Origin of the sequence: Paenibacillus sp. FSL K6-3182, from assembly GCF_037976325.1 — a bacterium.
In the GTDB taxonomy this organism is placed as follows: Bacteria; Bacillota; Bacilli; order Paenibacillales; family Paenibacillaceae; genus Pristimantibacillus.
In genome coordinates, this window is the sequence record NZ_CP150265.1 from 2,876,275 (window position 1) to 2,933,945 (window position 57,671).

Consider the following 57,671-nt stretch of genomic DNA (forward strand, 5'->3'; position numbering starts at 1 on the left):
CTTGTTTGTTTATTTTCCTCGGCTACTTGCCTGGCTGCTCCTGACTAAGCTTCATTTTACGGTAATCCTTCGGAACGACGCCCTTGGTTTCACGGAAAATACGGGAGAAGGTTTTGTATGAGCCATAACCAACCTCCAGCGCAATTTCAGCGACGCTCATATCGGTAGAAACAAGCAGGCTGCAGGCATGCCGCAAGCGCAAATCATGCAGGAAATGTACGAATGTTTGTCCAGTCGTTTGTTTAATTACTTCACTTATGCGAGACATGCTCAGTGAAAAGCGGCTTGCAAGATCAGATAGCGCAAGCTCGTCTTGATAATGTTGATGAATATAATGAATGATTGGCCAAACCGAGGCACTCGATTTGGAAGCAAGCCTTGAGGCTGGAGCAGACGGCGCAATATTGCGGCGATAACGATCAAAAAAAGCTAATATTTCCTTCAACCGCACTTGCAGCATCGTTCGGCGCCAAGGCTCCTGCCCCGCGTACTCACGAAACATATCTTCTATTAAATGCTTCATTCGTTCATTATCAGCACCGCTAAGTTGAACGGATGGAGGCAGAGTATTCTGATCGATGAGGTCCATAAGGCCTTCCTCTTGTCCAGGCTCCATCAGCAAGTCCATGCTAAACATACAATTATAAAGAACAAGTGTACTCCCGGGCTCTGTAAATAGTTCATGCACCTGATAAGGAAGCACAAACGTAAAGGTGCCGGGCAGCATTTGATGTTTTGCATCGTTGATCGATTCAGAGCCCCTTCCGTCTATAACATAAGAGAACTCCAAAAAATCATGGCGATGCGGCCTAAAGCCATGGTAAAGACGGTTTAGGCTAATATGGAGGGGAGAAGAGGTATTCATATTTGGATACGTTTTCAAATAGTCAGGTATGTAGGTCATGAATGAATGCATTCCTCCGAAAATCTGAGACTTTTATCGAAAAACAAGCACGATTTCTCATCCCGTTTATTCTAACATAAATGAAGAGATCAAGCGTTACCAAAAACGAGTGCTTATTGCTGAGCAAGGGTTCATTCAAAATTATAGGAGGAATTTCATTGACTACAGAAAATAAGATTAGAATAGGTATTATCGGTGCAGGAAATATTGGCAACGTCCATGCAGGAGAATTTTCTAAGCTTGGCGAAGAGTGTATCATTACGGCGATTACTGATCTGGATTTGAAGCGAGCAGAGAAAGCAGCCAAGCAATATGGTATTGAGCATGTTGCGGCTTCCAATGAAGAGTTGATTCAGCGAGCTGACATCGATGCGGTCATCATCGGTGTGCCTAACCAATTCCATGCTCCGCTTGCCGTACAAGCTCTTGAAGCGGGCAAGCATGTATTGATAGAGAAGCCGATGGGCATTAACAGCGATGCTGCTCGTCAAATATTGAGAGCAAGCGAAGCAGCAGACCGTGTCGTCATGGTCGCTCATCAAATGCGCTGGGAATCTGTAGCGATGCAAATTAAAGAGCAAATCGACCGTGGTGAGCTTGGCAAAATTTATACAGCCAAAACGGGCTGGTTTCGCCGCAAGGGCATTCCGGGCTGGGGCACATGGTTTACACAAATGGATCAATCGGGCGGCGGCCCGCTTATCGATATCGGCGTTCACATGCTTGACCTTGCGCTGTATTTGATGGGCAATCCAAAGCCGGTTTCCGTATATGGATCAACCTATGCAGAGTTTGGCCCAAACCGTAAAGGGATTGGCACATGGGGTACACCGGATTGGGACGGAACTTATGATGTTGAGGATTTGGCTACGGCGCTAATCAAAATGGAAGACGGCAGTACACTCTCGCTTGAAGTGAGCTGGGCTGTTCATATGGATACGGACAATTCACCGTTTATCCATGTAATGGGCTCAGAAGGCGGAGCAAGCTATCGCGGTGCTGAAGGCAAGCTGCTTACAGAAAAATTTGATCGCCCGATTGAAAGTGTTTTGAGCAAAGCAGACAATGATGAAGGTGAGCGCGCTCGTCTTAGCCGTCACTTCCTTGCATGTATTCGTGAAGGTAAACAGCCGATTACTTCCGTATTGACTGGTTTGACGAACAATCTTGTGCTTGATGCAATTTATGAATCATCGCGCACAGGCAATGAAGTGAAGCTCGACTGGAATCTAAATTAATCATAATTGTTTGTAGAATGAGGAGGAATTTGTATGTTGAGGGGTTTAACTGGAGCGGGTCTTGGTCGAATCGAAAGTGATGAGCATCTAATTAAGCTCGCTGGCGCGTACGGATTTCAAGCTGTAGATTTGGATGCGGCGTCGCTAATTAATCGTTATGGCGTAGAGCAAGCGCGTGAGCTTCTTGCAAGCAATGGCGTAGTAATTGGCTCCATTGGTCTTCCAGTAGAATGGAGAACAACGGAAGAAGCTTTTCTTGAAGGATTGGAGAAGCTGGCTTCCTCAGCGGCTGCGGCTGCGGCTCTAGGCTGTACAAGCTGCTGCACCTATATTTTGCCTTCAACAGATTTGAAAGCAGCTCGCTTCATGGCACTTGCAACTCGCAGATTGCGTACTTGCGCTCAAATTCTAGGCGCTTATGGCATTCGCCTTGGCCTTGAATTTGTTGGCCCGCATCATTTGCGGACGCGTTGGGAGAATCCGTTTATTTGGACGCTCGAGGAAACATTGGAGTGGATCGACGCAATCGGTGAGAGCAATGTAGGATTGTTGTTTGATGCCTATCACTGGTATACGAACAGCCTGACTGTTGCTGATATTGAAGCGCTTCGTCCAGAGCAAATCGTCCATGTTCATATCAATGACGCGCCGGATGTTCCGGTTGAGGAAGCACTCGACAACGGCCGCGTATATCCAGGTGAAGGTGTAATTGATTTAGTCGGATTCCTGCAAGCACTTAATCGTATTGGCTATAAAGGTGCCGTTTCACAGGAAATCTTATCATCAGAAGCGGAATCGCAATCGCCGGAAGAGCTGGCGCAGCGCTCCAAAGCAGGCTTTGATAAAGTATTTGGCGCAGCTGGTCTGTAAGAAATACTCCTTCAAATATAATATGGCTGTTAATTACATCGCTGCAAGCACACATCATCGTGCTTGCAGCGATTTTTTATTATTTAGCGAGAATTCGAAAAAACGCTAATTTTGACATGATTTTTCATGAAATGTATTGGGTACTGTTGAGCAGGGCTATTCCGTTATGATGAATAATAACTGTTTTTTTAAACACTGTGAACAGAGCGATAATAGGAGACCAAAAACATGGGATATAAAGCAGAGCAGCTTCATCCGTTAAACCTTTGGTATAAGCAGGAGGCTTCACGATGGGAGGAAGCACTGCCCATTGGGAATGGCCGACTAGGCGGTATGGTATTTGGCGGCGTGGAACAAGAACGCATTCAATTAAATGAAGATACATTGTGGTCAGGCTTTCCGCGGGATACGAACAATTACGAAGCGCTGCGCTATTTAAAGCGAGCTCGGGACTTCATAGCAGATAAAAGATTTGTTGAGGCGGAACAGTTAATCGAGGCGAAGATGCTCGGAACAAACACAGAGTCCTATCAACCGATGGGCGACTTGTTTATAGAGCAGCATTTTGAACACGCGCATGATCAGGCTGCAGATTACATTCGCAAGCTTGATATCGATGCAGGCATCGCTGCTGCACGGTTTCAAGTGGGTAAAACGGTTTACTCGCGCGAGATGTTCGTTAGCGCGGTGGATCAAGTGTTATGCGTTAGATACGAGTCAGAAGGAGAAGACCTGCTAGAGCTTACTGCAGCGATGGCTTCCTCCGTACAGTTTGGAATCGAGGCAGCAGGCAGCGACGCTATCGTGCTTCACGGTCGTTGTCCGAGTCATGTAGCAGACAATTATATGGGCGATCATCCGCTGGCTGTACAGTATGAGAATGATCGCGGCATTACGTTTCAAGGAAAACTGAGAGTCAAGATAGAAGGCGGCAAACTATCGATAAACTGCGATAAGCAAATAAATATTCAAGGGGCAAGCTCGGCTACATTTCTATTAAGCGCAGTAACAAGCTTTGTGAACTTTGATGTTCAGCCAGACAAAACAGCTGCTGATCTGGCCGAGCAAAACGATCGCCTACTGGAGAAAGCATTAACATTTAGCTATGAACAGCTGCGAGAGCGCCATGTAGAGGATCATCGAAGCTTATTTCAACGCGTACAGCTAGATTTGGGGCGGACGGCACAAGCTCAATTGCCGACAGATGAGCGGCTGGAAAACTATAAGCAAGGCAAACAAGATCCAGCATTGGAAGCGCTGTATTTCCAATACGGCCGATATTTGCTTATGGCAAGTTCGCGGCCAGGCACGCAGCCGGCTAATCTGCAAGGCATATGGAATGACCGGGTTCAGCCGCCTTGGAACAGCGACTATACGACGAATATTAATACGCAAATGAATTATTGGCCGGCGGAAATAGGGAATTTGAGCGAATGCCATGAGCCGTTGTTTCGCTTGATTGAGGAACTCAGCATCACGGGAGCCCGTACTGCGGCTATTCATTACAACAGTGCAGGCTGGGTAGCGCATCATAATGTGGATTTATGGCGGACATCAACGCCGACAGCCGGTCATCCAAGCTGGGCTTTCTGGCCGCTTGGCGGCGTTTGGCTGACGCAGCATTTATGGGAGCATTATTTATATCATCCGAGTGAAGCCTTTTTGAGAGAAAAAGCTTATCCCTTAATGAAGGGCGCAGCTTTATTTTGTTTGGATTGGCTACAGGAGAATAACAAAGGGCAGCTGATGACTTCGCCATCCACGTCGCCAGAGAATAAATTTCTGACCGCACAAGGCGAGGTTAGCAGTGTTGCTGAGTCATCTGCTATGGACATTACTTTAATTGGCGAGCTGTTTGATCATTGCGCAGCAGCTGCGAGCTTGCTCGGAATCGATGCATCTTTCAAGCAGCAGCTAGAAGCAGCGAGGAGCAAGCTTCCTCCGCTGCAAATTGCGCCTAATGGACAAATGCAGGAATGGCATGATTATTTCGAGGAGCACGAGCCTGGGCATCGTCACGTATCCCATCTATATGGCTTATTTCCAGGTACGTCCATCAATCAAGAAACAACTTCGGAGCTTGTGGAAGCGGGCCGCCTTTCACTTGAGAGCCGCATAAACCACGGAGGCGGCCATACAGGCTGGAGCTGTGCGTGGTTAATTAACTTATTTGCGAGGCTGAAGGATTCGAAGTCTTCTTATCACTTTATCCATACTTTGCTTGCACGCTCTACGCATCCGAATTTGTTCGATGATCATCCACCATTTCAAATCGATGGGAACTTTGGCGGTACGGCGGGCATTGCAGAGCTTCTGCTGCAAAGCCATTTGGGTTATATCGAGCTTCTGCCAGCGCTTCCGGGTGCATGGCCGGCAGGCTGCGTGAAAGGTCTTAAAGCGCGCGGAGGGTTTGTTGTCGATATGGAATGGACAGATGGCAAGCTGGCGGCTGGCCGCATGCAATCCACACACGGATCGATTTGCAGTTTGCGATCGAAGGAATCCATTACCGTTGTTGCTTCTGACGGTACAGCTATCAATGCGTCAAAGCCATTTCCAACAAACAAAAATGAATGGTATAGCATATTAACATCCACGATAGAGGGGGAGTAAGCATTATGACGACCAGTATACGTTTTCCATTTGAAAATATAGAGCTTCCGCTTGAAGAACGGGTAACCGATCTTGTTTCACGTTTTACGCTGGAAGAGAAAATTGAATCGATGGTTCAATACCAGCCTGAAATTGAGCGATTAGGCGTAAAGCCGTACAAACATGGGACGGAAGCGGCGCACGGAATGGCGTGGTTAGGCGAAGCGACCACGTTCCCTCAGCCCATCGGGCTTGGCTGCACTTGGAATCCCGTGCTGCTGAAGGAAGTAGGCTCTGCAATCGGTGACGAAGCACGCGTTTACTTTCAGCGAAACCCAGCCATCAACGGCTTGACGCTGTGGGCGCCAACGGTGGATATGGAGCGAGATCCGCGCTGGGGAAGAACAGAAGAGGCTTATGGAGAAGATCCTAAGCTGACAGGTGAGCTAACAGCCTCGCTGGTACAGGGCATTCAAGGCGATCACCCGCTTTACTTTAAAGCGGTAGCGACCTTGAAGCATTTTATCGGCAATAACAATGAAATCAATCGCGGCAGCTGCTCGGCAAGCATCGATCCGCGCAATATGAAGGAATATTATCAAGCAGCTTTCAAGCCTGCTTTCGTCAAGGGCGGCGCTCATTCGATGATGACCTCGTACAACTCGGTTAATGGCACGCCTACTATTTTGCACGAGGATGTAAACAAAGTAGTGAAAGAGGAATGGGGCATGAACGGCTTCATCGTCAGCGATGCGGGAGATTTGCTTGGTATCGTCAACGATCATCATTATTATGATTCTTATAAGAAGGCAGTAGCTCATTCCATCAAAGCAGGCATCGACAGCATAACGGATGATAAAGAAAAATCATGCGCGGCTATTCGCGAAGCTTTGTCAGAAGGGCTGCTGTCTGAGCAGGATTTGGATAAAGCACTCATTAACACCTTTCGTGTACGTTTCCGCTTGGGAGAGTTCGATCCCGCTGAAGGGAATCCATACGCGGATATGTCGGAATCGAAACTATGTGCGCCCGAGCATAGACAATTATCGCTGCGGGCTGCAAAAGAGTCGATTGTTTTGCTCAAAAATGAGAACAAAACGTTGCCGTTGAATAAAGAAAAGCTAAGCCGTGTAGCCGTTATCGGGCCGCTTGCCGACGTTGTATACCGAGACTGGTACTCTGGTTCACTGCCGTACAAAGTAACACCACTTGAAGGCATCAAGAGCAAGCTTGCCGGCAAAGAAGTAACATTCAGCAGCGGCAATGATCGCATTCAATTGAAATCAGCTGCGAATGGTAAAGTATTGCGCGCATCCACAGACCATGCAAACCGCCTGCAAGCGACTGAATTGGATGAGGAAGGCGATACATTTGAGGTGACGGATTGGGGCTGGGGCAGTTATACGCTAGCGAGCATGGATTCCGGCAAGCTGCTTACAAGCGCAGATGATGTCAATATTGCAGCAGCTGCAAGCGAAGCTTTTGGCTGGTATGTGAAGGAAGTGTTCAAGCTTGATGAGCAATCCGAAGAGAAATTTGCGATACGAACTTGGAACGGCAAGCTGGTCACTGCCCCTAATGGCGGCGCAGATACCCTTCAAGTTACGGAATCAGCGGATATTGGAGCAAGTGAGCTGTTCTCTAAAGATGTCATCACGAATGGAATTGCAGAAGCGGCAGCTGCAGCCAAAGCAGCAGAAACGGCAATTGTTTTCGTAGGCAATAATCCGCTTATTAACGGGAAAGAAGAAATCGATCGTCCAAGCCTTGACCTTGCCGCTTCGCAAAATGAATTAATTAGCGCGGTATTCGGTGCTAATCCGAACACGGTCGTCGTAGTTATTGGAAGTTACCCATTTGCACTTAACAAAGTAAACGAGCAAGTTCCAGCGATTGTTTATTTATCACATGCGGGTCAAGAGCTGGGCAATGCCATTGCTGACGTTTTGTTCGGTGATTACTCGCCGGCTGGACGCTTGAATATGACTTGGTATAAATCAGAAGAGCAGTTAACCGATCTAATGGATTATGATATTTTGAAAGGAAAACGAACATATCTTTATTTCGATGGCGAACCGTTGTATCCATTTGGCTATGGTCTTAGCTATGGTTCATTCCGATACGGCCCGCTTGAGATTACGAATAACGCTGCGAGTATGAACGGCAGTGTAACGGTGGAACTGCAGGTTACGAATGAGAGCGGCATCGCAGCGGATGAGGTTGTCCAATTATATGTTCGAGTAGAGGGCTCAAGGGTACAGCGTCCGCTTAAGAAGCTGGTTGGCTTCACGCGGATTTCATTCCAGCCTGGAGAGACGAAGCAAGTAGAACTTGTAGTTCCAGCAGAAGAGCTTGCTATTTGGGATGTAACACGGGACCGTTTCTGCCTTGAATCGGCGGCTTATACGTTTGCAGCTGGTGCCTCTTCTGCTCATCTCCTTGCCGAGGGTACAATAACAATCGAAGGCGAGACCATTCCACCACGTCAGTTATCCCCGCAGACGCGGGCGGAAAACTATGATGATTATGCGCATGTTTATTTGGATGAGAGCAAGGAAGGCGGAACGGCAGTCCGTTTATCGCAAGCAGAGGGCTGGATCAAATTTAATGATGTTGATTGGTTAAACGGCCCAAGTGTATTTGAAGCTCGCGTTTGCGGCGGCGCTCAAGGCGGAGAGTTGTCTATTCAGATGATCAGCCCGGCCGCTGTTTTTAGAGGCTCATACTCGGTTGAATCAAGCGGTGAGCAAGAATGGCAAACGATTCGTATTGATCTGCCAAGCTGCAAGCTGAGAGGCGATCTGGTAATTGGTTTGACGGAAAGTGTGAAGCTGAGCTTCTTCCGCTTTCAATAATAAGAGTAACTTCATACGGAGCTGTCTTCAGGTGCTGTATAGCGCTTGTTGCAGCTCCGTTTTTGCGTTTATGGTTGCTTTTTATGTAATGCCGCTTTATTCTTTAAATGAACAATGAGCATCGACAGAGGAGCTAGTCCATATGGCAAACGACATTGAAATCAACTTGTATAAAGATTGGATAAATACGGTGAAAGAAATCTTTCGGGGGTCAGGACATCCCTTGCCTGAATCCATTAGCGATCGGGAGGCAGCATTTGCTTACTTCTCGCAGACCGCACAATCGGAAGAGGAAGCAGAGCAGCAGGCGGATGCGAATGAAGAACGCCTTGCCTCGCTGCAGCAGACGATCATCGATCATTTTGAAACGGTTATTGTGCCGGATATTCGCAGCAGAACAAATTATGCAGGCGATCGTTTTGCTTTCAAATGGTTGTACAACAAAGGCGAGCATATCGTTGAAGAGCACTCATCCTACCGAATTCCGCTCTCTTAAGAGCGGGATTTTTGCATCGTATAGGCAGCGCTTCCATTTTGTCTAATTTTCATATGATAAAATATTGAATTAGTAATGTAGGCACGACAGATTACCAGCATTATAATGTAGATGCCTTAAAATTTTACGCGAAAAAGTAAACGCTTACCTCAGCCGATACTAACGAATGAAGTTTGCTGCGCAAAGCTTTAAGGAGGAGCCGTTTGTATGAAGAAGAGCATTCGAACAATGGGGCAAAGAATGAACAATATTCGAATCAAAAAGAAACTAATTATTTCTTTTATTCTCGTTGTTTTTGTACCGGTGCTTATCGTAGGCATTTTTCTTACCGTCGCTTTTAGGCAAAATGTACTTGATCAAGCGACCCAGCAAATTACGAATAACGTCGAGCGAATTAAGAAGCAGACCTTGGATATTATACGCATGCCAATCGAAATTTCCGACAAGCTGCTGGTCGATAGCAGGTTAACGAACGTCGTCAACACGCAATACAGCTCCACGTTTGATGTCGTTAAGGCGTTTTGGGATTACCGTGATTTTAAAGATTACATTCAACTATACAGTGAAGTCTACAATATACGCTTTTATACGACGAATATGACGATACTCGACAACTGGGAGTTTCTGAAAGTTACGGATCCTATTGCAGAGACAGACTGGTATAAGTCAGCAATGGAGCGCGACGGCATTCACTGGGAATACATTAAGGATGAAACCAAAAATAACCGCCGTTATTTGAGTCTTATTCGGAAGATCACGTTCCCAACGTATCGGACAAGCGGTGTACTAGTGATAGGCGTGAATCAGGATGAGCTTAATGCGATGATTAGCCAAGAGCCGTTTGATACGATGATTATTGATGACAATGGTTATATGATTGCAGCGAAAAATCCCGAATGGGTAGGTAAAAATATTTCTGAATTAGACTTTGCCAGTAAACTGACGAATAAAGCAGCAGGCACCTATGAATTCAAATATGATGGAAAACCTTCGAAAATTGTTATCGAGGATCTTCAGCCCGAATCAAGCTTTAATCGGTTGAAAATCGTATCGGTATTTACAATTGATAGTATTGTAAGTGGAGCTAATCGGATAAGCTTGCTTGGGCTAGGCATTATTTTGCTAAGCTTAGTTATAGCCTTCGTTATGATTTATATTTTTTCTGCGATTATATCGAAGCGGATGCTGGTCCTGAATAAAGATTTGAACAAAGTAGCGATGGGAGATTTGAACGTGATTTCGCATGTGACAGGCAATGACGAGATTGGCATCCTGTCCAAGCAATTCAACAACATGGTCGTTAGTATTCGTGGCTTAATGGATGAGGTAGCGGAATCGCATAAACAGCAGGCGCAGCTGCAGCTTAGACAGAAGGAAATTAAACTGAAAATGATGGCTAGCCAAATTAATCCTCATTTTTTGTTTAACGCGCTTGAATCGATTCGAATGAAAGCTCATATCAAAGGCGAGACAGAGATTTCTTCAATCGTTCGTATGCTTGGTAAAATGATTCGTCGAAATTTAGAGATAGGCGCGCGCAAAATTGCATTAAAGGATGAACTCGAAATGGTGCGCTGCTATTTGGAAATTCAAAAATTCAGATACGGCAACGATCGATTGACGTTTCGCCTCGATATCGATGCTAATGGTCAGGAGATCGAAATTCCGCCGCTCATAATTCAGCCTCTCATCGAGAATGCTGTTGTGCATGGTCTTGAAAATGTTGCTGAGGGCGGATTCGTATGGTTAAAGACAGAGGTCAGTGATCATATGCTTCGGGTCGAGGTATCCGACAATGGCGTAGGAATCAGCGATGAAAAGATTCATGAAATCAATGAATCGCTGCATGATATGGAAGAAGAGGAAGAATACCGAATCGGGCTGCGCAATGTCCATCAGCGGCTGGTCATGATCTATGGGGATGGATATGGCTTGACGCTGACGAGCGAGCTTGGAGCGGGTACACGCATTACTTTTGAAATTCCAATAGGGGGTCATTCGCTTGCATAAAGTGCTCATTGTAGACGATGAACCGATGATTCGAGAAGGACTGCAAACATTAGTTGATTGGAGCAAATACGGATTTGCCGTCGCAGGGACAGCATCCAATGGACGCGAGGCAGTCGAGAAGCACGGTGTGCTGAGTCCTGATTTGATTCTGATTGATATCCGCATGCCTGGCATGGATGGACTACAAGCGATTGAGGAAATAAGGAAAACAGACAATAGCTGTCATTTTTTAATTTTGAGCGGCTATGCGGAGTTCAATTATGCTAAGCAAGCGATCGCGCATAATGTGGATGGTTATATTTTAAAGCCGATCGATGAAGATGAGCTGGAGAGTTATGTCGAACGAGTCTCTGCTCAGCTCCAAAGTCAGTCGGAGCAGCGTCAAAACACAGAGCAATCGGCTGCTTTACTGCGTGAGGAGATGCTGTATCAGCTCACAAGCGGGAAGCTGGATGCAAATACGGCTAACGGCCACGAGCTGAAAACATTATTGGGTGAGCCGGCGAAATATTACCAGCTGATGTTGATCGAGCTCTACAGCAGGGAGCATTCCCTTACGCTGAATGCAACGCTCAAGAAGAAGCTGACGGACATTGTTGAAGAGAAGCAAATCGGCTGGGTTTTTTCTGCCGAGCCTTATATTGGGATATTGCTTAAAGATTATGTGCTTCAAAATGGCTCGCGCGAGCAAATGAAGCTGTGGATCGAGGAATGCTGCGGAACGAAGGTGAAATTTGCAGCTGCGGCAAGCGAACCCGTTCGTGAACCCGCGGAGCTGCAAAAATGGTCCATGCCCATTCACGACTTATTGAAGCAGCGGTTCATGCTGCAAGGACAGTTCATCCATATGGCGTCTTTAGCCGAGGAAAGACAGCAGGCGGAGGCTGAGCTTAGCAATCAATTATCAATCGAAAGCCTTGCTCAAAAGCTTTATTATATGCTGGATATCGGGAGCAAAGAGGGAATGGACAAAGCGCTGCAGGAGGCGTCAAAGCAAATTATCGCTTATGATTGTTCCGAGCCGTTCGTCAAATCGAGCTGGGCGCAGCTTCTCACGATCGTACTAAATAAAGCGGCCTTGTCTAATCCGCAGCTATCGCTCCATGAGGATCTGTCGATGATTACCGCCTTGTACCTTGCCCATCATTATGAGGAAATGATTGCGCAGCTGCAAACCCGTCTGTCGGAGCTGGCGATGAAAACTTCGAAATCAGACAGCTTGTCGGTCATGAAACAAATGACTGACTTTATTGAACGTCATTATAGCGAAAATATTAAGCTGGAAACGCTGGCTGATCTATTTAATTACAATAGCGGCTATTTAGGAAAAATGTTCAAAAACTATACGGGTGAGCATTTCAACACGTATTTGGATCAAGTGCGAATCCAGCATGCCATTGAGCTGCTGCAGGAGGGGCTCAAGGTTCATCAGGTGTCGGAACGGGTCGGATATGCGAATGTTGATTACTTTCATAGTAAATTTAAAAAGTATAAAGGGGTATCGCCCTCATCCTTTAAAAGTATTTCTGGTAGAACGGCTTTGGAATAGGAAGCTGTTGTTCCTATAATCTTATTATTACAAACATCTATTTCACAGGACTGATAGAGTCGCTGGCGAGCTAGATGTTTTTTTTATTTTTTTATATAACCAACGGTTATGAAAACGCTTGAAAGAACGTATTTTCATATGATTTTAGGTCTAATTATATGGGTGCCGGAGGAAAGGTTCTATCGTTTATGATAAGTACAGATAAGAGAGGGTAAGCTACTCACCACATAAGGTAGCTTGCGAAGACGTTTTTGCACGAAGCAGAAACAGTAGGAGGAGCAGCTATGAAACCGCTAACAGATAGTCCTAAGCAGTTAAGGGCGACAAACAAATGGAATCGATTTTGGTTCAAAGCCATTCAGCAGCGTTACTTGTACATGATGTCGCTGCCGTTCGTCATCTGGATCTTCCTATTCAGCTATGTGCCGGTATGGGGCTGGTTGACCGCATTTCAGAATTATAAGCCGAAAAACGGGATATTGAATCAAAAATGGGTAGGCCTTGAAAATTTCGTAGAGCTGTTTCAAGACGAAAGATTTTATATCGTTTTGCGAAACACGCTGGCAATGAGTACGATGGGGCTTATCGTAGGGTTTACGATTCCAGTTATTTTTGCTCTATTGCTTAATGAAATAAGAGGGCAGTTCTTTAAGCGCTCTGTACAAACCATTTCATATTTGCCGCACTTTGTATCTTGGGTAGTTGTTGCGGGGCTTGTAACGAAGATACTCTCAACAGACGGCGGTGCGATTAATCAATTATTGATGTACCTTAACATCATTGATACGCCGATTCAGTTTATGGCCAAGGGCGAATGGTTCTGGAGCGTCGTAACTTTATCGGATTTGTGGAAGGAAATGGGCTGGAATTCCATCATCTTTTTAGCTGCGATGGCGGGAATAGATCCTGAGCTTTATGAAGCATCGACTGTCGATGGGGCAGGCAGATTCCGCAAAATGTGGCATATTACATTACCGGGAATTAGAACAACCTTTATGGTGCTATTCATTTTATCGATCGGTCATTTAATCAGCATAGGCTTCGAGAAACAGTTTTTGTTAGGAAATCCTCTTGTATCCGATTTTTCAGAAGTGCTCGATCTGTATGCGCTGAAGTACGGTATTCAAATGAGCCGATATTCGTACGGTACGGCAATCGGTATCTTTAACTCCGTAGTCAGCATCCTATTAGTGTTTATCGCGAACGGAATTTACAAACGAGTCACCAAAGAATCAATCATATAGGAGGTGCGGTACATGCAAGGAGCTATGCGAAGAAGTACAGGCGATAAAGTTTTTGACACATGCATTTATGTTTTCATGATCATCGTTGCTATCGTAACGTTGTATCCGTTCCTGAATGTACTAGCGATATCATTTAATGATTCGGTAGATACGGTAAGAGGCGGTTTAACTATATACCCTCGCGAATTTACACTCAAAAATTACGAGACGATTTTCGGCTTTGAGGGATTGCTTGTAGGCTTCAAAAACTCGGTTATTCGTACCGTTTTGGGAACGCTCATTGGGGTGTTGTCGGCATCGATGATGGCTTACACCTTAAGCCGTCCAGACTTCCAAGCAAGAAGGTGGATGTCCATCGTATTCGCACTCACGATGTATTTCTCAGGCGGTCTCATTCCAGGGTTTCTGCTTATGAAAAACTTAGGTTTGATTGGTACGTTTTCGGTTTACATCATTCCTGCTATTTTGAGCGTTTGGAACGTGTTTATCGTCCGCTCTTATATTGACGGGCTTCCGTATGCACTTCAAGAATCAGCCAAAATTGATGGGGCAAATGATTGGACTATATTTTGGAAGGTTATCCTTCCGCTTTGTCAGCCTGTACTCGCTACAATTGCTTTGTATATTGCTGTTGGACACTGGAACGCTTGGTTTGATACTTACTTGTTCAATAATAGGAGTCCAGAGAATACGACACTGCAGTATGAGCTGATGAAGGTGCTGCTATCCACGCAAACGGGCAGTAATTATCGTGATCCTAATGCGCAGCAAACGCTGGCGTCGGTTTCACCGGAGTCTATCAAGATGGCGATTACGATCGTCGTTACGGTACCGATTTTGCTAGTTTATCCTTTCCTTCAGAAGTATTTTGTCAAAGGCATGACGCTTGGCGCAGTAAAAAGTTAATATTGGTAATAGCAGGTTTCCTGTTATATACACGAGCATGATGAACGAGAAAAAGGGAGGCTTTCAAGCAATGAAAAGAAAAATGCAAATGGCTTTAAGCTTGGTATTGGCACTAGTATTCGTATTTGTCACGGCATGCGGCAATTCGAATAATGAAGGCGGCAAAAATAAAGAAACGAACGCGCCAGGCAATTCCACGAATTCACCTACAAATGCAGCAGAGCCTGAGAAGGGTGATCCGATTACGATTCGTATCGCTTCTGGCGACGCGAACCCGAGCTGGGATGATATGAAGTCAGATGTAGGGCAATTTATTGTAGATAAAACAGGCATTACGATTAAACAAGAATTCCCTGTCGGCGGCAGCGACACAGATATGTTTGCCCTTATGGTAGCAAGCGACGAGTTTCCAGATATGGTTATGCCAAAAGGCAGCGCAGGCAAATTGGTTGATGCTGGCGCACTGATCGATCTTCGACCTTTGATTGAGGAGCACGCACCGAACTTGAAAAAGATTTACGGTGAATACTTTAATCGTCTTCGTTGGAGCAAAGATGACGACGCGATTTATGTGCTTCCCCAAGACGGCGTAGGACAAACCTACTTCGAAGCTGGCGGCGGTTTCCAATTGCAGCATCAAGTGCTTGAAGCGGCAGGTTATCCAGAAATCAAAACGGTACAAGACTATGAAGCTGCAATCAAAGCTTATATTGAGAAGAACCCTAAAACAGCTGATGGCCAGCCGACAATCGGCATGTCGCTTAACGGCGGTGAATGGCAAATTCTAATTTCAGTTACAAACCCGGCTTTCTATGCAACAGGTGCTCCAGATGATGGCGAGTTTTTCGTTAATCAAGACACACATGAAGCGATCATGCATTACCAGCGTCCTGAGGAAAGAGAGTATTTCCGTTGGTTGAACCATATGAACGATATCGGTTTGCTTGATAAAGAAAGCTTCGTACAAAAATACGATCAATATAAATCAAAAATTGCTTCCGGCCGTGTGCTTGGACTGATTGACCAAAACTGGGATTATGGCGAAGCAGAAAACGCTTTGAAAGCAGCTGGCAATTTTAAATCAACTTACGCTCGTTTTCCTGTAACGCTGAATGATACATTCCAAGATCACTCCTTCCAAGGCACAGGTTATCTATCTGGATATGGAATTGGGATTACAAAGGATGCCAAAGATCCAGTACGCTTAATCAAATTCCTTGATTACCTTGCATCTGATGAAGGTCAAGTATTAGTGAACTGGGGTATTGAAGGCAAGCATTACAATGTAGAAGGCGGAAAACGAGTTATTCCTGCAGATGTTCAAGCTCAAAAATCAAATGACGGCAATACATTCAAGAAAACGACAGGTATTGGCAACTACTTGATTTCTGCTCGCTACGGCGATGGCGTGAAGGATCCTTCTGGAAACTACTATACGACGACATTCCCTGAGCAAATTCAAACCGCTTATTCCGAAGAAGACAAGAAGACGCTTGCGAAATACAATGCAAAAACGTACAGAGACCTATGGCCTGCTGACGATGCATTTCCTGTTCGCAAATATGGGGCAGCTTGGACACTTCCGTTCGAGACGGGCTCGCAAGCAAACGTTATTTTCCAAAAAACACAAGATATTATGAAAAAACGTATCCCTGAAGCGATTCTTGCTAAACCAGCAGACTTCGATAAAATCTATGATGCATTTCTGAAAGATCTTGATGATGCGGGTGTAGCAAAATTGAATGCTGAATTTACAAAAATGGTGCAGGATCGTGTGGAACTTTGGTCGAAATAAGACTCAAAGTGAACTGGTAGGGAGAGGGCTCATCTAATGAGCTCTCTCCCTTGCTGTTAATTAACATAAACTGAAGGGAGATTGAAATAAAATTGATTAACGAAAAACTTCCGAAAATATGGTACGGCGGAGACTACAACCCTGAGCAGTGGGATGATGAGACGATGACGGAAGATCTTCGCATGTTCAAGCTTGCGAACATTGATGTTGCTACGGTTAACGTTTTTTCTTGGGCGCGCATTCAACCAAGTGAAGAAACCTATGATTTCACTGAGCTGGATAACATAATTGACAGACTTCATGGCGACCAAATCGCTGTTTGCCTTGCTACAAGTACGGGGGCTCATCCGGCATGGATGGCGAAGAGATATCCGGATGTCACTCGTGTCGATTATGAGGGCCGCAAACGTAAATTTGGAGGACGCCACAATTCCTGTCCGAGCAGCCAAACCTACCGGCAGCATTCGGGACGCATCGCTGGGAAGCTGGCTGAGCGTTATAAGGATCACCCTGCAATTGTCGCATGGCATATTTCAAATGAATATGGCGGCTACTGTTATTGCGATAACTGCGCCGACGCTTTCCGAATATGGCTGCAAAAGCGTTATCACACGATTGAACAATTGAATAAGGTTTGGTACACAAATTTCTGGGGCCATACCTTTTATGACTGGGAAGAAATTGAACCGCCTAATGCGCTTAGCGAGGAATGGGGCGGCAATCGATCCAACTTCCAAAGCATATCGCTTGATTATCGCAGATTTCAATCGGATGCTCTGCTTGATTGTTATTTAATCGAACACGAAGAAATTCGCAAGAACTCGCCCAACATTCAAATTACGACAAATATGATGGGTACTTACCCTGAGCTTGATTATTTCAAGTGGGCAAAACATTTGGATGTCATCTCGTGGGACAATTACCCGTCGATCGACACACCTGTAAGCCATACAGCAATGACGCACTCGCTTATGCGCGGTTTGAAAAGTGGACAGCCCTTTATGCTGATGGAGCAAACGCCGAGCCAGCAGAACTGGCAAGCCTACAACGCTTTGAAGCGCCCTGGCGTCATGCGGCTTTGGAGCTATCAGGCAGTAGCGCATGGCGCGGATACCGTCATGTTCTTCCAGCTGCGCCGCTCGATCGGAGCATGCGAGAAATATCATGGCGCTGTCATTGAGCATGTGGGCCATGAGCATACGCGCGTGTTTCGTGAGTGCGCGGAGCTTGGTCATGAACTGACGAAGCTTTCAGATAAGCTGCTTGATTCGCGAATTGATGCAAAGGCAGCCATCGTATTTGACTGGGAAAACCGCTGGGCAGTCGAGCTGTCCAGCGGACCGAGCGTTGCTTTAAAATACGTGGACGAGGTTCATAAGTATTACGATGCTTTGTTTGAATTGAATGTTCAAACCGATATGATCAGTATTGAAGAAAACTTCGAGCAATATGATCTCGTTATTGCACCGGTCATGTATATGATTAAACCGGGTTTTGCGGAGAAGGTTGAAGCGTTCGTGGAACGCGGCGGCACCTTCATTACGACTTTTTTCAGCGGTATCGTTAATGAGAATGATCTCGTAACTACGGGCGGCTATCCAGGCAAGCTGCGCAAGGTTCTCGGCATTTGGGCGGAGGAGATCGACGCGCTGCTGCCAGGACAACACAACCAAATGGTGATGAAAAAAGTTGATGGGGCTCTCAGCGGCACTTATACATGCAGTCTGCTATGTGATTTGATCCATTCTGAAGGCGCTGAGGTTGTTGCTGAGTACGGCTCGGATTTCTACAAAGGCATGCCAGCGGTTACCGTCAATAAATTTGGCAGCGGGGAAGCTTGGTATATAGCTTCCAGTCCTGATAAAGAGTTCCTGCAGGCGCTGCTCACGAACTTATGCAAGGACAAAAGGATTGAGCCAATCTTGTCCGTGCCTACAGGGGTCGAAGTAACACGCAGAAATAAAGATGGGAAATCCTTTACTTTTATTTTGAACCATAACTCCGAGCCTTCCGAGCTTCAGCTTGGCGCTCAGCAGCGAACAGAGCTTCTCACGGGTGAGATTGTCAGCGGCGCTTATAGCTTATCTGCTAAAGGCGTTATGATTATTGAACAATAAAACATCTGCCTATTGAAATCGTTTTTGAAATCGCCCTGGATAAGCTCCGCAGTTGGGTGTTTGGCATATGCTGTTGATAAAAGCCCGGTGTGAGGGGAGCTGCACTTTTGTCTACGAAGCGGCAACGTCATTTATTGAGCTTGCTCGTGCTCATAATGTATGTTTTACTCGTTCTTTTGTTATTAGCCATATTTATTTAAATAAAGGGTTGCCTGCGACTAAATCATTAGTCGGGGGCAATCCTTTTTTTAATGTAATAAAGAATATTATTTGCTCCAGATTATCTTGTATATCTCCGTCAAAGCTGATGCAGCATCCAGAGGACATTGATGGCGTTTTTGTTTTTGTTGGAATATTGCAACCTGCTATTACAAATAATGAACCAGAAGAAAGCAAAGCGGTTACGGAACTTTAGCTTCAGGCATAGAGAAAAACCGTAGCGGAAAAGGAGGATGGTTTTGTGGCGACCAAAAGCAAAAGTCATTACAAAAAAATGTCCATGTCACCAAAAGAATATCAATCGTTCGCAAAAACGATGGAGCCGCCTCGATCTGTACTTGGAAATTGTTTGAAAGCATTCGTTTTTGGCGGGGCAGTATGTGTATTTGGACAGGTTATACAGGAGCTTTATGTCCATTTGATGGGAATGAGCGAAGAAGCGGCAAGCAATCCTACAGTTGCAACGCTTATTTTGATATCGGTTATTCTAACGAGCCTAGGCGTGTACGATAAAATTGCGCAATGGGCTGGTGCTGGCTCAGCAGTGCCTGTAACCGGATTTGCCAATTCCATGTGTTCAGCTGCTTTGGAGCATCGGAGTGAAGGTCTAGTTCTTGGTGTTGGCGGCAATATGTTTAAGCTGGCTGGTTCAGTTATTGTTTTCGGTACAGTCGCAGCTTTCTTCGTCGGTATCGCTCATCTTATTCTCGGAACTGGGGGTCAGTAATATGCTGCGAGGGAAACAATCATGGTGGTTTGAGAAACGCCCGGTAATAATCGGCGAAGCGACCGTGGTCGGTCCTGATGAGGGAGATGGTCCGCTTGCAGCCGATTTTGATCTCGTCCATCCTGAGCTGGACATGCAGCAAAAAAGCTGGGAGAAGGCAGAGCGGTTGCTGCTGGAGCAAGCCTCGGAGTTTGCGATTCAAAATGCCGGCATCGAACGCGACCAGCTTCAGTTTTTTGTCGGCGGAGATCTCATGAATCAAATTATTAGCAATAGCTTTGCTGCTCGATCACTTGGAGTACCATACATTGGAGTATTTGGTGCATGCTCCACCTCAATGGAGTCATTGGCGCTTGCATCGCTTTTTGTGAACTCTGGCTCAGCCACTCATGTGCTGGCGGGCACTTGCAGTCATAATTGTACGGCTGAGAAGCAATTTCGTTACCCAACAGAATATGGCTCACAGAAGCCGCCAACCGCTCAATATACCGTTACGGGTTCTGGCGCAGCTGTTGTCGCTGCAGAAGGTGATGGCCCAGTCGTGGAATGTGCAACTATCGGCAAGGTCATTGATCTTGGCATAACAGATCCATTTAATATGGGAGCTGCAATGGCACCCGCAGCTGTAGATACGATACAAGCCCATTTTAATGATACAGGCCGATCTCCTCGTGATTATGATTTAATTGTAACGGGTGATTTGGCTGGAGTAGGGCATCCCATTGCAAAGGAATTGCTTATGAAAAACGGCGTTCCGATGAACGAAACAGTGTTTGGCGATTGCGGCCTTATGGTATATGACGTTCAGAAGCAGAAGGTACAGGCAGGGGGCAGCGGATGTGGTTGTTCAGCCGTGGTTACTTACGGACATCTGCTCAAACGAATCAAGAAAGGCGAATTAAACCGAATTTTAGTCGTGGCGACGGGCGCTTTATTATCGCCGCTCTCGTTCCAGCAAGGCGAGAGTATTCCATGTATAGCACATGCTGTTGCCATTAGCGCAGGAGGGAGCAAGCATATATGATCTTTTTGTGGGCTTTTTTAGTTGGTGGAGGAATTTGTGTCATCGGTCAGCTGATGTTTGATGTTCTCAAGCTGACTCCTGCTCATACGATGTCGACCTTAGTGGTCATTGGCGCTATCGTTGATGGTTTTGACTTATATGAACCGCTTGTCAAGTTTGCTGGAGCGGGAGCTACGGTTCCGATAACAAGCTTTGGTAATGCCCTCGTACATGGTGCATTAACCGAATTGCATACGCAAGGCTGGATTGGCGTTATATCGGGTATCTTTAAAGTAACTAGTGCCGGCATTTCGGCAGCGATTATATTTTCCTTCTTGGCAGCACTTGTCGTCAGGCCGAAAGGATAACCATTTATGCACTTAAGTTGGAGGGTCCTGTGGGATCTTCCAATTTTTTTTGTAGCGAAAAAATTTGTGCACTGTAAAGGAAGTACTGTAAAATAGTAGTATTGAATACTAACTCATGCGTTATTTCGGGAGGTTATGAAATGGATATTCGTCCTGCAGACATGCAATTATGTTCTACTATTCTCCGAAACTTAGAATCTTGTATCCTCGGCAAACAGGAAGAGATCCAAAGATTGTTAATTGCCGTCGTTGCAGGTGGACATGTTCTGCTTGAAGACGTGCCAGGCACGGGCAAAACACAATTAGTGAAAGCGTTGGCAAAGTCAATAGGCGGCCAGTTCCGCCGGATACAATGCAATCCCGACTTGCTGCCAACTGACATAACAGGCGTTTCCATTTATCATCCCAAACAAGAAACCTTTTTATTTCGTCCGGGTCCAATTATGGCTAATATATTGCTAGCTGATGAAATCAATCGCGCGACAACGAAGACACAATCTGCTTTGCTTGAGGCGATGGAAGAAGGACATGTAACGGTTGATGGCGATACATATGAGCTGCCTCGTCCATTCGTTTTGCTCGCTACCCAAAATCCAATAGAATTTGAAGGCACCTATACGCTTCCAGAGGCGCAGCTGGACCGGTTCATGATGAAGCTGTCGCTCGGTTATCCAAGTGAAACAGATGAGCAGCAAATGGTGCTCTCTAATGAAGGAATACATCCATCTGATCGCATTCAGCAAATGATTAATATATCCGATATGATCCAAATTCAAGACCAAGCTCTTAAGGTGCATATTGATGACGCCGTAGGCAAATATTTAGTTTCATTAATAAGAGGAACGAGGGAAAACGTGAATGTAATGCTCGGAGCAAGTCCTCGTGCAGCGCTAGCGCTGGCAAGAGCGGCTAAAGCGAGCGCTTATATTCAGCAGAGACAGTTTGTAACGCCTGATGATGTGAAGGAACTTGCTCCATATGTGCTTTCGCACAGGCTTCTTCTGAGAATGGAAGCTAGAATGAACGGTCTTAAAGCGGAGGATATCATCGAGCAGGTGATTCAGTCCACGAAAGTACCGGTTCGGCTAGAGCGTTAGTCGTATGACAGCGGCCAAATCTTCGAAGCTGCGGATGCAGCTTGTCGCAGTCATTTATTTGACCAGTCTGTTCTACTTTTTATTTCAAGGCGGCAAAACCGCGATGATGCTCTTCATGATTTTGAATTTATTAATTATTTATTTAGTGCTTGGCAGGTGGAGCGGAATTAACAAGGTGACGGGCAGCAGAGTGTATGCGATGCCTGGAGCAACAACAATCGATCAATCTTTATCAGCAGGCAGCACGCTTGAAGTAAGCCTTTCCATGAAAATTCCTGGCTATTATCCGCTTCCATACGTCATTGTTAGAGATCAGCTGCATCGTCATAATGGGCAAAGGCTGGCTTTCGAGACTTCCTTCGTGCCGAATTGGAAGCGTGCGGGCCATGTCGTGTATCAAACGCCTCCACTGCAGCGCGGCGAGTACCGATTTACTCATACAGAGTGCTTATCTTATGATGTATTCGGTTTGTTCGAGCATTCAGGGAAATTCGGATCAGAGACAGTGCTTAATGTGCTGCCTCAGACAGTTCCGCTTAGACAGTGGAATGGCATTCAGCGCGGAATTCGCGGTCCTTACTCTCATGCCATCGCGTCGCGCTCAGCGAAGGAAACGACACAAATTAACGGCGTTCGTGAATATTTATACGGAGACCGTTTGTCACGTGTCCATTGGAATGCGACGGCGAAGACGGGCGAGTGGAAATCGAAAGCTTTCGAGCGTGAGTCATTGCCGCGTACGCTTGTCATCCTTGATCGACATTCAAGCAGCTACAAAGGTGAACTCGCGACTCGCTTCGAATTAGCCGTATCCGTTGCTGCATCATTGCTCGAGAACGGTCTCAAAAGTGATACGGCAATGGGGCTGCTCTCCATTGGCGATTCCATGACATTCGTTACACCCAAATCAGGCATTGATCAACGAAATATGGTGATGAGGCATTTAACCTTTGTAGATGCAAATGCAGCGCGGCCTTTGTATCCGTCGCTTCAGCAAGCTGATTCTACGATTGAAGCCGGAAGTTTTGCAGTCCTAATTACTCCTGAGACTGGCGCGGATGTCATTCGAAGCATGGAGTGGCTCTCACGCAAAGGAATTACCCCTTGCTTGATCCATATCTCCTCGTCGGTTGATTTATTAAGCCATAATACTTCTTGGAAACGTGTCTTGCGCGAACGCGGCTGGCCGGTATTTGAAGTTCGTCAGCTGCAAGAGCTCCCAACAGTTTTAGAAGGGAGTGGAATTGCATGAAACAGCTGATGCGATCAATTGGTGTCTATTTAACAATGGACTGGTTTGAGAAGCTTAGATTCATATTTATTGCAATTATTCTAGCCAATGTAATTACTATATTTGAAGGTTATTGGTGGGACGAAACGTACGCCATTGCCTATTACACTTTATTTGCGGCGGCGGCAATTGATCTATTGCTTCCTATGCGCAGGAAATATCTGAAGCTTGTTCTTCAAGTAATAGCAGCTATTTTCATTACATCGCAATGGGCCAGAATGGAATGGATCGTTGCAAGTCCGCAGCGCTGGCAAGAGTGGCTCTGGTGGCTGCAAGTACATCTTGTTCAGCTCAATCCATTTATATGGATAAGTGGAGCGATGCTCATGCTCTACGTGCTTTTTGGAATATGGACGATTACAAGAGTTCGAATGTTCGGATTTGTAGGCGTAAGCATTTTGGTTTTAACCATCGCAGATTCCTTTACGCCCATCTGGCTGTGGGATGAAGTGGGGATGGTCGTCTTTATTGGGCTGCTCTGGCTCGTCGCTGGCCATTTGTCGAGGCTGAAGCGAGAGCATCCGAACAGTTGGAAAGAGCTAATCGAGTATCCGCTGCGATTAATGGTGCCGATTGCACTCGTATTATCGATTCTCATGATTGTAGGATTGAATATGCCTTCAATTGCTCCTATTCTTCAGGATCCTTATACGATCTGGAAGGAAGCTAAAGGGGAGAGGGTTCAGGTGTTTTTAGGCGATAAGGGCACAGATGTCATATCGCCGAACCGATCAGGCAATGCGAGCTCCGGATATAGTCGAAGCGACGATAAGCTTGGCGGTGGATTTGAATTTGATTATTCACCGATGATGACCGTCACGACCTCGCATCGCAGCTACTGGCGCGGGGAGTCCAAAGCTTTTTACACGGGTGACGGATGGATTGATGTAAGTCCCAGGCTTGCTGGCGAAGAAAATATTCTAGTTGTGAAGGGTGAAGCATTCCCTTCATTAGATGATCCGCCAAAAGCTGGGGTTAAGCAAGTCAATCAGATTGTTACGATGATTCGAAAGGATGTTTATCCGGTTCTTTTTGCTGCTGCACCACTTTCGAAGATCAACTGGATTGAAAATGAAGAGGCAGCTATTCCAACCAGCTTGAGATGGGAGCCTAGCTCAGGCGAGCTGCGGCTGCTGAACTGGTCCATGCAAAACCGCAAATACCCGCAAACGTATTCGGTTACGTCGTCTGTACCTGTTATAGATGAAGCGCTGCTGAGGACATCCAAAGCTGGCTGGTCAGATAAGGAAGAGGCTTCACGCCATTCATTTTACTTGCAATTGCCTGAATCATTGCCTGATCGAGTCAAACAGCTTGCAGAGCAGGTCACCGCTGGAGCAGCTAATGATTATGATAAAGCTAGATTGTTGGAGTCGTATTTAAGGCTAAATTACAACTATAATAATTTGCCCGATGAATCAAAGCTCACAGGATCTACCAGCGATTTCGTTGATCAATTTCTGTTTGAGCTGAAAGAAGGCTATTGCGATTATTTTTCCACTTCAATGGCCGTTATGGCGCGTAGTTTAGGCTTTCCGACGAGATGGGTTAAAGGATTTGCTCCTGGTGCGCTTCCAGCTAGTGACTTCGGCCCTCCAGGCGGTTATAGGGAGGAAGAAGTAAATCCAAGCGGTGCAGGCACCTATACGGTTCGAAATTCAGATGCTCATTCTTGGGTAGAAATTTATTTTGAAGGTACAGGCTGGATACCATTCGAAGCAACAGCGGGATTCTCATTCCCGTATACGCTGCCTGAAGAAGAGGTTGCTGCTTTGCCAGATCTAGATATAGGCGATAACGATGCTGCAGCAGCTGGAGATACAGAAGGTTCATCAAGCTCGCAGGTTTGGTTATGGAGCTCCATATCACTACTCATCGTTGCTGCAATTGCATGGCTCATTATTCGTCGTGACAAGCTTATCTTTTCTTGGAGAAAGCTCCGCCATGGATCATACACAACCAATGATCGAATCGTACTTGAGACGCAAAAGCTGCTGCGCATTTGCAAAAAGCGTGGAATGGAGCGCGAAGACCATGAGACGCTGCGCGAGGCCGTATTGCGCTGGTCGCAAAATCAGAAGCGGCTGCGTGAAGATTTTAAAATTGTGCTGAATGGGTTTGAGCAAGCAAAATACAGCCCCGTTATGGCGTCATCCGAAGAAGCGGATCGTTTCGTCGTTAAAGTACGCTCACTCATTGATCAATTAAGATAACATACGAACAAATACCGCTCGCCAGAGAAATTGGTAGCGGTATTTTTTTGCAACAAATTTAGTTTGTATGGTATAGTTTCGTAAGATAGCAAGCAGAAAGCAGAGGGATATCCATTATGTTTGAACGGCTGTTGCCGCATATGCGCGTCAATACAGTATATGAAATTAACTTAGATGAGCTGCATGCAAGAGGCGTTCGCGGCATCATTACGGATTTGGATAATACGCTTGTCGGTGCCAAGGAGGCGTTAGCTACGCCTGAGCTTGTGCAGTGGCTTGATTACGTACGTTCTCGGGGCTTTCAGGTTGTTATCGTATCCAATAACAACGAGACACGCGTCGGGAAGTTTGCTGCGCCGCTGAATATTCCATATATTCATGCTGCTCGCAAGCCAGCTGGCAAATCGTTCAAGAGAGCGCTTAGTGTACTCCGCCTTGCACCTGAGGAAACCGTCGTAATCGGAGATCAGATGCTGACGGATGTGCTTGGGGGTAACCGTATGGGGTTATACACCATCCTTGTCACGCCAATCGCTCCTGCTGATGAAGGTATAATGACACGAGTGAATCGTCGTATTGAACGAATAGCGTTAGTGCGTTTAAGGAAAAAAGGGTTATGGTATGAGGGGGAAACAAAGTGATGGAACAACAACTTAGTCAGGCATATGGATCATGTGCGGGCTGTGGAGTGGCGCTTCAGATTAAAAGTTCTGATTTGCCAGGTTATTTGCCGGAAGCGGCTGTCGGTCGCGAACCGGTTATTTGCCAGCGATGCTTCCGAATTCGCAATTATAATGAAGCTTCATCCGTAGCGGTTGATCAGGATGACTTCTTAAAGCTGCTTGGCAGCATCGGAAATACGGATAGCCTCGTTGTGCATATTGTCGATCTGTACGATTTTGAAGGAAGTTTGATTTCGGGCTTGCAGCGTTTTGTCGGAAACAATCCAGTGCTGCTTGTCGTGAACAAAATCGATTTGCTGCCAAAAGCGATGAATGTCAATCGACTTCGGAATTGGGTTCAGAAGCAAGCAAAGGAAGAGGGACTGCGCACAGTCGATGTGGTCCTATGCAGCGCGAAGCGGAATATGGGCTTCGAGCGGGTTATTGAAGCGCTTGAGCAGTACCGGAATGGCCGAGATGTCTATGTGGTTGGCGCGACGAATGTCGGCAAGTCGACCTTGATTAATCGTCTAATTAGAGATTACAGCGATATGGAACGTGAGCTGACTACTTCTCGTTATCCGGGAACAACGCTTGATGCCGTTCATATTCCGCTTGAGGATGGGAAAGCGATTATAGATACCCCAGGTATCGTCTATACGACACGTATGACAGAGGTTGTACCGCGGAGCTTCCTAGGCTCACTATTGCCGGACAAGCCAATTAAACCGCTCGTCTATCAATTGAACTCGGGTCAATCGCTGTTTATTGGCAGCCTTGTTCGATTCGATTTTGTAGAGGGTGATCGCCAATCCTTTACGTTCTATGTTTCAAATGCGCTCAACATGCATCGTACGAAGCTGGAGCGGGCGGATGAGTTGTATGCAGATCACCGTGGGCAATTGCTCGGAGGACCATCGCTTGAAGAACTAGAAACGATACCGGCTTGGACAAGGCATTCACTGCGCGTTAAGCGCGGCTTGAATAAGGACGTATTTATATCCGGTCTTGGCTGGATTCAAGTGAACGGTACTGGTGGAGCTGTGATTGACATTTATGCGCCGAAGGGCGTTAAGGTCATGCTTCGCGACTCGATGATCTAAACACATGTCACTTGGAAGGGGAATTCACTGTGACGAATATGGGCGCAGGAAACCAGATTGACAGCAATACGCTTTTGTTCGGCGTCATCGGTGATCCGATAAGGCATTCGAAATCACCTATTATGATGAACCGTGCCTTTCGGGAAACGGGAATTAACGGTGTATACACTGCTTTTCATGTTACGAGTGATCGTATCGGAGATTTTGCCGCTGGTGTTCGTGCAATGGGCATTCGCGGTGTCAATGTTACGATCCCCCATAAGCTGGACATTATGTCCGTGCTTGATGAGATCGATGCAAGCGCGCAGGCGATTGGCGCGGTTAACACGATTGTCAACGACGCTGGCCGTCTAATCGGATATAACACCGATGGCATTGGTTATGTGCGTTCGTTGAAGGAAGAAGCGGAGCGTGAGCTTGCCGGCAAACGAATCGTCGTTATCGGCGCGGGCGGCGCAGCCCGCGGCATCATTTATGCTCTAGCAAACGAGAATCCTGCGCGAATTACGGTGGCCAACCGTTCCGTAGACCGGGCAAAAGAGCTTGCAGATTCATTGCAAAATAAAGTAGATATTGAAGCGATTTCGAATGATGAGCTGCAAACCGCATGCGAGCAAGCCGATATCGTGATTAACACGACATCAGTAGGCATGTTCCCTCATACGGAGGAGACGCCAATTGATGCAAGCTGGCTGAAGCTGGGCGCGGTTGCAAGTGATTTAATATACAATCCTTTAAAAACGAAATTTTTGCAGCAAGCAGAGCTGCGCGGCTGCCGCGTTCATGGCGGGCTTGGCATGTTTATTTATCAGGGCGCATATGCCTTTGAATATTGGACAGGCCAGCCAGCACCCGTCACAGCGATGCGCGAAACGGTACTTGCTTCATTGCAAGGCTAAACTTATTTATTGAATCAATCAAACAGACGAATTATTGAGATGAAAGAAGGAACACTATTATGCTTACAGGCAAACAAAAACGATATTTAAGAGCGCTAGCTCATCATTTGACACCGATTTTCCAAGTCGGAAAGGGCGGCACTAACGATCACCTCGTTCGTCATATCGAGGAGGCGATTGAGTCGCGCGAGCTTATCAAAGTATCTGTTCTTAACAATTGTCTGGACGATCCTAAGGAAATCGGCGTTGAAGTTGCTAAATCAGCAGGCGCAGAGCTTGTACAAGTGATCGGCAAAACGATCGTTCTATACAAAGAATCCAAGGACAACAAACAAATCGAGCTTCCTACAGCTGCTCGCAAATAATATGGACCGAGACTTGCGCGGCGAATGCAGCTTTTTGTCATAAAGGGCATACTAGAAGAGACGATAGCTGTTAACGCTTCGACTTTGCTTGATAGGGAGGCGTTCAACAAGTGAGTAAGATAGGAATTATGGGCGGCACCTTCGATCCCATCCATATCGGTCATTTGATTGCTGCAGAATCCGCACGAGAGCAGAGCGGCTTGGACGAGGTGTGGTTTATTCCGTCATACGGACCACCGCTCAAGGCGAATGAGCCAGGCGTTAGCGGTGAGCGGCGCTACGAAATGGTATGCGATGCTATCGAGAGCAACAAGGCCTTTCGAGCGCTTGATATTGAATTGCAGCGTGGCGGTGTGAGCTATTCCTACGATACGATCGTAGAGCTGCAGGGACGCTATCCGAACCATTCTTTTTCCTATATTATCGGTTCAGATCGCATCAATGACCTGCCGAAGTGGCATGAAATCGAGCAGCTAGCTGCTCGAATATCATTTATTGGATTAGAGCGTCCAGGCAATCCGGTCGATATTTCCGCACTGCCGTTTTTTTTGCAGGAGCGGGTCTGCTTGGTTCACATGCCTGCCATTGCGATTTCTTCAACAGCGATTAGGAGCAAGGTAAAAGCTGGGCAGTCTGTTCAATACTTAGTGCCTGATTCGGTGAATAGCTACATGAGGAGGTACAACCTGTATGAATCGTGAGCAAATGATCGAAAAAGTAAGAGCGGAAATGCCTGAGCGAAGATGGCTGCATACACAGGGAGTTATGGAAACCGCGGTCATATTAGCTAATAGGTTTGGCCAAGATGCTGTACGAGCTGAGCTTGCTGCCATTTTGCATGATGTTTCTAAGTACTGGAATGTCGATCGTATGCAGAAGGTCATACGCGATCAAGCATTGCCAGCAGAGCTTTTGCTTTATGATAAAGAATTATGGCATGCTCCTGTTGGGGCGTGGGTAGCCGAACATAAATTTGGTGTGGCGGACACCGAAGTGCTTGACGCTATTCGCTACCATACATCAGGTCGCCGCGGCATGTCGCAACTTGAGAAAATTGTTTGCCTTGCCGATTATATGGAACCAGGGCGAGAGTTTCCAGGAGTAGACAAAATTCGAGAGCTTAGCGAGCATTCATTGGATCAAGCATTGCTTGCTGGCTTTAACTCTACAATTTCCTTCTTATTAGAAAAAGGAAAACGAATATTTCCGCTAACAATAGAAGCAAGAAATAGTTTATTAGAATAATATTTAACAGGAGGCTGAGCTATGGCGTTACATTCGGATCAATTGCTTCAAATCACAGTCGCAGCAGCAGAAGACAAAAAAGCGGTGCGCGTTGTTGCTTTGAACTTAAAAGAAATTTCCTTGGTGGCGGATTACTTCGTCATTTGCAGCGGTAACTCGGATACTCAAGTACAAGCTATCGCAACAGAAATTCGTAAACAAGCTGAGAAAAATGGCAATCGCGTGCGTGGAATCGAAGGTATGGATTCGGCAAGATGGGTGCTGATTGACCTCGGCGACGTTATCGTTCACGTATTCCATCGCGATGAGCGTGAATATTACAACATTGAGCGGCTATGGTCCGATGCGAAGGTTGTGGAGTTTGCATGAGTTTTGTAGCCGGAACAACTTTGACTTTAAGGGTGGCACGCGAGGTGTCGCCCTACGGCTATTTTTTGAGCGATGAAGAATCGGATGTGCTCATGCATTATACCGAGCTTGTAGGCTCTAAGCCAAAAATCGGCGATGCAGTGGAAGTATTCATTTTTTACGATTCCGAGGATCGATTGGCTGCTACGATGAAGAAGCCGCTTCTCCAACTAGGTGAGCTTGCTCGCCTGAAAGTAGCGGACGTTCATCCAAGGCTTGGCTGCTTCCTAGAAATGGGGCTTGGCAGACAATTGCTGCTTCCGCTATCGGAGCTGCCGGAGAGTATTGAATACAGACCTCTTCCTGGCGATGAAGTATTTGTTGTGATGAAGCATGACAAAATAGGAAGACTTGTAGCGAAAATTGCTTTTGAAGAGGAACTCTCGGAGCTTGTCTTCCATGCACCTGAGAGCTGGAATAATCAATGGGTCGAAGGCTGGGTAACTAAAACGCTGCAGCTCGGCTCATTCGTTATGATTGATGGCGGCGTTGTAGGGTTTGGCGTTTATGGGCTTATTCCAAGCGCAGAACGAATCCGTCCGCTTAGACTTGGTGAGCGTGTAAGCGCTCGTGTTACTTTCATTCGTGAGGATGGCAGAGCAAACCTCTCCATGGCGCAGCGTAAGGAAGTAGGACGTTTGGAGGATGCTGATCGACTGCTTGCCTTCATTAAAGAACGACCAGGCGGCGGAATGCCTTACTCTGATCAGACAGATGCCGACATTATTAAACAAAAATTCGGGATTAGCAAAGGCGCCTTCAAACGCGCTTTAGGCAAGCTGATGAGAGAAAGGCTTGTCACTCAGAAAGGCAGCTGGACATATTTGGCTGAACCGTCTGATGCGACGACGGAGCAAGCAGGAGAGCAAGCGAACGCTTCAGGCTCCTCAGCTGAAGGAGCTGACGGGCAATGACACGCTCTTATGGACAGTTCGCTACTGTCTATGATCAGCTGATGGAGGATATGCCCTATGCAGAATGGCTGGGCTTCGCAAGGGCCGGCTGGTCGCGCTATGGCATGCCTGCTACTGTCGTAGATCTTGGTTGCGGTACAGGGAGCATCTCGATTCCGTTAGCACGCTCGGGTTTCCATGTGTATGGAATCGATTTGTCATCGGACATGCTTACCGTCGCGCGCAGCAAGTGGGATGAGACGCCTCAGGCTGTTACGAGACCGCGCTCCGGTTCGATTCGGTGGCTGCAACAGGACATGCGTGAATGGGAGCTGCAAGAGCCCGTTGATGCGGTCATTTCGTTTTGTGATTGTTTGAACTACTTGACGGAGGAAGAGGATATTGAGGCGGCTTTCCGCGCTACCTATGCTGGCCTTCGCAGCGGCGGTTCCTTTTTATTCGATATGCATCCGCCAAAGCAGCTCATTCGTTATGCGGAAGAACAGCCCTTTGTGCTTGATGAGCGTGATGTAGCCTATATATGGACATGCGACTTTGAAGAGGAGCGCTGCGAGATTGAGCATAACCTAACGATATTCTCGCGTGACCGCGATTCAAAGTTTTATCGATTTGAAGAATCACATGTGCAGCGCGCTTACGATCCAGACTGGATCGAGTCAGCTCTGTACCGTGCGGGCTTTAAAACGGTTGACCGTTACGCAGATTTTGAGCTGAAGCCAGCTGACAGCGAGTCAGAGCGTTTGTTCTTCGCAGCAATCAAATAATATGATCCACTAGAGATGGGTGTCTCATAGAGTCTAACTAGACTTTATGGGAAACCCTTTTTTGATCTGTCCGGCCATTCGCAGAAAACGCCGCTTTAAAAGAGACGACAATAGGAGACTATGGTGCGTTAGTACCTATACGTGCTTACAGAGTGGAATCGTCATGAGAGTACGCTCGAAAGTGCGCTGTAAGAACACATATGCGCTTATAGAGGAAAAGCAACCATGGTTTGTGGTGGTTAAGCACACATATGTGCTTAATGAGTGGAATCGTCATGAGAGTAAGCTCGAAAGTGCGCTGTAAGAACACATATGCGCTTATAGAGTAAAAGCAACCATGGTTTGTGGTGGTTAAGCACACATATGTGCTTAATGAGTGGAATCGTCGTGAGATCACGCTCGAAAGTTCGCTGTAAGAACAAATATGCGCTTATAAGGGAAAAGTAACTCTGATTCGTGATCTGTAAGAACACATACGTGCTTACAGAGTGGGATCGTGGTGAGAGTATGCTCGAAAGTTCGCTGTAAGAACACATATGCGCTTATAGAGGAAAAGCAACCCTGGTTTGTGGTGGTTAAGCACACATATGTGCTTAATGAGTGGAATCGTGGTGAGAGTATGCTCGAAAGTTCACTGTAAGAACAAATATGCGCTTATAGAGGAAAAGCAACCCTGGTTTGTGGTGGTTAAGCACACATATGTGCTTAATGAGTGGAATCGTCGTGAGAGTACGCTCGAAAGTTCGCTGTAAGAACACATATGCGCTTATAGGGGAAAAGTAACTCTGGTTTGTGGTCTGTAAGCACACATATGTGCTTAATGAGTGGAATCGTCGTGAGAGTACGCTCGAAAGTTCGCTGTAAGAACACATATGCGCTTATAGAGGAAAAGCAACCCTGGTTTGTGGTGGTTAAGCACACATATGTGCTTAATGAGTGGAATCGCCGTGAGATCACGCTCGAAAGTTCGCTGTAAGAACAAATATGCGCTTGTAGAGGAAAAGCAACCCTGGTTTGTGGTGGTTGTGCACACATATGTGCTTAAAGAGTAGGATCGAAGTATGAGTTGGTCTGTATAGATGTCGATTGCAATGTCGAAGTAGAAACATTGCAATCGACATCTATATCTAGTGTGAGTGTCGAATTTTGACGAAAAATATTCTGATTGTAAAATTTTATCAACAGCGTTTTGGTGAACGAGAAGTGCTATCGATTTCTTGAATTATTCGCTTGTATATATCTAGATCTTGTGACTCGTATATCATGTTATTCCCGAAGCGCATCTTTTAATCGGCTGTTCATGCCTGCGGAAGCAGACGCTTTTCGTATCGATTCAAGCTTCATTTTCTTGATTGTTTCGGCCATTAGATCTTGATCTTTTTCAAGTTTTTCGATGTATTCAAGCAGCTCCGGCACTGTATATCCGGCATCTTTGAACAGTTTTTCTAGCAATGCTCTTGTTTGTTCTGCAGTTGTGTTTACGATTTTCAGGACCCCCAAAATAGCAATAAAATGTCACTATCACATCATATCCTCATCTGTTAAAATAGTCGAGTGCGCCAAAAAAATAGATTAATATTTTCTCCATAATTTTCATTGACTACTCCTATATATTGATGTAGAATCAAAAACATCAACTACATATTGATGTGGATTGGTGCCTTCAACGATTACCAGCGGTATATCTTGAACAAGCGCAGCTGACGGAATTGCTAGTCAGAAGCGCTTTTTAATTGCTTGATTACAGTAAGGGAGCGAACGTGTTATGCTAGTCGTCTATGATTCCAAAACAGGCAACGTCAAGCGTTTCATCAAAAAATTGAATATGCGGGCGGTGCCGATTGATGAGAGGGAAGAAGTTGACGAGCCGTTCGTGCTAGTAACATACACAACAGGGTTCGGCCAAGTTCCAGAGAAGGTAACTTCGTTTCTAGAAAGCAACTCTGGCATGCTCCGCGGCGTTTCTGCGAGCGGCAACCGCAACTGGGGAACCGGGTTCGCAAAAAGCGCGGATACGATCTCACAAATGTACGATGTTCCAGTGATTTTGAAGTTTGAATTGTCAGGTACGAATCAAGATACGCAACATTTTGTCGAAAGGGTGCGAACCATTGAAGCATATTGAATTGAATAACGAATTGATGCAGCGCGGTGCAGACGGATTTTACCAGCTTGATAAAGATAAAGAGGCTGTCGCTGCATTTATGGAAGAAGTGGCTGAGAAGAGCGTGAAGTTCGACTCCCTCAAACATAAGCTAGAATACTTAATCGAAAACGATTATTACGATAATGTATACGAAAAGTATACATATGAGCAGGTTGAAGCTGTATTTACACTAACGGCAAACAGCGGCTTTGAATTCCAATCCTACATGGCAGCATCGAAGTTCTATAAGGACTACGCGATGAAGACCAACAACAAATCGCAATACTTGGAGCAATATTCCGATCGTGTAGCCATCGTTGCCTTGCATTTGGGCGAAGGCGATGCAGCTAGAGCACTTCGAATTGCGGAAGCGATGATTGACCAACGTTTGCAGCCAGCTACCCCTACCTTCCTCAACGCAGGCAAGAGCCGCCGCGGAGAAATGGTTTCCTGCTTCCTGCTAGAAATGGACGACTCTCTTAACTCCATCAACTATGTACTCGGCACATGTATGCAGCTCTCCAAAATCGGTGGTGGCGTAGCCGTCAACCTATCGAAGCTTCGTGGACGCGGTGAGCCTATTAAAGGCGTAGAAGGCGCAGCAAAAGGCATTATGCCGGTGCTGAAGCTTATGGAGGATGCTTTCTCCTACGCAGACCAAATGGGACAACGCAAAGGTTCTGGTGCAGGCTACTACAATATTTTCGGCTGGGATATTATCGAATTCCTTGATTGCAAAAAAATTAACGCAGACGAAAAAGCACGTATTAAAACTCTTTCGATCGGCCTAATTATTCCGAATAAATTTTATGAGCTAGCTGCTCAAAACAAACCGCTATTCGTGTTTGGTCCACATTCCGTTCAGAAGGCATACGGCAAGCATCTCGACGATATGGATATGGACGAGATGTACGAAGAGCTGCTGGCTAATGAGCTGGTAACGAAGAAAAAAGTAATGAACGCACGCGACATGTTGACAAAAATCGCTTCGATTCAACTAGAATCTGGCTACCCATATATTATGAACAAATCGAATGCTAACAGCGTTCACGCTTTGAAGGATATCGGCTCTATCAAAATGTCCAACCTGTGCACAGAAATATTCCAGCTTCAGGAGACATCGGAAATTAAGGATTACGGCTACGAGGATGTCATTAACCGTGATATTAGCTGCAACCTTGCTTCCCTTAATATTGTTAACGTAATGGAGCACAAAAAGGTGAAGGAATCGGTACATGTTGGTATCGAAGCTTTGACGACGGTTAGTGATTTGTCTAATATCGACAATGCACCAGGCGTTCGCAAAGCAAATGAGGAGCTTCACTCCGTAGGACTTGGCGCAATGAATCTGAATGGATACCTTGCCAAAAACAAAATCGCTTACGAAAGTGAAGAAGCGAAAGATTTTGCCGGCGTATTCTTTATGATGATGAACTACTATTCCATTGAGCAAAGCATGGAAATCGCCAAAGAGCGCGGGATTACTTTCAAAGACTTCGACCGTTCGGAGTATGCGAAGGGCACATACTTCACTCGTTATGTGGAAAATGATTACCGTCCAAAAACAGACCGCGTGAAGGAATTGTTCGACGGTATGGAAATTCCATCACCTGAGGACTGGGCTGCACTTAAAGTAAAAGTTCAAGAACACGGTTTGTACCATGCATATCGTCTGGCGATTGCGCCTACACAAAGCATTTCGTATATCCAAAATGCGACTTCAAGCGTAATGCCCATTGTTGAGCATATCGAGACACGTACGTATGCAAACTCAACTACTTATTATCCAATGCCTTATTTGGCGCAGGAAAATTACTTCTACTACAAATCGGCTTACAACATTGATCAGTTCAAGCTGATTGATCTTATTGCAGAGATCGGACAGCATATTGACCAAGGTATTTCGACTGTACTGCATGTTAACAGCAATGTGACGACTCGTGAGCTGGCGCGCTTCTATGTTTATGCTGCTCAAAAAGGTCTTAAATCGCTTTATTACACAAGAACGAAGCGGCTTTCCGTTGAGGAATGCACGAGCTGCGCAGTTTAAAATATAAGAAAGTATATGATTTTCATATACTTTTCTTATATTTCTCCGCGAAACGAAAGCTATGCCTCTAAAAGACGGCATAGCTTTACGCTTGAGTACTATTTAAATGACGCTTACGTAGCAAAGAAGGAGCTCACCAAATGAAAGCAGTAAACTGGAACCGCCCAGATGACGATTTCACGTTAACATTCTGGCAGCAAAATGTAATGCAATTTTGGACGGATGAAGAAATTCCGTTATCAGATGATAAAATGGACTGGATGGAAATGACGGACGCGGAGCGCACGCTGTACAAAAACGTGCTCGGCGGTCTGACTTTGCTTGATACGATTCAAGGCGGCGTCGGCATGCCGAAGATTTTGGAGCATGTTGATGGCTTGCAGCGCAAAGCAGTATTGTCATTTATGTCGATGATGGAGCAAATCCATGCCAAATCGTACAGCAGCATCTTCACTACACTTGCTTCTGGCGAAGAGATCGACGAAATTTTCCTGTGGGTTGAGCAGAACGAACAGCTTCAGAAGAAAGCAAACTTGATTTCTTCTTGGTATTCGAACATCACTGGCCCGAAAGAGCTTTACAAAGCGATGGCTGCTTCGGTATTCCTGGAGAGCTACTTGTTCTATAGCGGATTCTTCTATCCGCTTTACTTGGCTGGACAAGGTAAAATGACGAGCAGCGGCGAAATTATCGATTTGATTTTGCGTGATGAGAGCATCCATGGCTTGTACGTTGGCGTTCTAGCACAAGAGCTGTTCCAAACGTTTAGCCCTGAGGAGCAAGCACAGCTGGAAATCGAAATTTATGCATTGCTTAACGAGCTGTACGAGAATGAGATTGTGTATACAGAGCATCTTTATGCGCCGCTTGGCCTTGCTGAGGAAGTAAATGTATACGTGCGCTACAATGCGAACAAAGCGCTTATGAATCTTGGTATGGAGCCGCATTTCCCTGAGGAAGCGGTAAACCCAATCGTGTTCAATGGTATCAGTACGCATACGAAGCAGCATGATTTCTTCTCCAAAAAAGGTAATGGCTACGTACGTACGATTCACGTTGAGCCGCTTAATGATGACGATTTTGTTTTCAACTTCTAATAAAACTTAATTTAAATGCAACATACGAGTCGCTCTTTATTCAGCCTACTAGGCAGAAAAAGAGCGATTTTTGATTTTTTATTGAGGAAACAATTGACACAATATTCTTTCGATGTTAGTATTTCCCTCTCAAAACTTGCGCGGAGGTAAAAAATAGTGATTACAGTTCATGGGATAAGTAAATCGTATCAGGTTGCTAAACGCTCTTCAGGTGTTAAGCAAGCAGTAAAGGCATTATTCAAAAGGGAATACAAAGTTGTGGAAGCGCTTAACGATATTTCTTTCACGATTGAGCCGGGTGAGATTGTAGGGTACATCGGACCTAACGGGGCAGGCAAGTCAACGACCATTAAAGTGATGAGCGGCATTCTTGTGCCAGACAGCGGTACATGTACGGTCATGGGTTATACGCCGTGGAAGGATCGGGTCGCGTATGTGAAGCATATCGGTGTTGTTTTCGGTCAGCGGTCTCAGCTGTGGTGGGACGTGCCAGTCATCGATTCCTTTGATCTGCTGCGGGATATTTATAAGGTGCCAGAGCAGGAGTATCAAAGCACATTAGCATTGCTTACAGAAACGCTTGAGCTGCAGGAAATTATTCAGATGCCAGTAAGACAGCTTAGTCTTGGACAAAGGATGCGCTGCGAAATTGCGGCTTCCCTGCTGCACAGCCCAAGTGTGCTATTTCTGGATGAGCCCACAATTGGCCTCGATGCCGTATCCAAAATCGCTGTGCGCCGCTTCATTAAGACGATAAATGAAGAGAAGGGCGTTACGATCATTTTGACCACTCATGACATGAATGATATTGAAGCGCTGGCGAACCGGATTATTCTTATTGGCAAAGGAAAGCTGCTTTATGATGGCAGCCTAAGTGCGATACGCAGCCAGTTCGGAACACAAAAAACGATTACCGTCGTATACAGCCACCGCGCTGAGCCGCTTGAGATTGCTGGTGCCGTCGTTGAAGAATGGTCGCCTGAGCGTGCTGTGCTAAGCGTCGATACAGCTCAGGTTGTCATAAGCGATGTGCTCATCCGTCTGTCTGAGCAGGTGGAGCTTCTCGATGTCACGATTGATACCTTGCCTATTGAAGATATGATCGTTCAGCTGTATAAGGAGCATCAAATATAATGAAAGCGTATATTTCGGTATTTAAGCTGCGTCTCACATACGGATTGCAATACCGTACCGCAGCGCTGGCGGGAGTTGCGACTCAATTTTTTTGGGGTTTCATTATCATTATGGTGTTTGAGGCGTTTTATAGCGGCACAACGACTCCGCCTCCGATTTCATTGAAGCAGCTTATCACATATGTATGGCTGCAGCAGGCTTTTCTTTCGTTTGTTATGTTGTGGTTCCGTGACAATGAGCTATTCGGACTTATAACGACAGGCAATATTGCTTACGAGCTTTGCAGACCTAGCGGCATATACGGATTATGGTATGCCAAGCTTATTGCACAGCGGCTCTCGAGTGCCATTCTAAAAAGTATCCCTGTTTTGATAGTAGCTTTTTTTCTGCCAGAGCCTTACCGGATGCCGCTGCCAGAAGATCCAGCAGCCTTTGTTTTGTTTATCGTTGCATTATTGCTTGGACTGCTTATGATTGTTGCCCTTTCTATGTTGATGTACATATCCGTGTTCGTTACGCTTTCACCGGCTGGCTCGCTGCTCATGTTTGGTGTAATCGGCGAATTTCTGGCAGGCATGGTTATACCCGTGCCTCTTATGCCCTCATGGCTGCAAAATATTGTATATGTGCTGCCGTTTCGATGGACAGCGGATTTCCCATTTCGGGTATACTCGGGACATATTGCTAAGGAAGAAGCGCTCATCGGCATCGGTGTTCAACTGGTTTGGTTTGTTGTACTAGTGGGCTTAGGCAGGCTGGCAATGGCAAAAGCATTACGTAGAGTTGTGGTGAATGGAGGGTAACCCATATGAGATTGTTCGGTAAATATATTTTGATCATGTTTAAGTCGCAAACGCAGTACCTTACCTCATTTTGGCTGCTCTCCTTAGGTCAATTTTTTGTGCCATTTTCTGTTTTTGCAGGATTGTATTTTATGTTTGAGCGATTTGGCCAAATTGAGGGTTGGAATTTTCAAGAAGTAGCGTTATGCTTTTCTATTATTCATATGTCATTTGCGATTAGTGAATGTTTTGCACGCGGTTTCGATTCGTTCTCTACGTTGGTCGTTAATGGAGATTTTGACCGTCTGCTGGTTCGGCCGCGCAGTACCGTGCTTCAGGTGCTCGGCTCGAAATTCGAATTTTCACGAGTGGGACGGCTGCTGCAAAGCGTAATCATCTTGACGTGGGCTTTAAGTGAGCTTACGATCGAGTGGACATTGCTTAAAACAATAACTCTTATTTTTATGATTTTGAGCGGTGTCTTTGTTTTCTCTGGTATCTTTATACTGGCTGCAACGATGTGTTTTTGGACGGTTCAAGGTCTTGAGATTGCAAATATATTTACGGACGGAGGGCGAGAGATGGCCCAGTATCCGTTAAGCATTTATAAGAAATGGGTGACTCGTTTTTTTACGTTCGTCATCCCTTTCGGAAGTGTCAATTATTTGCCTTTGCTCTACTTGTTAGACAGAACCTCTGGGAATGAACTGCTCTATATGATTTCGCCAATAGCTGGCATCCTCTTTATTTTGCCATGTCTAATTGTATGGAACATCGGTGTTCGTCATTATCGCTCGACAGGCTCTTAATATAAACAGCACTTTATGATAACAGCAAAGGAGCGTAATGTTATGAAATCAATAGCGGTACGGGAATTAGCAGCGCAATTATCATTAGAAATATTAGCAGGAGCCGATAAGCTCGATCGACAGATTGTTAAAGCAAGAGCTTATCGACCAGGACTTGAATTTGTTGGATATTACGATTTTTTCCCACAGGAGCATGTTCAAATTTTGGGCAGGAAGGAAATTACATACCTGCACTCCTTAAGTGAAGAAGAACGAAATCATCATATTGGCAATATTGTTAAATATCATCCGCCTTGCTTTGTAGTCACTGCGGGTCAGGAAGGTCTAAAATATTTGACCAAATATTGCGATCAAGAAGGCATTCCTTTGCTGCGAACGAAGCTTCCAACGGTGCAATTGCTTGGCATGCTGGATGCTTATTTGCTCAAAACGCTTGCTCCGGAAATATCGATTCATGGGATTTGCTTAAATGTGCTTGGCATTGGCGTGCTGCTGCGCGGCAAGTCAGGCATTGGCAAAAGCGAAACAGCCCATACGCTCATCAAACGGGGCTCTAGGTTAGTTGCTGATGATATCGTTGTACTAAAAAAGCTTAGCTCCCAAACGCTGCTTGGCACGCATAATGAGAAAACAAAGGAGTTTCTAGCTTTGCGCAGCATTGGTCTTATTAATGTTGTTAGATTATATGGCAGACAGGCGTTTCAAGACGAGACGAGAATTGTACTCGATATTGAATTAACGAAGTGGCGTGATAATGAACTCAATAATGATTTAGAGCTGGAAACCAAATTTACAGATTATATGGGTGTGAAAATTCCTCATATTGAAATTCAAGTGCAGCCGGGCAGAGACGTTGCAGGTTTAATTGAGGCAGCCGCGAATAATTGGTACTTAAAGCAGCAAGGCTATAGTGCGGTAGAAGAATTTATGAAACGACTGGAGCAAGGCTAGCGGCTATGTCAATAATCCCGATAAAGGATTAACATGTAAACGACTATCCAAATACTTGCAAATCATGTTACACTATGGGCAGAGAAAGCTCATCCTAGCGCACAAGTCCTGAAAGATTCGAAGGAGGAAATCGCGTGGAAAACTGCTCAATCGTAACAAAACCTGCGCTTCATTTGGCGGGTATCAGCTACTGCGGTCCATATTCATCCTTTCCGGATGAAGCGATTCGGCTGCAGACCGAGTTTTTGACACGCAAGCACGAGTTGAATGATGCAACAAAATCGACCGTATTGTACAGTCCGTACTTCGGCAATGAAGTGTTTGCTACCTACTGGGCTTGTTATGAAGTCCAGCATCTGGAGGAATTGCCTCCTGGTATGGTACAATTCACGATTCCTGAACATCGTTATGCGATGGTCGCTTGCTCCAATAAAAGAATCGGCGAAGGGTACGAGCAGCTTCATGCTTGGATAAATGAGCTGCGGCTAGAGAAGCAAGAAAATGCCGTATCGCTGGAGTTGTTTTATATTGACGAGCATCATTTGGAGGAAGAGCCGGTAGAGCTGCTTATTCCGCTCAAAGGATAACCTATATGAAGTGCTTGCACGCAAACGAATCGGAGTATGGAATGGATAACATTCAAGCCGGATCATTTTGTGACAGCAAGCACTTTTTTGTTTGTGATTGAAACAGTTTCAGAGAAGAGGATTTCAAATGTCAGCTATGAGAGATGGGAATAAGCGCTTGTATCGGCAGGATGCCAGAAAGCTAGTTATTGCTGGTATTGCGGCTGGTGCTGTGAGTGGAATCGTGTTAGGCTTTACGATGAAGCTGCTTGAGCACCTTACCGGATCAGCGGTATATGTATTGCTTCTTAATATTGATTTCATAGAATGGCTGCCTTATAAACGAACGGAGACGCTTGAATTTATCCTTCATATGGTTGTTGCACTTCCACTAGGTATTATTTATTTATCCCTGTTGTCGCTTTGGAGAGCTCCGATAGGACTAAGCCTTGGCATGAGTATAGCAGTCGCATGCTGTACGTGGATTCCACTTACACAGCTCTCAGAGCGTACTCCAGCGACTAGCGATGTACAAGCACTGATTTGGTGGTTGCTTGGTCATCTCTTATATGGCGCTGTACTATCGTTGTTTGGCGTGACATGGATTAAGAAAGGAATGTTGGAAAAATGAATTATCCGTTATATATTGTAGATGCATTTACGAATGAAAAATTCAAAGGCAATCCTGCCGCCGTTTGCATTGTAGACGAGCCTCAGTCTGAACGCTGGATGCAGCAGGTGGCAGCGGAAATGAATCTCTCAGAGACGGCATTTATTGAGCAGGGAGCAGAGCATTATGAGTTAAGATGGTTCACACCGATTGCTGAGATTGATTTATGTGGACATGCTACGCTTGCTACAGCACATATATTATGGGAGACAGGAAGACTGCCACAGCACGAAACGGCACGATTTATGACGAAAAGCGGGTTATTGACCGCTGTGCATAAAGGGGACTGGATGGAGATGAATTTCCCTTCCGAGCCGCCGGAAGCAGCTGTTGCACCTGAGGAGCTCATTCAGGGTCTAGGTCTCATTCCGAGATATGTTGGCCGCAATCGAATGGACTACTTTGTTGAGGTAGACAGTGAGGATACACTTCGTACGCTGCGGCCTGACTTTGTGATGCTTGCCCGTCTGAGCGCTCGAGGAATTATCATTACAAGCCGTTCAACAGATGCTGCGTATGACTTTGTATCTCGGGCATTTTTTCCTGGTACAGGGATCGATGAAGACCCTGTAACGGGCTCGGCCCACTGCGCGCTCGCGCCATATTGGGCGAAGAGGCTCCGCAAGCAGGAGTTAACTGGCTATCAGGCATCGGAGCGCGGAGGGATAGTGAAGGTAAGACCGGAAGGCGAGCGAGTGTATTTGCAAGGACAAGCAGTGACCATTCTCAGAGGACAATTGGAGGGTTAATAATATGTTAATGTTGAAGTTGCCAAAAGAGCAGAAGGAGCAGTTGATTGCTAGCATTCAGCAGTATTTTGAGCTGGAGCGTTCGGAGACGCTTGGATCGATTGCGGCGGAGCAGCTGCTTGATTTTATGATACAAGCGGTTGGGCCACATATTTATAATCATGCGATTAAAGATGCTCGCCAAACGGTGCTTGAGCGGATGCAAACGCTGGAAGACGAGCTTTATTCATTAGAGAAGCCAACTGCGGCAAAGCGATAACGATAGGGCTTGGCAGCTGTTAGGTACAGCGAGAAGGCAGGACAGCTATTGAAAATTGTAATCATATGACGAATATTGAGTACTTACGCTTTTCTCAGAAGCAAACAAAAAAAAGGCACTGACCATCAAGGCTTTAAGCCGTATGATCAGTGCCTTTTCATTGTTTATGCTTTTGATTTTTTGGAAGCAACTGATGATTTGAATGGGGTTACTTTATTTTTGCCTGTCGTTTTGGAATAGTACATCGCTTCGTCAGCCTGCTTAATCATTTCTTGAACAGCCTTGCTTTCTTTGGAGGTGCTGAAGCCGACACTTATTGTAACCATCGTTTCCTGCTCGACTCTGCGCCGAATGGATTCAGCTACAATTTCAGGTTTTACGCGCTCCGTGCTAATGCAGCTTAGCAGCTCTTCTCCGCCATAACGGCCCGCTGATCCGATGCCGCTCGATTCTTCCTTAATAATCTCGGAAACCTGCTTCAGTACGCCATCGGCTTTATGGTGGCCATGGGTATCATTCAATTTCTTAAAGTTGTCGATATCGCAAAAAATAATAGCCATCGGCTTGTTGCTCTGGAGCAGCTGCTCCGCCTTCGAAGAGAAATGGCGCCGATTATACAATCCAGTCAAGCCATCCATAATAGACGATTGATAGGTAAACATCAACCTCTCGATTACCCACTCGAACAAGAGGATAAACAATAGGGTATAATACACAATTGGCAGCAGCTGGCTAATCGTCAGCAACCAAGTCAATGAGCCATGAAATACATAGGCATTCGACAGCCTAGCAAGCTCGCTTGCAAAAAACACGATTAAGCTCGCATAATACTTGGAGCTCATGTGGGCGCTTCTTGTATCAAGCATAATCATGAAAATAACGATTAAACCATAGAAATCGAGTGCCGGGTATGTAAAAGCTTGGGCATGAACGACCGTGTCCATCGAATTGGGCATAATCGCAAATTGTATGCCTGCAATAACGAATGTCATCATACTCATAATGATAAAGGGAATGACTTTAAGCTGTGCCGTTCGATGAGTATATAATTTCATGAAAACAAAGTTTATAATAATAAAAGATAGGATTTGAAGTATGGTAAAGGCTAAATGTAGAAATGGTGATAATGACCAGCCTGGATAAGCGAGCACGACGAGCAGGCATTGCTTAATAATAATGATTGGGATGGCTGTAATGAGCAAGCGATAAATTCGTTTGTTGCGGTAGCTTACATAAAGCCGAACCGACATGAAGAGCATTAAGATCAGAATGACGATGACCGCCGATGAAGAGAGCAGTTGTCCATTTGGGCCTGAAAGCCATTGTGTAAGAGTCATGAGTTACCCACCGTTATCTAGTATTAGTTTCAATAGCTTTACAGAAACATATGTTCTAATATATCATGTTTTACGGTGAACGAATAGTTGGAATACATGTTTTACGTTGAAAGGATGGGACACATGAATATTTTACAAGCGTTATTTTTTCCACCGGAGCAGCCGGGCGGAGTTTCTTCCATGATCCCGTATATTCAAGATAGATTCATTAAGTTTGGTTGGCAAATGGAATTGTTCTCTCTGCCTAAGCGAGTAAGAAGCAAAGGGCAGGAAGAAGTGACATTCGAAACCTTTGATCATACGATCTACAGCGGAAATGTAATGGTCGATAAATATATTCAAACTTATAAAGATTACGTATGGTGGACAAAGATGCGGATCAAAAAGCCATACGATATTATACATGCGCATCATCCGATTGCTGGACTTGTCATGAAGCAGCTATTTCCAGATACTCCGCTTGCGATGACAATCCATTCCAGCTATGAACGGGAGCTTATTCTAAACGGCAAGATTAAAGAGGGCGGACCTGAACACCGATTTCTAATGAGTCTTTATGGCGAGCTGGAGGCGAAGGCGGATCAATTGCTGACCGTTTCCGAGTCCTTCCGTACCTATATCGCTCCTCATATCAAGCATCCAGAGAAAATAAAGGTTATTCCAAATGGCTTTGACGAGAAACGATTTAAACCGATATCCCATGAGAATGCGGTAACGCAGCTCATTACGGTGTGCAGGCTCGTCCCTGCCAAAGGACTTGATGTACTGCTGCGCGCATGCGCAGAGCTTAAGCAGAAGGGTCATCCGTTTGTTCTTCATATCATTGGCGATGGACCGATTCGCGAGGAGCTTGAAGCATTAGCAGTTGAGCTTGATTTGTATGATGATATTATCTTTTACGGCTATATGCTGCATCCGGAAGAGTTTATGCCGTTTTTTGATGTATTTGTATTGCCTTCTCGCGCTGAGGCCTTCGGCTCCGTGTTCGCAGAAGCTGCTTTATGCTCGCTTGCACTTGTCGGCACGAATGTAGGAGGCATCGCCGAGCAAATCGAAGATGGCGTTAATGGATTGTTAGTACCGCCTGAAGATGCGACAGCTCTTGCTGATGCGCTGGAGAAGGTCGTAACCGATCCCACTTATCGTTATCATCTGGCAAGGTCTGGTTCAGATAAAGCCAAAAAGGTATATTCACTTCAACGAGTGATTGCACAGCTGAAAAAAGTTTATATTCATATGAAGCCGGAATAACGGCTCATTATATCGGAATAGGCGGTTATAAAATGTCGGTACCTTTTCGATTTATCCATGCAGCAGATTTGCATTTAGACAGCCCTTTCCGAGGGCTTGCGAAGGCTCCGGATCAGGTGCGAGAGGTGCTCAGCGAGTCCACCTTTGCAGCGCTGCGTCAGCTAACGCAGACCGCCATTCGCGAGCAGGTGGATTTTATCGTGCTGGCTGGCGATTTGTTCGATGAAGCAGACCGTTCGCTCAGGGCACAGCTTATGCTCGTACGGGAGTGGCAAAAGCTGCAGGAGCATGGAATATCCGTATATGTGATCCATGGAAATCACGACCCGTTAAATGGCGAGCGAGCAGACTTAGAACTGCCGGCAAACGTGCATATATTTGGAGCGGATCAAATGGAATATCGGCCGGCTTACCGTACTAACGGTGAGCTGGCTGCATTTGTTTACGGCAGGTCATACGGAAAACGCGTCGTCTCGGAAAATATAGCTGCGGCTTATCAAATACAGCAGGAAGCGCCCTTTCATATCGCGCTGCTGCACGGAAATGTTGATGGCGATGGAACGCATGACCCGTATGCGCCATGCTCGCTGGGCGAGCTTATCGGGGGCAAGGGCTTCGATTATTGGGCGCTAGGCCATATCCATAAACGAAGGGTGCTGCATGAATACCCTCATGTCGTATACGCAGGCAACACACAAGGAAGAAATCCGCGTGAAGTAGGAGCAAAGGGCTGTTACTTGGTGGAGGTAACCGCTGCAAGAGCGGTAGAGCTGACCTTTATGCCGCTGGATGAAGTCAGGTGGCACGAGTATGACTGCTCCATCTCTGAGCTGAGTACAGAACAGGAGCTTTTGCAGCAATTGGAAGGTTTAATTGACAGAATATTAGCTGAAGCGGAAGGCCGCTCGGTTATGCTTCGACTTTGTTTGACAGGTCGCGGGCTGCTGCATCAGAAGCTCTCGGAGCCAGCGATTGTTCGAACGCTGCTTGAGCAATTGCAGGAGGGCAGGGCGATATCGTCAGTTGAACCATGGATCTTCGTGCATGGGCTAGAGGTGAACACAGGGGCTGCGATCAACTGGGAGGAGCTGGCGTTGGAAGACAGCTTTACCGGAGAGCTCGTTCGATTTAGCGCAGCATTAACGGAGGATGAGAAGTTATGGCAGGATTTTGCCAAAAATGCTGTGAGCCCGGCAGCAGGGCATGCGAAGCTTGGCAGACTTATGTTTAACCAATGGGACGAGCCTCCCGAGCGCTGGCTAGAGCAAGCGCGCGAGCTGACGCTTGGCTTGCTTCATGATCATGAACGTGGCGGATGATGATAGGGCGAGTACAGCTTGTATCTGCAAAAGCCTATAGGAGATGACAGGTAGCATGAAGCTTTTGAAGGCTGAAATTGACGGTTTCGGACAGCTATATAGGAAGCAAATACCGCTCGATGCGGCGGTCATTATCGTATATGGCCCAAATGAAGCGGGAAAAAGCACGATGTTCGGCTTTATCCGATCGATGCTTTTTGGTTTTGCCAAACGCGGACAGTTGAATGAGCGGCAAGAACCGGTGAATGGCGGCAAGCATGGCGGTCGGATGTTTTTTCAAAGTGCAGAAGATGAAGCATACGTTGTTGAGCGGTATGCGGCTGACGGATTAGGCAAGCTTAAGCTGCGCGCTCTAAGCTATGCAGCTGGCAATGACGAATTGTTAAATGATCCTTTCATTAGCGTCATTGCTGCAGCAGATAAATCTCTCGAAGAAGCAGCACTCACACAAACGGAATGGGAACGGCAGTTTTTAGGAGGCATTAGTGAAAAATTGTATCGACAGTTGTTCGCTATTACGCTGACTGAACTGCAAGAAATCGGTGCGTTGTCGGGAGAAGAGCTTGGACAATATTTGTATCATGCAGGGTGGGACAACGGAAAATCGATAGCAGCAGCTGAGAAACGTTTAGCACAGGAGATGGACCTTCTCTTTAAGCCTCGCGGAGCTAATCAACAAATTAATCAACATTTGAAAACGCTTGAGCAAATAGATGCTCAGCTTCGGAAGCGCGCAGATGCCATTGTCTCCTATAATCAGTTGACGCAGCAGACGGGCCAGCTGGATGCATCCTTGCAACAGCTGGAATTGGAGCTGCCAGCAAAAGAAGCAAGGCAAATGCTGCTTCATAAAGCTTGCACGACTAGGCCATTGTGGATTCGCAAGCAGCAGCTGATGATTGAGCGCGAGCAAGTCGCTTACGCTGCAGAGCTCTCGCTGCATGCGGAGAAGGAATGGGACGAGCTGCAAAGACAAAGAGCTGAGCTGCGCGAAGAAGCTGAGAAGCAAAGGCAGAAAGCGCTGCTGCTGGAGCTGCAGCTTGAAGCAATAAGTTATGATGAGCAGTTTCTCCGTATTGGAGATGAGACGGAAGCTCTGCTTCAGGCAGCTGAGAGTATGCGCCAGCTGAAGCAGGACAGCATAGAGCTGGAATCAGAGCTGCGCGAGCATGATGAGATGATTGCGAGGCTCGTTACCAGCATCGCGCCGGAATGGACAGAGCGTCAGCTGAGGGAGCTTCACGTTACGATAGCCGATCGTGACTTTGTGCGCAGCGCCAGGCAGCAGGAGCTGGAGCACGGGCGAGGAGAGGAGCGATTCGCGGCTGAGCTTGAGACGCTAAAGCAGCAGGAGCAGGAAGCGTCTATCGCTTTGGAGGAGGCGAGGTCTGCCGCCGCACGGGAGAAAGAGCGCAACGAGCAGGAGGGCGGCACCGGATTTGAGGTGCTGCCGCGAACGCGAGATGCGCTGAAAGGGGCGTGGAACGCCCTCGATAGCGCGCTGCGCGAGTGGGAGCTCGAGCGGGCGCGCTCTGCCGGAGCCGCTGCAGCCGCAAGCGATAGCGAGTCGGCTGGCCGCGGCGCGGCAGCTTCGGGCCGAGGCGGAGCCGGCCCTTGGTGGACTGCGGCGGCAGGAGCGGGCGGAGCCGCGCTGGCGCTTGGAGCAGCCGCGCTTGGCGGAGCAGGGCGCGGTGCAGGTATTGCTGCGCTGGCGCTAGCGGGAGCGGCGCTTGCGTTTGTTGTTGTGGCGCTGCTGCGGAGTCGCGGTACTGGGGCTGCTGCTGCAGGCGAGAGCAGCGATCAGCTGCGTGGACGCGGACTTTCGCGAGGGCGCGGCGGAGCAGCTGCTCTTACTGGCACGGAACTTAATGAACGAGAAAAACGAGTGCATCAAGCTTTAGAGATGATTGTACATCATCCGCAAGAGGCAGCGGCTACCCTGCTTGCGGCAAAGCATTACAGCTCGCCAGAGCATCTGCTCGCTGCGGAACAAGCGCGCACACAGCTGCGCGCTGCAGTCGAAGCCCGTCTCGAGGCGCTGCAGCGCAGCGAGCGCCTCATCGACCATAGCAGCGAGCTCGCCCGCCGCCTAGAGCGGCTGCGCGCGCACGCTGCAGGACGCAGCGAGGCTGCCGCCGCTGCTGCACAAGCAAGGCAAGCCATCGCCCATCAGTGGGCTGACTGGCTTGCAGCTCGCTCACTGCCGGCGGGAATGTCGCCGGCCGCTGCACTCGAAGCATTCGAGCTTGCCGAGCAAGCTTTGCAGCGGCTGCAGCATTATGACCGGCTGTCGGCGAAGCAAGCCGCCGCAGGCAAACAGCTGGCTGCTTTCGCTGCGCAAGCAGTTGAACTGTGCGGGCATTTCAAGGAAGCTGCCGCAGCGGCGGCTGCTGACCCAGCCCTCGCGCTGCGCCTGCTGCATGCCGAAATTCGCCGCCATGCTGCAGCCAAACAAGAAGCTCGCGCTATTATTACGCGCCGCGATGAGCTGCGCATGGCGCAGCAGGCTGCTGAATCCCGGCAGCTTGAGCTAGAGAGCCAAGTGTTGAAAGCAGTGGAAGCGGCTGGTCTCTCAAGTGAACCCCAATATGAGCTTGCTATTTCGCATCATAGAATATGGACGGCGCTTGAGCTTGAGTTGTCGAAGCTTGCGTTGGAAATAACGGCTGGCATGTCAGCGGAGAGAATTTCCGAGCTCGAGCATTTGTTTGGCAGCTATGATGAAGAGCAGCTGCAGCAGCTGCATTTGGAGTCGCAGACGGAGCTGAAAGAGCTGGAGCGGCAAAAGCAGGAGCAGCTTGAAAAGCGGGGGAGAGTGCGGCAGTCGCTAGACCATCTCCTGCAGGAAGAGGAGCATCAAAGGCTGCTTTCTGATAAAGCGATGACGGTTGCCCAGATCGAGAAGGATGCAGAGCGGTATGCGGTCCTTTCTATTAGTGCAGCATTAATTAGCCGAACTAAACGTGTTTATGAAGAAGAGCGTCAGCCTATCGTGCTTCGCAATGCGTCGCGCTTTATGATGGAGCTGACAGGTGGCAAATATATTCGGGTACTTACAACGCCAGGCGAACCGGGAATCAGGCTGGAAACAGCGGAGCACCGTCTCATCGACAGCGGAATGTTAAGCAGAGGAGCCGCGGAGCAGGTTTATTTGGCGATGCGCCTTGCTTTGGCGGAGGAAGCAACAAGTGGAGCGAAGCTTCCTCTTATGCTGGATGATGTGTTTGTTAATTTCGACAAAGGCAGGCTGCATGCAGTAACCAAGCTGCTCGCATCATTATCGAGTGAAAGGCAAATTATAGTTATGACTTGTCATGAGCATGTTCGAGACGCAATGCTTGAGCATTGCGAGGGTGCGTTACTCGTACAAATATGATGATTTATAGCAGCCAGCTGCTCTCTAATGAGTAATAACACGTTTGCGGATAATTAAGATGAGCCAGCCCAAGCTGACCAAGCCGAATAACGGATAAAGAGTGGACAGCAGCGGACCAAATCCGATTTGGCTGGCGACATAACATATCGCGAGGATAAGTAGAACAATCAAGCTCCGAGCCCATTTCAAACGCTCATGAAGCTGAAGGGTGAGGCCGTAAATGTCTGCAATGAGTGTCGTGAAGATTTCAGCGAAAATAATGAAAACGTAAATAAACTGTACACTAGGCCCTAGCTGCCTAGCAATCCCGCCCATCGGAATTGCGAATTGTTGAATGCCTGGCATATGAACAGAAAGCGCGATGTGACCAGCCAGCAGCATGAATCCGATACCGATTCCTCCGACCCATGAGCCAGCAATAATGACCTTGCGGTCACGAATTTCTGCTCCCAGCGGTACAAGCACAGCTTGCGACATCGAGAGGTTGAAGGCGGTATATAAAAAAGGTGAAGCCCAAGCGGCCCAGATGGAATGGTCGCTTGATAAAGTAATGAACTTGTCTGCACCTGGCGTTTGAAATGTATTGATTATGATGAGTACAGTGAACAGAAGCATAACAGGGACGACGATCGCATTGACCGTCAGAATAGCATTCATTCCTTTGCGCAGCAAAAAATAACAAGCGGCAATCGTAATAAGCAGACCTGATTGATAAGAAATATTCCAATGCTCATAAAAGATAGTGCCGGCACCTGCGAGCATAACAGCGGTTACGCCAAGGAGTACGACTAACATGAAGTGGCTGATAAGTCGTCCATATTTGTCGCCGAACAATGCTTTATTTAAGTCTTCGTACGACTTTGCTCTAATTTCACTTGCAATGAGCATCATCTTGGTGCCTAGCCAAATGAACAAAACGGTAGATATTACAATCGTGACCGTACCCCAGTAACCAAAGCGGGTAAAAAACTGAAGTATTTCTTGGCCGGTGGCAAAACCGGCCCCCACGATTGTCCCCATGTAAGTTGAAGCGATTTGTAATACTTTTCCAGTACGTTTCCACATCGTCTACCGTCCTCCGTTCGAAAACCCTCTATAATTAGAAGGTATGTCCAAACGAGGACAGGCATGACTTTTTTCAAAATATTACGATTTTCTACGGGATATTTAGAAGCAGAGAGGGCCTTCATTCTAGTAGCGGCGGTAGTGCTGTGGTATATTTCCTTCAATGGCAGCCTTGGTTTGCTCTATACATTAGTTTCGCATGCTAAATTCTGTCTAGCTGATAGCGAGAAGCTTAATGGAAATGATTTCGTTATGCTCGGGATCAAGATCCAGCTTAAGCAGCGCTTTGTTTGCTTTGTAAGTGAGCAAATATGCGGTTTGCTTCTCAGGCTTGCCGAGCGCAAGCAGTGCAGCTTCCGGATTGTCGCCAATTTGCAGGCCGCTTAGGCCAGCTTGAATGTTTTTTTCAAAAAGCTCTATAAATTGTGTTTTTTTCTTAGCATTGATTCCAATTGCAAATCCGTCATACTCAAGCACGGTAACAGGATCCGTCTCTTCCTCAAGCTTGTAGCTGTCTTGCGGATTGCCAAACTGCTTAACAACCGAAGCATGGGTATCGCCAATTGCTACGCCATGGAGAAGAGGCGCGTCTGCTTGCCACAATGCATCCTCACTTTCGGTTTTTACCGGCGCTTTGGGATTCTCTGACTTGCTGACTGCTGAGGTTTCAGCGTTTGTATTGCTGCTCGTATCCACTTTGTTCACATGAGGCTCGTCCATTTGAAGCTCATTTTCCGTTAGCTCAGAGTAAGAGTTCTGAGGACTGTTAGGCTTGCTCGTCTGCTTGGTCAGAAGAGGAGCTGTGTCATCTGTGAAAGTATCAGGCGTGGTTGTCGATGCGCTCTGGCAGCTGGCAAGCAATAAGGCAAGCGTTGAGGTTGCCGCGAGCATAGCAGCTTTTTTCGTTAATAATCGATTGGTTTTCAATGTTTACACTCCTTTCCCTATAGGAAATATCATCGGTATAATGAACCATATTTATAAATGTGCAGCTGAATTCGTTCAAGAGTTATGATATTAAATTAGACGTGTAAAATGTGGTAAAAGTTTCTCTATTTTACTGTAGATATGAAATTTCTCGCTTGAATTCGCTAGATTTTTTTTGGATTAAAAACGATCCCTTCAATAGGGTTGCACTTTTTGCCTGACCTATGGTACGTTATCAAAAAGGATTTTGGTGGAGGTAATGAAAGATGGAAAGTTTAAAACAACGTATTTTAGCAGAATCATCCGTATTGTCTAGCAATGTACTGCGGATGGATGCTTTGATCAACCACCAGGTCGACCCAGCATTGACAATGGAAATGGGACAAGAGTTTGCAAGGCGCTTCGCGGAGGAGCAAATTACGAAGGTGATAACGGTGGAGTCGTCGGGAATACCCGCTGCCTTTGCAACCGCATATACTCTAGGCGTACCGCTCGTTTTCGCTCGCCGCAAGAAGACATTAATTGCTGATCCGGATGCTTATGTGGAACGTGTTCCTTCCTTTACAAAGGGAATGGTGACTGATATTATGGTGTCCAAACAGTTTCTAACGGCTGAAGATCGGGTACTCTTTATTGATGACATTATTGCCAACGGCGATGCAGCGCGTGGATTGATAAAAATTATTCAGCGCTCGGGAGCAGCTTTAGTTGGACTTGGCGTCGTTGTCGAGAAGTCATTCCAAGCTGGAGGAAGAACATTACGGGAACAAGGAATTCGTGTGGAGCCGCTCGTTCGCATTTCATCGCTTGATAACGGTGAAATTAAATTTGAGTAATAAGTTCCAGTACAAATGTTCTTTTCGCATCCGGCATTATCGCTTATAATGGTACAGAAGTGATCGAGGGGAGGCACATACTATGGGGGAAATGTCTGCAGAGTTTATGTATACAAAGCTAAGCGATGCTAAAGTCCACTTTGAGCGTGCACTAGATTGTAAACATACGGAATTTGATGATTTATATCCTTATATGATTGAGCATCCGCAATTTTTCTGGTACAAACGTTATGTAGCATGGTCAGAGCTGCTCACTATCGTGAAGCTTTGCGACGAATTGTCTATTGAATGGCGGGAGCAATTCACTGACCGTCAAGGCGAATATATCGGCAAACGAGTGATGTCATCACGCGTGCTGGATGAGTGGTATGAAACGAATGACGCGAAAGAGCATGCAGGTTAACTTAAAGAATGATATAAGTATAAGTTAAACCTTATTATTATTTTATATTTTGAAGTAAACCTCAATGTGATGCGTAAGCATCCATTGAGGTTTTTCAATAATCATACGGGTTAGAATAGAAGCAGGAGGAATTGCAATGATAAGTGAAGAGCAATTGGATCAATATCGCGTAAGCGGTGAGACAATAAGAGTTGTAAGAGATGCAATCGAAGCAAATGACGTTAAAGGTATCGTTGTAGCATGGGACGAGTCCTCTGTCGTTATTCGCAGACCAAATCGCCGAGTAGTGAAGCTAAGCCGTACATATAGCTATACACCAGCATCCGAGGATCGGCTTAATCTTTTTCCTGAAGAGAATTAGCAATCGCATGAATGGCATCAAGCGCTTCTTTGCCGGTTCCAAGCTTGTATCCCTCTGACATGTAACGGATTCGTCCTACATTATCCAAAACAAACAGGATGGGAAACTGTTCCATCCTCTTCGGCACGATCAAGGGCTGAAAGAGGTTAAGGCCAGTGTATGACTGGTCAAGGTGGAAAGAAGCGTTTCGGGGCAAGGCAGCATCTTGTTCTAATGAGAAGGATGCGGTCAGCTTATCTTCACCCGCTGTCAATATGACTTGGCCATTCCATGCCTCAAATGCAGGAGCCAGCTCTCGAAGCTCTCTCAGCAGATGTTTTGAAGGCTCACGGTCTGGCTCGATCCAAGCGATGACTGCGCCGCGAGGCTGAACGGCTGCCTTCATGCTAATCTGTAGATAGAATAACTCCTTATCCATGGCATCAGCGGAGAGTGAGGCTAGAATTGGAATTTCCATATCCTTGCTGCAGAAGCTCAATGTCAATTTTGTTGTAGCTGATGGAGAAATGTCGAAATAAGCAAGCCGGACCTTTACCGTACCATTTGGAAGTCTTATTCCGGTTATTAACCGATATTGTCCGCATACCAATTCTATTGGCGCGTCGAATACGTCCTTTTTGCCAAAGGGGAGCATTTGTGTGTGATACATGCCCTTCGTAAAGCGCGCAATCGTGAAGTTATTGAAATAGGCGGCTTCTTCTACATCTCCTGCTATGTCTTTGATGAAATGAACAAAACCTAGTGCTGGCGCTGAGGTGCCCTCCGAACAAAAGTCAGTCCAATGGCTTAGCATAAAGTATTGCGGCCTTAAATCAGTTGGTTCAAGGCGAGCTGGTATTCCTATGCTTCTTGCTGTTGCGATTAGAAGAATATGGAAGCAAAGCCGATCGCCTTTTTGTAATTCAAAGCTGCCTAGCGGCGTGGCAGAGCCGTTATAATGATTCATGCCTTCGATAATATCAAATTCACCTGCAAGCCGTTCGTACATGGCCTCAGGTTGACCGCGATACAGCTCCTTTTCTGCCTCAGAGTAATGCTCTTGGAAACGATGCTTGTAGGGTGCAATCATCTCATAATGTATACGCGGACAAAGAAGATACTTGCTGGTAAAAGATTTATCTAAATCGGTATCCTGACTTCCAATCAGAGGCAAAGAACCAAGTAGATGATCATCTAACGAGATTTGAAACGTATCTGTCAAATCCTTTTCATGAAGTGATTCCAGCAGCAAAAGCGGCCATTCTCCATATAAAGGCGATTGATTTTGTAAGAAAGCATAAATCTCATGGCTGTTGCCTCTAGCTTTTTGAAGGACGTTCCATACCCGATCTCCATTTAGGGACAGCTGATCAGCTAGCTGAGAAGACTGCTCCAAGCTAACAAATGTTGCTTCATATGCAGCACGAATTTGGGAGCCCTCTTGAATTCGCTCACTATTTTTCTGCTTCTCTTGCTCGGTGGCGGCTGAAGTCAGCTTGCTGTCCACAGATGGCGGGGGGATCATATCAATATCCGAAATGCCGCCTCGAACTTCCTCTTTGCTCATAACCATTGTAAATTCGTTCGCGTCTCCCGTATGGATAAGTATAGAGCCCCAGCCTTCTTCGCCAACAGCATGTATATATAAGCTGCCAAGTCCAGTTGTAAGGGTAACTTGCCCGGCTTGATCTGTCGTCTTTGTCACAATAGTAGAAAACTCGGCGTAATTATACAGCTGGAAGTGTACCTTAGCACTAGATGGGGAACCAGCTTGATTAAGTACTTTGATCGTAATGGTCTTGTTTACGGCATAGTTGTCTAGTAAATTAATTTCGGTATACCAAGGATGCTGCAGCGTAATTTCCTCGGGGCCTGCATAGTTGGAGGGAACTCTCGTATTAACGAGCATAGCTCTTTGGGCAGGGGCGCTAAACCAGCCTTGGTCTAGCCTTGCTTCTGGCTCGCAAGCACCGAGAAAATGCCAACGACCGTCAGCCCAAGCTTCAACCCAAGCATGATTGGAATCACAATGGGCCCAGCGTGGTGTATAGCACTGCCTTGCAGGAATTCCGATGCTGCGGAGTGCAGCAACTGCAAGTGTGGACTGCTCTCCGCAGCGTCCGAGAGTGGTACGGATAATGGTTAAAGGAGATACGGTGCGCTGGTCGTTTCCTATGTAGGTAGCTTTTTCATGGCACCAGTAGTTAGTCTCCAAAATGGCATCTTCCATGGACAGTCCTCGAACGCGCTCGAACAATTCATTAAACAACAAGCTTCGAATATCTTCGATGTTCTCGTTATTGACCCGATATGGGAGAACAAAGTGGTAAAATAAATGATCGGACACTGTGCTGCCCCATGGCACTTTATTCCGAATAGCAAGGGAAGCCCGTACATGGCTAAGAAAAAGTTCACCATTATAATCAGCTAAGTCATTAAGAGGCATGTAGGCATATAAAAATTGCAGCGCAAACTGCTCATCCGCGCTTAAGGGCTGCTGAAAAACGCTGAATAGCTGCTCTTCACGCAAGCTGGCTAGGCTCCTTTTGTAGGCGAATTTTTCTAGAACCTGTGTTGTCCAGTCTGAATTCATAATTATGATCATCCCTCTCCTAAATACTGCAGGTATACTTGAATGAAGTTGGTATATTTAATTTGCATTATAAAGAATTGATTTGGTATAATCAATACAAGAAATGCATTACGGATAGACTGGAAGTGAATGAGCATGCAGTCCGATAACAAACCTTTGTATATGGTCATTCTTGAGGATCTCAAGGAAAAGATAAAATCGGGAGAATATTTGCCTGATCAACAACTTCCAACAGAAGTGGAATTGGCGGAGAAGTCAGGGGTTAGCCGCATTACATCGAAGCGAGCATTAATCGAGCTGGAACGTGAAGGCCTAATATACAGGAAGCGCGGAAGCGGGAGCTTTGTCAAAAAACAAGAGATTTATATCGAATCCGATACAGGCACATCAAATGCCAATCGGATTATTTCAATGATTCTTCCTTATATGGCGACACATGAATCGGACTATATAACCGGAGCATCGGACTATTTGGACGATAAAGGTTATTATTTAAGCATTCATAACAGCAATTGGAGCAGGGACAAAGAGAAGGAGCTGCTCGTTCGAATTCCTAAGAACGGTTCAAGCGGCATCATATTGTATCCCATCAGCACCATTAGCAATATCGATTTGATCAATGCTATTTATTGGAATGACTACCCGATTGTGACGATTGATCAGTACTTTGAAGGCATTCCGATTACGAGCGTTACTTCAAATAACTTTGAAGGCGGTTATGAGATCGCGAAGCAGCTGCTTGAGTTTGGCCATGAGCGAATTGCTTTTGTTTCCAGCATCAGCATCGAATTTCGCAGTTCGGTGCGGGACCGGTATCAAGGCTACTGCAATGCGCTAAAGGATTACAAAATTCCGATTGATCCTGACTTAATCGTTTCGGATTTCTATAGACAAGTAGATGAAACAAATAGCAAAACCTTCTATAAATCAATGATTACTTCGCTGATTCAGGCTGGAGTAACAGCGATTCAAGTTGAGCATGATCACCTTGCCGTCGATCTTCTTAAAAACGCGATTGAAATGGGATTGCAAGTTCCAGGACAGCTTTCAATTGCCGGCTTCGACGATCATATCATTGCGCAGCATGTAGAGGTTCCGCTTACGACCGTAGCCCAAGATTATAACGAAATAGGCCGTAAAGCGGCTGAATTAATCGT

Annotated in this window: 51 protein-coding genes (1 of these 51 running past the window's edge); 45 read left to right on the forward strand and 6 right to left on the reverse strand. The window is 46.3% G+C overall.

The genetic code is table 11. The annotated features are described in order from the left end of the window. Positions 1–22: 22 nt before the first annotated feature. The gene (locus MHH56_RS12310; RefSeq protein ID WP_339208525.1) at positions 23–904 is read right to left on the reverse strand and encodes an AraC family transcriptional regulator; all 882 of its coding nucleotides are present in this window, start codon (positions 902–904) and stop codon (positions 23–25) included. A gap of 158 nt (positions 905–1,062) precedes the next feature. Between MHH56_RS12310 and MHH56_RS12315 the strand changes: the two genes are divergently transcribed. The 27 genes from MHH56_RS12315 (at position 1,063) to MHH56_RS12445 (ending at position 31,854) form a co-directional block, all read left to right on the forward strand. Continuing rightward, a complete protein-coding gene (locus MHH56_RS12315) occupies positions 1,063–2,142 on the forward strand; it encodes a Gfo/Idh/MocA family oxidoreductase (RefSeq protein WP_339208527.1) in 1,080 nt (359 codons plus the stop codon). Positions 2,143–2,175: 33 nt separating this feature from the next. Beyond that, positions 2,176–3,012, forward strand: coding sequence for a sugar phosphate isomerase/epimerase family protein (locus MHH56_RS12320; RefSeq protein WP_076270088.1), 837 nt, complete (start codon positions 2,176–2,178; stop codon positions 3,010–3,012). Positions 3,013–3,240: 228 nt separating this feature from the next. Then, complete coding sequence (locus MHH56_RS12325) at positions 3,241–5,625, forward strand: glycoside hydrolase family 95 protein (protein ID WP_339208528.1); 2,385 nt, start codon at positions 3,241–3,243, stop codon at positions 5,623–5,625. Positions 5,626–5,630: 5 nt separating this feature from the next. After that, a complete protein-coding gene (locus MHH56_RS12330) occupies positions 5,631–8,459 on the forward strand; it encodes a glycoside hydrolase family 3 C-terminal domain-containing protein (protein ID WP_339208529.1) in 2,829 nt (942 codons plus the stop codon). A 142-nt stretch (positions 8,460–8,601) separates the two neighbouring features. After that, the gene (locus MHH56_RS12335) at positions 8,602–8,955 is read left to right on the forward strand and encodes a hypothetical protein (protein ID WP_339208531.1); all 354 of its coding nucleotides are present in this window, start codon (positions 8,602–8,604) and stop codon (positions 8,953–8,955) included. Positions 8,956–9,162: 207 nt separating this feature from the next. Next, positions 9,163–10,965 carry a sensor histidine kinase gene (locus MHH56_RS12340; protein ID WP_339208532.1) on the forward strand — a complete coding sequence of 601 codons (1,803 nt, stop codon included), beginning with the start codon at positions 9,163–9,165 and terminating at the stop codon, positions 10,963–10,965. Position 10,966: 1 nt separating this feature from the next. Continuing rightward, positions 10,967–12,514 (forward strand): response regulator transcription factor, encoded by a 1,548-nt coding sequence (locus MHH56_RS12345; RefSeq protein ID WP_339209576.1) that lies wholly within the window; start codon positions 10,967–10,969, stop codon positions 12,512–12,514. A gap of 284 nt (positions 12,515–12,798) precedes the next feature. Continuing rightward, positions 12,799–13,758, forward strand: coding sequence for an ABC transporter permease subunit (locus MHH56_RS12350; RefSeq protein WP_339208534.1), 960 nt, complete (start codon positions 12,799–12,801; stop codon positions 13,756–13,758). A gap of 12 nt (positions 13,759–13,770) precedes the next feature. Continuing rightward, positions 13,771–14,664, forward strand: a complete 894-nt coding sequence (locus MHH56_RS12355) for a carbohydrate ABC transporter permease (RefSeq protein ID WP_339208535.1) — start codon at positions 13,771–13,773, stop codon at positions 14,662–14,664. 70 nt (positions 14,665–14,734) lie between these two features. After that, positions 14,735–16,459, forward strand: a complete 1,725-nt coding sequence (locus tag MHH56_RS12360) for an ABC transporter substrate-binding protein (protein ID WP_339208536.1) — start codon at positions 14,735–14,737, stop codon at positions 16,457–16,459. A gap of 92 nt (positions 16,460–16,551) precedes the next feature. Further along, on the forward strand, positions 16,552–18,576 hold the full coding sequence (locus tag MHH56_RS12365) for a beta-galactosidase (RefSeq protein WP_339208538.1): 2,025 nt from the start codon (positions 16,552–16,554) through the stop codon (positions 18,574–18,576). A 67-nt stretch (positions 18,577–18,643) separates the two neighbouring features. Further along, on the forward strand, positions 18,644–18,991 hold the full coding sequence (locus MHH56_RS12370) for a hypothetical protein (RefSeq protein ID WP_339208539.1): 348 nt from the start codon (positions 18,644–18,646) through the stop codon (positions 18,989–18,991). 78 nt (positions 18,992–19,069) lie between these two features. Beyond that, the gene (spoVAC, locus tag MHH56_RS12375) at positions 19,070–19,522 is read left to right on the forward strand and encodes a stage V sporulation protein AC (RefSeq protein WP_144376849.1); all 453 of its coding nucleotides are present in this window, start codon (positions 19,070–19,072) and stop codon (positions 19,520–19,522) included. A 1-nt stretch (position 19,523) separates the two neighbouring features. Continuing rightward, on the forward strand, positions 19,524–20,546 hold the full coding sequence (spoVAD, locus tag MHH56_RS12380; RefSeq protein WP_339208540.1) for a stage V sporulation protein AD: 1,023 nt from the start codon (positions 19,524–19,526) through the stop codon (positions 20,544–20,546). Next, positions 20,543–20,893, forward strand: coding sequence for a stage V sporulation protein AE (gene spoVAE, locus MHH56_RS12385; RefSeq protein ID WP_076270075.1), 351 nt, complete (start codon positions 20,543–20,545; stop codon positions 20,891–20,893). Before spoVAD ends, spoVAE begins: the two co-directional genes overlap by 4 nt. Positions 20,894–21,033: 140 nt before the next feature. Beyond that, a complete protein-coding gene (locus MHH56_RS12390; protein ID WP_339208541.1) occupies positions 21,034–21,990 on the forward strand; it encodes a MoxR family ATPase in 957 nt (318 codons plus the stop codon). A 4-nt stretch (positions 21,991–21,994) separates the two neighbouring features. Next, positions 21,995–23,242, forward strand: coding sequence for a DUF58 domain-containing protein (locus MHH56_RS12395; protein WP_339208542.1), 1,248 nt, complete (start codon positions 21,995–21,997; stop codon positions 23,240–23,242). Next, positions 23,239–25,494: a transglutaminase domain-containing protein gene (locus tag MHH56_RS12400; protein WP_339208543.1), complete on the forward strand. Its 2,256-nt coding sequence runs from the start codon at positions 23,239–23,241 to the stop codon at positions 25,492–25,494. Before MHH56_RS12395 ends, MHH56_RS12400 begins: the two co-directional genes overlap by 4 nt. A gap of 116 nt (positions 25,495–25,610) precedes the next feature. Next, positions 25,611–26,135, forward strand: a complete 525-nt coding sequence (locus MHH56_RS12405; RefSeq protein WP_076270071.1) for a YqeG family HAD IIIA-type phosphatase — start codon at positions 25,611–25,613, stop codon at positions 26,133–26,135. Then, positions 26,135–27,259, forward strand: a complete 1,125-nt coding sequence (yqeH, locus tag MHH56_RS12410) for a ribosome biogenesis GTPase YqeH (protein WP_076270070.1) — start codon at positions 26,135–26,137, stop codon at positions 27,257–27,259. The genes MHH56_RS12405 and yqeH overlap by 1 nt, the downstream gene beginning before the upstream one ends. Positions 27,260–27,297: 38 nt before the next feature. Next, positions 27,298–28,158 (forward strand): shikimate dehydrogenase, encoded by an 861-nt coding sequence (gene aroE / locus MHH56_RS12415; protein ID WP_339209577.1) that lies wholly within the window; start codon positions 27,298–27,300, stop codon positions 28,156–28,158. Between the two features lie 59 nt (positions 28,159–28,217). Continuing rightward, positions 28,218–28,523: a ribosome assembly RNA-binding protein YhbY gene (yhbY, locus tag MHH56_RS12420; RefSeq protein ID WP_076270069.1), complete on the forward strand. Its 306-nt coding sequence runs from the start codon at positions 28,218–28,220 to the stop codon at positions 28,521–28,523. Positions 28,524–28,633: 110 nt separating this feature from the next. Next, entirely contained in the window at positions 28,634–29,224 is a 591-nt protein-coding gene (gene nadD, locus MHH56_RS12425) for a nicotinate-nucleotide adenylyltransferase (protein WP_339208544.1), read from the forward strand. Further along, on the forward strand, positions 29,214–29,768 hold the full coding sequence (yqeK, locus tag MHH56_RS12430; protein ID WP_339208545.1) for a bis(5'-nucleosyl)-tetraphosphatase (symmetrical) YqeK: 555 nt from the start codon (positions 29,214–29,216) through the stop codon (positions 29,766–29,768). Before nadD ends, yqeK begins: the two co-directional genes overlap by 11 nt. A 21-nt stretch (positions 29,769–29,789) precedes the next feature. Continuing rightward, positions 29,790–30,137, forward strand: coding sequence for a ribosome silencing factor (gene rsfS / locus MHH56_RS12435; RefSeq protein WP_054027809.1), 348 nt, complete (start codon positions 29,790–29,792; stop codon positions 30,135–30,137). Continuing rightward, entirely contained in the window at positions 30,134–31,090 is a 957-nt protein-coding gene (locus MHH56_RS12440; RefSeq protein WP_339208547.1) for a S1-like domain-containing RNA-binding protein, read from the forward strand. Before rsfS ends, MHH56_RS12440 begins: the two co-directional genes overlap by 4 nt. Further along, positions 31,087–31,854: a class I SAM-dependent methyltransferase gene (locus MHH56_RS12445; protein WP_076270065.1), complete on the forward strand. Its 768-nt coding sequence runs from the start codon at positions 31,087–31,089 to the stop codon at positions 31,852–31,854. The genes MHH56_RS12440 and MHH56_RS12445 overlap by 4 nt, the downstream gene beginning before the upstream one ends. A 1,266-nt stretch (positions 31,855–33,120) precedes the next feature. Here MHH56_RS12445 and MHH56_RS12450 read toward each other — a convergent pair. Then, complete coding sequence (locus tag MHH56_RS12450; RefSeq protein ID WP_339208548.1) at positions 33,121–33,354, reverse strand: hypothetical protein; 234 nt, start codon at positions 33,352–33,354, stop codon at positions 33,121–33,123. Between the two features lie 265 nt (positions 33,355–33,619). Here MHH56_RS12450 and nrdI point away from each other — a divergent pair, with 265 nt between their 5' ends. The 11 genes from nrdI (at position 33,620) to MHH56_RS12505 (ending at position 43,067) form a co-directional block, all read left to right on the forward strand. Beyond that, entirely contained in the window at positions 33,620–33,979 is a 360-nt protein-coding gene (gene nrdI, locus MHH56_RS12455) for a class Ib ribonucleoside-diphosphate reductase assembly flavoprotein NrdI (protein WP_076270063.1), read from the forward strand. Then, positions 33,966–36,050 carry a class 1b ribonucleoside-diphosphate reductase subunit alpha gene (gene nrdE / locus MHH56_RS12460; protein WP_076270062.1) on the forward strand — a complete coding sequence of 695 codons (2,085 nt, stop codon included), beginning with the start codon at positions 33,966–33,968 and terminating at the stop codon, positions 36,048–36,050. The genes nrdI and nrdE overlap by 14 nt, the downstream gene beginning before the upstream one ends. Positions 36,051–36,190: 140 nt before the next feature. Continuing rightward, a complete protein-coding gene (gene nrdF, locus MHH56_RS12465) occupies positions 36,191–37,147 on the forward strand; it encodes a class 1b ribonucleoside-diphosphate reductase subunit beta (RefSeq protein ID WP_076270061.1) in 957 nt (318 codons plus the stop codon). Positions 37,148–37,303: 156 nt separating this feature from the next. Next, on the forward strand, positions 37,304–38,281 hold the full coding sequence (locus MHH56_RS12470) for an ATP-binding cassette domain-containing protein (RefSeq protein ID WP_339208550.1): 978 nt from the start codon (positions 37,304–37,306) through the stop codon (positions 38,279–38,281). After that, a complete protein-coding gene (locus MHH56_RS12475) occupies positions 38,281–39,084 on the forward strand; it encodes an ABC transporter permease (RefSeq protein ID WP_339208552.1) in 804 nt (267 codons plus the stop codon). Before MHH56_RS12470 ends, MHH56_RS12475 begins: the two co-directional genes overlap by 1 nt. Before the next feature lie 5 nt (positions 39,085–39,089). Next, on the forward strand, positions 39,090–39,872 hold the full coding sequence (locus MHH56_RS12480; protein ID WP_339208554.1) for an ABC-2 family transporter protein: 783 nt from the start codon (positions 39,090–39,092) through the stop codon (positions 39,870–39,872). Between the two features lie 42 nt (positions 39,873–39,914). After that, positions 39,915–40,823, forward strand: coding sequence for an HPr(Ser) kinase/phosphatase (hprK, locus tag MHH56_RS12485; protein ID WP_076270057.1), 909 nt, complete (start codon positions 39,915–39,917; stop codon positions 40,821–40,823). Between the two features lie 134 nt (positions 40,824–40,957). Then, entirely contained in the window at positions 40,958–41,410 is a 453-nt protein-coding gene (locus MHH56_RS12490; RefSeq protein WP_076270056.1) for a GyrI-like domain-containing protein, read from the forward strand. Positions 41,411–41,537: 127 nt separating this feature from the next. Further along, positions 41,538–42,020, forward strand: coding sequence for a hypothetical protein (locus tag MHH56_RS12495; protein ID WP_339208556.1), 483 nt, complete (start codon positions 41,538–41,540; stop codon positions 42,018–42,020). Then, complete coding sequence (locus MHH56_RS12500; protein WP_339208558.1) at positions 42,017–42,808, forward strand: PhzF family phenazine biosynthesis protein; 792 nt, start codon at positions 42,017–42,019, stop codon at positions 42,806–42,808. The genes MHH56_RS12495 and MHH56_RS12500 overlap by 4 nt, the downstream gene beginning before the upstream one ends. A gap of 4 nt (positions 42,809–42,812) precedes the next feature. Then, positions 42,813–43,067, forward strand: a complete 255-nt coding sequence (locus MHH56_RS12505) for a DUF2164 domain-containing protein (protein WP_339208559.1) — start codon at positions 42,813–42,815, stop codon at positions 43,065–43,067. A gap of 164 nt (positions 43,068–43,231) precedes the next feature. Here MHH56_RS12505 and MHH56_RS12510 read toward each other — a convergent pair whose 3' ends face one another. After that, positions 43,232–44,404 (reverse strand): GGDEF domain-containing protein, encoded by a 1,173-nt coding sequence (locus MHH56_RS12510; protein WP_339208560.1) that lies wholly within the window; start codon positions 44,402–44,404, stop codon positions 43,232–43,234. 123 nt (positions 44,405–44,527) lie between these two features. On the opposite strand from MHH56_RS12510, the gene MHH56_RS12515 reads away from it, so the two are divergent. The 3 genes from MHH56_RS12515 to MHH56_RS12525 are packed head-to-tail and all read left to right on the forward strand — an operon-like array spanning position 44,528 to position 50,350. Next, on the forward strand, positions 44,528–45,655 hold the full coding sequence (locus MHH56_RS12515) for a glycosyltransferase family 4 protein (RefSeq protein ID WP_339208561.1): 1,128 nt from the start codon (positions 44,528–44,530) through the stop codon (positions 45,653–45,655). A gap of 32 nt (positions 45,656–45,687) precedes the next feature. Further along, entirely contained in the window at positions 45,688–46,974 is a 1,287-nt protein-coding gene (locus MHH56_RS12520) for a DNA repair exonuclease (protein ID WP_339208562.1), read from the forward strand. 55 nt (positions 46,975–47,029) lie between these two features. Continuing rightward, the gene (locus tag MHH56_RS12525; RefSeq protein WP_339208564.1) at positions 47,030–50,350 is read left to right on the forward strand and encodes an AAA family ATPase; all 3,321 of its coding nucleotides are present in this window, start codon (positions 47,030–47,032) and stop codon (positions 50,348–50,350) included. Positions 50,351–50,374: 24 nt separating this feature from the next. Here MHH56_RS12525 and MHH56_RS12530 read toward each other — a convergent pair whose 3' ends face one another. Both MHH56_RS12530 and MHH56_RS12535 read right to left on the reverse strand, forming a co-directional pair. Beyond that, the gene (locus MHH56_RS12530) at positions 50,375–51,415 is read right to left on the reverse strand and encodes a hypothetical protein (RefSeq protein WP_339208565.1); all 1,041 of its coding nucleotides are present in this window, start codon (positions 51,413–51,415) and stop codon (positions 50,375–50,377) included. Between the two features lie 213 nt (positions 51,416–51,628). Beyond that, on the reverse strand, positions 51,629–52,342 hold the full coding sequence (locus tag MHH56_RS12535) for a hypothetical protein (RefSeq protein ID WP_339208567.1): 714 nt from the start codon (positions 52,340–52,342) through the stop codon (positions 51,629–51,631). A 266-nt stretch (positions 52,343–52,608) separates the two neighbouring features. Here MHH56_RS12535 and MHH56_RS12540 point away from each other — a divergent pair, with 266 nt between their 5' ends. The 3 genes from MHH56_RS12540 (at position 52,609) to MHH56_RS12550 (ending at position 53,942) form a co-directional block, all read left to right on the forward strand. Beyond that, on the forward strand, positions 52,609–53,178 hold the full coding sequence (locus MHH56_RS12540; RefSeq protein ID WP_076270047.1) for a xanthine phosphoribosyltransferase: 570 nt from the start codon (positions 52,609–52,611) through the stop codon (positions 53,176–53,178). Positions 53,179–53,260: 82 nt separating this feature from the next. After that, positions 53,261–53,581 carry a hypothetical protein gene (locus MHH56_RS12545; protein WP_076270046.1) on the forward strand — a complete coding sequence of 107 codons (321 nt, stop codon included), beginning with the start codon at positions 53,261–53,263 and terminating at the stop codon, positions 53,579–53,581. Positions 53,582–53,717: 136 nt separating this feature from the next. Continuing rightward, a complete protein-coding gene (locus MHH56_RS12550; RefSeq protein ID WP_339208569.1) occupies positions 53,718–53,942 on the forward strand; it encodes a hypothetical protein in 225 nt (74 codons plus the stop codon). Here the strand turns inward: MHH56_RS12550 and MHH56_RS12555 are convergent. Continuing rightward, positions 53,917–56,514 (reverse strand): transglutaminase-like domain-containing protein, encoded by a 2,598-nt coding sequence (locus MHH56_RS12555; protein WP_339208570.1) that lies wholly within the window; start codon positions 56,512–56,514, stop codon positions 53,917–53,919. The two genes, MHH56_RS12550 and MHH56_RS12555, sit on opposite strands and share 26 nt — an antisense overlap. A 135-nt stretch (positions 56,515–56,649) precedes the next feature. Between MHH56_RS12555 and MHH56_RS12560 the strand changes: the two genes are divergently transcribed. After that, on the forward strand, positions 56,650–57,671 hold the 5' portion of the coding sequence (locus MHH56_RS12560) for a GntR family transcriptional regulator (RefSeq protein ID WP_339208571.1). The gene runs 121 nt beyond the window's last position; the window shows 1,022 of its 1,143 coding nt (coding positions 1–1,022); it begins with the start codon at positions 56,650–56,652; its stop codon lies off the right edge, out of view.

What these genes read in the sequence shown, in the direction of transcription:
- MHH56_RS12310 (WP_339208525.1), bottom strand. Translation starts at nt 904, where the DNA reads ATGACCTACATACCTGACTATTTGAAAACGTATCCAAATATGAATACC.
- MHH56_RS12320 (WP_076270088.1), top strand. Translation starts at nt 2,176, where the DNA reads ATGTTGAGGGGTTTAACTGGAGCGGGTCTTGGTCGAATCGAAAGTGAT.
- MHH56_RS12325 (WP_339208528.1), top strand. Translation starts at nt 3,241, where the DNA reads ATGGGATATAAAGCAGAGCAGCTTCATCCGTTAAACCTTTGGTATAAG.
- MHH56_RS12330 (WP_339208529.1), top strand. Translation starts at nt 5,631, where the DNA reads ATGACGACCAGTATACGTTTTCCATTTGAAAATATAGAGCTTCCGCTT.
- MHH56_RS12335 (WP_339208531.1), top strand. Translation starts at nt 8,602, where the DNA reads ATGGCAAACGACATTGAAATCAACTTGTATAAAGATTGGATAAATACG.
- MHH56_RS12340 (WP_339208532.1), top strand. Translation starts at nt 9,163, where the DNA reads ATGAAGAAGAGCATTCGAACAATGGGGCAAAGAATGAACAATATTCGA.
- MHH56_RS12350 (WP_339208534.1), top strand. Translation starts at nt 12,799, where the DNA reads ATGAAACCGCTAACAGATAGTCCTAAGCAGTTAAGGGCGACAAACAAA.
- MHH56_RS12355 (WP_339208535.1), top strand. Translation starts at nt 13,771, where the DNA reads ATGCAAGGAGCTATGCGAAGAAGTACAGGCGATAAAGTTTTTGACACA.
- MHH56_RS12360 (WP_339208536.1), top strand. Translation starts at nt 14,735, where the DNA reads ATGAAAAGAAAAATGCAAATGGCTTTAAGCTTGGTATTGGCACTAGTA.
- MHH56_RS12370 (WP_339208539.1), top strand. Translation starts at nt 18,644, where the DNA reads ATGCTGTTGATAAAAGCCCGGTGTGAGGGGAGCTGCACTTTTGTCTAC.
- spoVAC (WP_144376849.1), top strand. Translation starts at nt 19,070, where the DNA reads ATGTCCATGTCACCAAAAGAATATCAATCGTTCGCAAAAACGATGGAG.
- spoVAD (WP_339208540.1), top strand. Translation starts at nt 19,524, where the DNA reads ATGCTGCGAGGGAAACAATCATGGTGGTTTGAGAAACGCCCGGTAATA.
- spoVAE (WP_076270075.1), top strand. Translation starts at nt 20,543, where the DNA reads ATGATCTTTTTGTGGGCTTTTTTAGTTGGTGGAGGAATTTGTGTCATC.
- MHH56_RS12390 (WP_339208541.1), top strand. Translation starts at nt 21,034, where the DNA reads ATGGATATTCGTCCTGCAGACATGCAATTATGTTCTACTATTCTCCGA.
- MHH56_RS12395 (WP_339208542.1), top strand. Translation starts at nt 21,995, where the DNA reads ATGACAGCGGCCAAATCTTCGAAGCTGCGGATGCAGCTTGTCGCAGTC.
- MHH56_RS12400 (WP_339208543.1), top strand. Translation starts at nt 23,239, where the DNA reads ATGAAACAGCTGATGCGATCAATTGGTGTCTATTTAACAATGGACTGG.
- MHH56_RS12405 (WP_076270071.1), top strand. Translation starts at nt 25,611, where the DNA reads ATGTTTGAACGGCTGTTGCCGCATATGCGCGTCAATACAGTATATGAA.
- yqeH (WP_076270070.1), top strand. Translation starts at nt 26,135, where the DNA reads ATGGAACAACAACTTAGTCAGGCATATGGATCATGTGCGGGCTGTGGA.
- aroE (WP_339209577.1), top strand. Translation starts at nt 27,298, where the DNA reads ATGGGCGCAGGAAACCAGATTGACAGCAATACGCTTTTGTTCGGCGTC.
- yhbY (WP_076270069.1), top strand. Translation starts at nt 28,218, where the DNA reads ATGCTTACAGGCAAACAAAAACGATATTTAAGAGCGCTAGCTCATCAT.
- yqeK (WP_339208545.1), top strand. Translation starts at nt 29,214, where the DNA reads ATGAATCGTGAGCAAATGATCGAAAAAGTAAGAGCGGAAATGCCTGAG.
- rsfS (WP_054027809.1), top strand. Translation starts at nt 29,790, where the DNA reads ATGGCGTTACATTCGGATCAATTGCTTCAAATCACAGTCGCAGCAGCA.
- MHH56_RS12440 (WP_339208547.1), top strand. Translation starts at nt 30,134, where the DNA reads ATGAGTTTTGTAGCCGGAACAACTTTGACTTTAAGGGTGGCACGCGAG.
- MHH56_RS12445 (WP_076270065.1), top strand. Translation starts at nt 31,087, where the DNA reads ATGACACGCTCTTATGGACAGTTCGCTACTGTCTATGATCAGCTGATG.
- nrdI (WP_076270063.1), top strand. Translation starts at nt 33,620, where the DNA reads ATGCTAGTCGTCTATGATTCCAAAACAGGCAACGTCAAGCGTTTCATC.
- nrdF (WP_076270061.1), top strand. Translation starts at nt 36,191, where the DNA reads ATGAAAGCAGTAAACTGGAACCGCCCAGATGACGATTTCACGTTAACA.
- MHH56_RS12475 (WP_339208552.1), top strand. Translation starts at nt 38,281, where the DNA reads ATGAAAGCGTATATTTCGGTATTTAAGCTGCGTCTCACATACGGATTG.
- MHH56_RS12480 (WP_339208554.1), top strand. Translation starts at nt 39,090, where the DNA reads ATGAGATTGTTCGGTAAATATATTTTGATCATGTTTAAGTCGCAAACG.
- hprK (WP_076270057.1), top strand. Translation starts at nt 39,915, where the DNA reads ATGAAATCAATAGCGGTACGGGAATTAGCAGCGCAATTATCATTAGAA.
- MHH56_RS12495 (WP_339208556.1), top strand. Translation starts at nt 41,538, where the DNA reads ATGTCAGCTATGAGAGATGGGAATAAGCGCTTGTATCGGCAGGATGCC.
- MHH56_RS12500 (WP_339208558.1), top strand. Translation starts at nt 42,017, where the DNA reads ATGAATTATCCGTTATATATTGTAGATGCATTTACGAATGAAAAATTC.
- MHH56_RS12505 (WP_339208559.1), top strand. Translation starts at nt 42,813, where the DNA reads ATGTTAATGTTGAAGTTGCCAAAAGAGCAGAAGGAGCAGTTGATTGCT.
- MHH56_RS12510 (WP_339208560.1), bottom strand. Translation starts at nt 44,404, where the DNA reads ATGACTCTTACACAATGGCTTTCAGGCCCAAATGGACAACTGCTCTCT.
- MHH56_RS12515 (WP_339208561.1), top strand. Translation starts at nt 44,528, where the DNA reads ATGAATATTTTACAAGCGTTATTTTTTCCACCGGAGCAGCCGGGCGGA.
- MHH56_RS12520 (WP_339208562.1), top strand. Translation starts at nt 45,688, where the DNA reads ATGTCGGTACCTTTTCGATTTATCCATGCAGCAGATTTGCATTTAGAC.
- MHH56_RS12525 (WP_339208564.1), top strand. Translation starts at nt 47,030, where the DNA reads ATGAAGCTTTTGAAGGCTGAAATTGACGGTTTCGGACAGCTATATAGG.
- MHH56_RS12530 (WP_339208565.1), bottom strand. Translation starts at nt 51,415, where the DNA reads ATGTGGAAACGTACTGGAAAAGTATTACAAATCGCTTCAACTTACATG.
- MHH56_RS12540 (WP_076270047.1), top strand. Translation starts at nt 52,609, where the DNA reads ATGGAAAGTTTAAAACAACGTATTTTAGCAGAATCATCCGTATTGTCT.
- MHH56_RS12545 (WP_076270046.1), top strand. Translation starts at nt 53,261, where the DNA reads ATGGGGGAAATGTCTGCAGAGTTTATGTATACAAAGCTAAGCGATGCT.
- MHH56_RS12550 (WP_339208569.1), top strand. Translation starts at nt 53,718, where the DNA reads ATGATAAGTGAAGAGCAATTGGATCAATATCGCGTAAGCGGTGAGACA.
- MHH56_RS12555 (WP_339208570.1), bottom strand. Translation starts at nt 56,514, where the DNA reads ATGAATTCAGACTGGACAACACAGGTTCTAGAAAAATTCGCCTACAAA.